General features: G+C 69.4%; 54 protein-coding genes (1 of these 54 cut by a window edge). 27 read left to right on the top strand and 27 right to left on the bottom strand.

Annotated elements, in window-relative coordinates; genetic code table 11:
* Positions 1 to 81: 81 nt before the first annotated feature.
* Positions 82 to 957, top strand: a complete 876-nt coding sequence (locus AB0H88_RS24310; RefSeq protein ID WP_357648003.1) for a permease-like cell division protein FtsX — start codon at positions 82 to 84, stop codon at positions 955 to 957.
* A gap of 35 nt (positions 958 to 992) precedes the next feature.
* On the opposite strand, the gene AB0H88_RS24305 is transcribed toward AB0H88_RS24310, so the two are convergent.
* A complete protein-coding gene (locus AB0H88_RS24305; RefSeq protein WP_357648002.1) occupies positions 993 to 1,856 on the bottom strand; it encodes a LysR substrate-binding domain-containing protein in 864 nt (287 codons plus the stop codon).
* Between the two features lie 111 nt (positions 1,857 to 1,967).
* On the opposite strand from AB0H88_RS24305, the gene AB0H88_RS24300 reads away from it, so the two are divergent.
* Positions 1,968 to 2,861 carry an MBL fold metallo-hydrolase gene (locus AB0H88_RS24300; protein WP_357648000.1) on the top strand — a complete coding sequence of 298 codons (894 nt, stop codon included), beginning with the start codon at positions 1,968 to 1,970 and terminating at the stop codon, positions 2,859 to 2,861.
* Here the strand turns inward: AB0H88_RS24300 and AB0H88_RS24295 are convergent.
* From AB0H88_RS24295 to AB0H88_RS24285, 3 genes are all read right to left on the bottom strand, one after another.
* A complete protein-coding gene (locus AB0H88_RS24295) occupies positions 2,858 to 3,748 on the bottom strand; it encodes a TIGR03620 family F420-dependent LLM class oxidoreductase (protein ID WP_357647998.1) in 891 nt (296 codons plus the stop codon). The genes AB0H88_RS24300 and AB0H88_RS24295 overlap by 4 nt on opposite strands.
* A gap of 121 nt (positions 3,749 to 3,869) precedes the next feature.
* Positions 3,870 to 4,211: a metalloregulator ArsR/SmtB family transcription factor gene (locus tag AB0H88_RS24290; protein ID WP_357647996.1), complete on the bottom strand. Its 342-nt coding sequence runs from the start codon at positions 4,209 to 4,211 to the stop codon at positions 3,870 to 3,872.
* Between the two features lie 146 nt (positions 4,212 to 4,357).
* Positions 4,358 to 4,585 carry a hypothetical protein gene (locus AB0H88_RS24285; RefSeq protein WP_357647994.1) on the bottom strand — a complete coding sequence of 76 codons (228 nt, stop codon included), beginning with the start codon at positions 4,583 to 4,585 and terminating at the stop codon, positions 4,358 to 4,360.
* A gap of 150 nt (positions 4,586 to 4,735) precedes the next feature.
* Between AB0H88_RS24285 and AB0H88_RS24280 the strand changes: the two genes are divergently transcribed.
* On the top strand, positions 4,736 to 4,873 hold the full coding sequence (locus tag AB0H88_RS24280; protein ID WP_357647992.1) for a hypothetical protein: 138 nt from the start codon (positions 4,736 to 4,738) through the stop codon (positions 4,871 to 4,873).
* Between the two features lie 483 nt (positions 4,874 to 5,356).
* On the opposite strand, the gene AB0H88_RS24275 is transcribed toward AB0H88_RS24280, so the two are convergent.
* The 4 genes from AB0H88_RS24275 to AB0H88_RS24260 form a co-directional block, all read right to left on the bottom strand.
* On the bottom strand, positions 5,357 to 5,710 hold the full coding sequence (locus AB0H88_RS24275; protein WP_357647990.1) for a hypothetical protein: 354 nt from the start codon (positions 5,708 to 5,710) through the stop codon (positions 5,357 to 5,359).
* A gap of 330 nt (positions 5,711 to 6,040) precedes the next feature.
* On the bottom strand, positions 6,041 to 6,490 hold the full coding sequence (locus tag AB0H88_RS24270) for a hypothetical protein (protein ID WP_357647988.1): 450 nt from the start codon (positions 6,488 to 6,490) through the stop codon (positions 6,041 to 6,043).
* A gap of 184 nt (positions 6,491 to 6,674) precedes the next feature.
* A complete protein-coding gene (locus tag AB0H88_RS24265) occupies positions 6,675 to 7,823 on the bottom strand; it encodes an NAD(P)/FAD-dependent oxidoreductase (RefSeq protein WP_357647986.1) in 1,149 nt (382 codons plus the stop codon).
* 8 nt (positions 7,824 to 7,831) lie between these two features.
* Positions 7,832 to 8,536 carry a TetR/AcrR family transcriptional regulator gene (locus AB0H88_RS24260; protein ID WP_357647984.1) on the bottom strand — a complete coding sequence of 235 codons (705 nt, stop codon included), beginning with the start codon at positions 8,534 to 8,536 and terminating at the stop codon, positions 7,832 to 7,834.
* A 167-nt stretch (positions 8,537 to 8,703) separates the two neighbouring features.
* On the opposite strand from AB0H88_RS24260, the gene AB0H88_RS24255 reads away from it, so the two are divergent.
* Positions 8,704 to 10,182, top strand: coding sequence for an ATP-binding protein (locus tag AB0H88_RS24255; RefSeq protein ID WP_357647982.1), 1,479 nt, complete (start codon positions 8,704 to 8,706; stop codon positions 10,180 to 10,182).
* 44 nt (positions 10,183 to 10,226) lie between these two features.
* On the opposite strand, the gene AB0H88_RS24250 is transcribed toward AB0H88_RS24255, so the two are convergent.
* Entirely contained in the window at positions 10,227 to 10,985 is a 759-nt protein-coding gene (locus AB0H88_RS24250) for a hypothetical protein (RefSeq protein WP_357647980.1), read from the bottom strand.
* A 392-nt stretch (positions 10,986 to 11,377) separates the two neighbouring features.
* On the opposite strand from AB0H88_RS24250, the gene AB0H88_RS24245 reads away from it, so the two are divergent.
* A complete protein-coding gene (locus AB0H88_RS24245; protein ID WP_357647978.1) occupies positions 11,378 to 11,638 on the top strand; it encodes a hypothetical protein in 261 nt (86 codons plus the stop codon).
* A gap of 40 nt (positions 11,639 to 11,678) precedes the next feature.
* Here the strand turns inward: AB0H88_RS24245 and AB0H88_RS24240 are convergent, their stop codons facing one another.
* From AB0H88_RS24240 to AB0H88_RS24225, 4 genes are all read right to left on the bottom strand, one after another.
* Positions 11,679 to 12,518, bottom strand: a complete 840-nt coding sequence (locus AB0H88_RS24240) for an LLM class flavin-dependent oxidoreductase (RefSeq protein ID WP_357647976.1) — start codon at positions 12,516 to 12,518, stop codon at positions 11,679 to 11,681.
* Positions 12,519 to 12,529: 11 nt separating this feature from the next.
* Positions 12,530 to 13,360, bottom strand: a complete 831-nt coding sequence (locus AB0H88_RS24235) for a GNAT family N-acetyltransferase (protein WP_357647974.1) — start codon at positions 13,358 to 13,360, stop codon at positions 12,530 to 12,532.
* Between the two features lie 116 nt (positions 13,361 to 13,476).
* The gene (locus AB0H88_RS24230; RefSeq protein WP_357648048.1) at positions 13,477 to 13,824 is read right to left on the bottom strand and encodes an STAS domain-containing protein; all 348 of its coding nucleotides are present in this window, start codon (positions 13,822 to 13,824) and stop codon (positions 13,477 to 13,479) included.
* Positions 13,825 to 13,858: 34 nt separating this feature from the next.
* On the bottom strand, positions 13,859 to 15,301 hold the full coding sequence (locus AB0H88_RS24225) for an LCP family protein (protein WP_357647972.1): 1,443 nt from the start codon (positions 15,299 to 15,301) through the stop codon (positions 13,859 to 13,861).
* A 69-nt stretch (positions 15,302 to 15,370) separates the two neighbouring features.
* On the opposite strand from AB0H88_RS24225, the gene AB0H88_RS24220 reads away from it, so the two are divergent.
* Entirely contained in the window at positions 15,371 to 16,387 is a 1,017-nt protein-coding gene (locus AB0H88_RS24220) for a glycosyltransferase family 2 protein (RefSeq protein ID WP_357647970.1), read from the top strand.
* Here the strand turns inward: AB0H88_RS24220 and AB0H88_RS24215 are convergent.
* Positions 16,353 to 16,529: a hypothetical protein gene (locus tag AB0H88_RS24215; protein WP_357647968.1), complete on the bottom strand. Its 177-nt coding sequence runs from the start codon at positions 16,527 to 16,529 to the stop codon at positions 16,353 to 16,355. The genes AB0H88_RS24220 and AB0H88_RS24215 overlap by 35 nt on opposite strands.
* A 42-nt stretch (positions 16,530 to 16,571) precedes the next feature.
* Complete coding sequence (locus AB0H88_RS24210) at positions 16,572 to 17,963, bottom strand: bifunctional cytidylyltransferase/SDR family oxidoreductase (RefSeq protein WP_357647966.1); 1,392 nt, start codon at positions 17,961 to 17,963, stop codon at positions 16,572 to 16,574.
* A 95-nt stretch (positions 17,964 to 18,058) separates the two neighbouring features.
* Here AB0H88_RS24210 and AB0H88_RS24205 point away from each other — a divergent pair, with 95 nt between their 5' ends.
* From AB0H88_RS24205 to AB0H88_RS24175, 7 genes are all read left to right on the top strand, one after another.
* A complete protein-coding gene (locus AB0H88_RS24205; RefSeq protein ID WP_357647964.1) occupies positions 18,059 to 19,522 on the top strand; it encodes a CDP-alcohol phosphatidyltransferase family protein in 1,464 nt (487 codons plus the stop codon).
* Positions 19,519 to 20,142: a DUF5941 domain-containing protein gene (locus tag AB0H88_RS24200; protein ID WP_357647962.1), complete on the top strand. Its 624-nt coding sequence runs from the start codon at positions 19,519 to 19,521 to the stop codon at positions 20,140 to 20,142. The genes AB0H88_RS24205 and AB0H88_RS24200 overlap by 4 nt, the downstream gene beginning before the upstream one ends.
* A 79-nt stretch (positions 20,143 to 20,221) precedes the next feature.
* The gene (locus AB0H88_RS24195) at positions 20,222 to 20,953 is read left to right on the top strand and encodes a phosphocholine cytidylyltransferase family protein (protein ID WP_357647960.1); all 732 of its coding nucleotides are present in this window, start codon (positions 20,222 to 20,224) and stop codon (positions 20,951 to 20,953) included.
* Between the two features lie 28 nt (positions 20,954 to 20,981).
* Positions 20,982 to 22,022: an iron-containing alcohol dehydrogenase family protein gene (locus AB0H88_RS24190; protein ID WP_225296080.1), complete on the top strand. Its 1,041-nt coding sequence runs from the start codon at positions 20,982 to 20,984 to the stop codon at positions 22,020 to 22,022.
* Positions 22,000 to 22,767 carry a CDP-alcohol phosphatidyltransferase family protein gene (locus AB0H88_RS24185; RefSeq protein WP_357647958.1) on the top strand — a complete coding sequence of 256 codons (768 nt, stop codon included), beginning with the start codon at positions 22,000 to 22,002 and terminating at the stop codon, positions 22,765 to 22,767. The genes AB0H88_RS24190 and AB0H88_RS24185 overlap by 23 nt, the downstream gene beginning before the upstream one ends.
* A gap of 187 nt (positions 22,768 to 22,954) precedes the next feature.
* Positions 22,955 to 23,839 (top strand): glycosyltransferase, encoded by an 885-nt coding sequence (locus tag AB0H88_RS24180; RefSeq protein WP_357648046.1) that lies wholly within the window; start codon positions 22,955 to 22,957, stop codon positions 23,837 to 23,839.
* A 93-nt stretch (positions 23,840 to 23,932) separates the two neighbouring features.
* Positions 23,933 to 24,724 carry an ATP-binding cassette domain-containing protein gene (locus AB0H88_RS24175; RefSeq protein WP_357647956.1) on the top strand — a complete coding sequence of 264 codons (792 nt, stop codon included), beginning with the start codon at positions 23,933 to 23,935 and terminating at the stop codon, positions 24,722 to 24,724.
* Here the strand turns inward: AB0H88_RS24175 and AB0H88_RS24170 are convergent.
* The 3 genes from AB0H88_RS24170 to tnpA all read right to left on the bottom strand — a co-directional run bounded on the left by AB0H88_RS24170 (position 24,721) and on the right by tnpA (position 27,216).
* Positions 24,721 to 25,434: an acetoacetate decarboxylase family protein gene (locus tag AB0H88_RS24170; protein ID WP_357647954.1), complete on the bottom strand. Its 714-nt coding sequence runs from the start codon at positions 25,432 to 25,434 to the stop codon at positions 24,721 to 24,723. The two genes, AB0H88_RS24175 and AB0H88_RS24170, sit on opposite strands and share 4 nt — an antisense overlap.
* An 87-nt stretch (positions 25,435 to 25,521) precedes the next feature.
* Positions 25,522 to 26,811, bottom strand: coding sequence for a transposase (locus AB0H88_RS24165; RefSeq protein WP_357647952.1), 1,290 nt, complete (start codon positions 26,809 to 26,811; stop codon positions 25,522 to 25,524).
* A 6-nt stretch (positions 26,812 to 26,817) separates the two neighbouring features.
* Positions 26,818 to 27,216, bottom strand: coding sequence for an IS200/IS605 family transposase (gene tnpA, locus AB0H88_RS24160; RefSeq protein ID WP_357647950.1), 399 nt, complete (start codon positions 27,214 to 27,216; stop codon positions 26,818 to 26,820).
* A 92-nt stretch (positions 27,217 to 27,308) separates the two neighbouring features.
* Between tnpA and AB0H88_RS24155 the strand changes: the two genes are divergently transcribed.
* Both AB0H88_RS24155 and AB0H88_RS24150 read left to right on the top strand, forming a co-directional pair.
* Positions 27,309 to 27,797: an RNA polymerase sigma factor gene (locus AB0H88_RS24155; protein ID WP_357648044.1), complete on the top strand. Its 489-nt coding sequence runs from the start codon at positions 27,309 to 27,311 to the stop codon at positions 27,795 to 27,797.
* The gene (locus AB0H88_RS24150; protein ID WP_357647948.1) at positions 27,790 to 28,737 is read left to right on the top strand and encodes a hypothetical protein; all 948 of its coding nucleotides are present in this window, start codon (positions 27,790 to 27,792) and stop codon (positions 28,735 to 28,737) included. The genes AB0H88_RS24155 and AB0H88_RS24150 overlap by 8 nt, the downstream gene beginning before the upstream one ends.
* Positions 28,738 to 28,760: 23 nt before the next feature.
* Here the strand turns inward: AB0H88_RS24150 and AB0H88_RS24145 are convergent, their stop codons facing one another.
* Positions 28,761 to 29,780, bottom strand: a complete 1,020-nt coding sequence (locus AB0H88_RS24145; protein WP_357647946.1) for a zinc-dependent alcohol dehydrogenase family protein — start codon at positions 29,778 to 29,780, stop codon at positions 28,761 to 28,763.
* 368 nt (positions 29,781 to 30,148) lie between these two features.
* On the opposite strand from AB0H88_RS24145, the gene AB0H88_RS24140 reads away from it, so the two are divergent.
* A complete protein-coding gene (locus AB0H88_RS24140; RefSeq protein ID WP_357647944.1) occupies positions 30,149 to 31,024 on the top strand; it encodes a helix-turn-helix transcriptional regulator in 876 nt (291 codons plus the stop codon).
* Positions 31,025 to 31,169: 145 nt separating this feature from the next.
* Here the strand turns inward: AB0H88_RS24140 and AB0H88_RS24135 are convergent, their stop codons facing one another.
* The 4 genes from AB0H88_RS24135 to AB0H88_RS24120 all read right to left on the bottom strand — a co-directional run bounded on the left by AB0H88_RS24135 (position 31,170) and on the right by AB0H88_RS24120 (position 36,811).
* Complete coding sequence (locus AB0H88_RS24135) at positions 31,170 to 32,135, bottom strand: glycosyltransferase (protein WP_357647942.1); 966 nt, start codon at positions 32,133 to 32,135, stop codon at positions 31,170 to 31,172.
* Positions 32,136 to 32,192: 57 nt separating this feature from the next.
* Positions 32,193 to 33,404 carry an acyltransferase family protein gene (locus tag AB0H88_RS24130; protein ID WP_357647941.1) on the bottom strand — a complete coding sequence of 404 codons (1,212 nt, stop codon included), beginning with the start codon at positions 33,402 to 33,404 and terminating at the stop codon, positions 32,193 to 32,195.
* A gap of 174 nt (positions 33,405 to 33,578) precedes the next feature.
* Entirely contained in the window at positions 33,579 to 35,210 is a 1,632-nt protein-coding gene (locus tag AB0H88_RS24125; protein ID WP_357647939.1) for an LCP family protein, read from the bottom strand.
* A gap of 170 nt (positions 35,211 to 35,380) precedes the next feature.
* Positions 35,381 to 36,811, bottom strand: coding sequence for a hypothetical protein (locus AB0H88_RS24120; RefSeq protein ID WP_357647937.1), 1,431 nt, complete (start codon positions 36,809 to 36,811; stop codon positions 35,381 to 35,383).
* Positions 36,812 to 36,975: 164 nt separating this feature from the next.
* Between AB0H88_RS24120 and AB0H88_RS24115 the strand changes: the two genes are divergently transcribed.
* The 3 genes from AB0H88_RS24115 to AB0H88_RS24105 are packed head-to-tail and all read left to right on the top strand — an operon-like array spanning position 36,976 to position 41,044.
* On the top strand, positions 36,976 to 39,003 hold the full coding sequence (locus tag AB0H88_RS24115; protein ID WP_357647935.1) for a hypothetical protein: 2,028 nt from the start codon (positions 36,976 to 36,978) through the stop codon (positions 39,001 to 39,003).
* 48 nt (positions 39,004 to 39,051) lie between these two features.
* A complete protein-coding gene (locus AB0H88_RS24110) occupies positions 39,052 to 39,981 on the top strand; it encodes a glycosyltransferase family 2 protein (protein ID WP_357647933.1) in 930 nt (309 codons plus the stop codon).
* Between the two features lies 1 nt (position 39,982).
* Complete coding sequence (locus AB0H88_RS24105) at positions 39,983 to 41,044, top strand: glycosyltransferase family 4 protein (RefSeq protein ID WP_357647931.1); 1,062 nt, start codon at positions 39,983 to 39,985, stop codon at positions 41,042 to 41,044.
* Here the strand turns inward: AB0H88_RS24105 and AB0H88_RS24100 are convergent.
* Entirely contained in the window at positions 40,945 to 41,904 is a 960-nt protein-coding gene (locus AB0H88_RS24100; RefSeq protein ID WP_357647929.1) for a lysylphosphatidylglycerol synthase domain-containing protein, read from the bottom strand. The genes AB0H88_RS24105 and AB0H88_RS24100 overlap by 100 nt on opposite strands.
* Before the next feature lie 92 nt (positions 41,905 to 41,996).
* Between AB0H88_RS24100 and AB0H88_RS24095 the strand changes: the two genes are divergently transcribed.
* The 7 genes from AB0H88_RS24095 to AB0H88_RS24065 all read left to right on the top strand — a co-directional run bounded on the left by AB0H88_RS24095 (position 41,997) and on the right by AB0H88_RS24065 (position 51,419).
* Entirely contained in the window at positions 41,997 to 42,824 is an 828-nt protein-coding gene (locus tag AB0H88_RS24095; protein ID WP_357647927.1) for a class I SAM-dependent methyltransferase, read from the top strand.
* A complete protein-coding gene (locus AB0H88_RS24090) occupies positions 42,821 to 43,720 on the top strand; it encodes a lysylphosphatidylglycerol synthase transmembrane domain-containing protein (protein ID WP_357647925.1) in 900 nt (299 codons plus the stop codon). Before AB0H88_RS24095 ends, AB0H88_RS24090 begins: the two co-directional genes overlap by 4 nt.
* Before the next feature lie 94 nt (positions 43,721 to 43,814).
* A complete protein-coding gene (locus AB0H88_RS24085) occupies positions 43,815 to 44,933 on the top strand; it encodes a glycosyltransferase family 1 protein (RefSeq protein WP_357647923.1) in 1,119 nt (372 codons plus the stop codon).
* Positions 44,934 to 44,953: 20 nt separating this feature from the next.
* Positions 44,954 to 46,045 (top strand): NDP-sugar synthase, encoded by a 1,092-nt coding sequence (locus AB0H88_RS24080; RefSeq protein WP_357647921.1) that lies wholly within the window; start codon positions 44,954 to 44,956, stop codon positions 46,043 to 46,045.
* Between the two features lie 45 nt (positions 46,046 to 46,090).
* On the top strand, positions 46,091 to 46,984 hold the full coding sequence (locus AB0H88_RS24075; RefSeq protein ID WP_357648042.1) for a DNA-3-methyladenine glycosylase 2 family protein: 894 nt from the start codon (positions 46,091 to 46,093) through the stop codon (positions 46,982 to 46,984).
* Between the two features lie 50 nt (positions 46,985 to 47,034).
* A complete protein-coding gene (locus AB0H88_RS24070) occupies positions 47,035 to 49,593 on the top strand; it encodes a bifunctional FO biosynthesis protein CofGH (protein WP_357647919.1) in 2,559 nt (852 codons plus the stop codon).
* Between the two features lie 80 nt (positions 49,594 to 49,673).
* Positions 49,674 to 51,419 (top strand): substrate-binding and VWA domain-containing protein, encoded by a 1,746-nt coding sequence (locus tag AB0H88_RS24065; protein WP_357647917.1) that lies wholly within the window; start codon positions 49,674 to 49,676, stop codon positions 51,417 to 51,419.
* Between the two features lie 55 nt (positions 51,420 to 51,474).
* On the opposite strand, the gene AB0H88_RS24060 is transcribed toward AB0H88_RS24065, so the two are convergent.
* From AB0H88_RS24060 to cofD, 3 genes are all read right to left on the bottom strand, one after another.
* Positions 51,475 to 52,218 carry a lytic polysaccharide monooxygenase gene (locus tag AB0H88_RS24060; protein ID WP_357647915.1) on the bottom strand — a complete coding sequence of 248 codons (744 nt, stop codon included), beginning with the start codon at positions 52,216 to 52,218 and terminating at the stop codon, positions 51,475 to 51,477.
* An 88-nt stretch (positions 52,219 to 52,306) separates the two neighbouring features.
* Positions 52,307 to 53,581: a coenzyme F420-0:L-glutamate ligase gene (locus AB0H88_RS24055; RefSeq protein ID WP_357648040.1), complete on the bottom strand. Its 1,275-nt coding sequence runs from the start codon at positions 53,579 to 53,581 to the stop codon at positions 52,307 to 52,309.
* A 113-nt stretch (positions 53,582 to 53,694) separates the two neighbouring features.
* Complete coding sequence (gene cofD / locus AB0H88_RS24050; protein ID WP_357647913.1) at positions 53,695 to 54,633, bottom strand: 2-phospho-L-lactate transferase; 939 nt, start codon at positions 54,631 to 54,633, stop codon at positions 53,695 to 53,697.
* Between the two features lie 192 nt (positions 54,634 to 54,825).
* Between cofD and AB0H88_RS24045 the strand changes: the two genes are divergently transcribed.
* A protein-coding gene (locus AB0H88_RS24045) for a hypothetical protein (RefSeq protein ID WP_357647911.1) crosses the window boundary here: on the top strand, positions 54,826 to 56,333 show its 5' portion. 775 nt of this gene lie beyond the right edge of the window; only the first 1,508 of its 2,283 coding nucleotides appear in the window; its start codon is at positions 54,826 to 54,828; the stop codon falls past the right edge of the window.

Genomic DNA, 56,333 nt, shown 5'->3' with positions numbered 1-56,333 from the left:
GCCAAAGTTGCTGGTGATGCAGTCGCCCTGCGTCGGGAGTCAACACCCAGGTGGCTATTCAGGCGTCAAGCGAGGAGTGCGGTGAAGCGCTGGTTATGGCGCCTGACGGTCTCGGCCGTCGTGGCGCTTTCAGGAATGGCCGGGCCGGTCGTGGCCGCCGAGGCGGTGCCGAGCTCGGAGATCAACTTCAGCGACGACTGGGAGATCGCTGTCTTCCTGTGTACGCCGTCCGCGGACGGGTGTCACAAGCGGTACGCCACGGCGAAGCAGAGGCGGGACGTCGGGACGTTCCTGAAGTCCGCGCCTAAGGTGACCGAGGTGCGCTTCGTGAGCCGGGCAGCGGCGGACGCGAGCTTCCGCCAGGAGTTCGCCGGCCAGAAGAAGGTGCTGGCGAGCGTGCGTGCCAAAGACCTGCCGGAGTCGTTCCGCGTGCGGGTGTCGGGAGGGGCCGACCGAACCCGGATCGTGCTCTCGGCGAACCGGCGGCCAGGGGTAGGGCTCGCCGTCGACCAGGCGAAGAATCGCGTCGAGGCTGCGTTGAAGCCGGAAATATCCGTATTTCTATGCATGAAGGGCTCGGATTGGCCTGCCTGTCTGCATGGACGGGGCAAGGCGAACAAGTCGGCGGCCACGGTCAAAGAGAAGAAGGCGATCGTCGCCGTCATCGAGCGGACCCCCGGGCTCGAATCGTACGTATACGAAGATCAGCGGACGGCGTACCGGAACTTCGTCAAGACGTTCGCGGACAACAAAGCACTCATCTCAGCCACCAGGGTGTCGGACATGCCCGAGTCCTACCGGCTGTCGATGCAGCCCAAAACCGACACTGACTCACCGAGTCGTCGGCTGGCGCGGATGCCGGGGGTGAGCGAGGCGTACGACGTGCGGTGCCTGTTCCAGAAGGCCCGACTGTGGTCAGAATATGGGCTCCAGAAACTCGGGACCCAATGCGGGTAAGAGCCCCCGCCAAGAACTACAGCCACTGCCGCAAGCTAGCCGGCAGGGCGGTAGACGGCGGCGGCGACTTGCCGGAATGAGCGGATGAGCGGGCTGGAGTCGGTGCTGTTCCAAGCGACCACGAGACGGCTGGGCGGCATGTCGACCAGCGGAACCGCGACGAGACCTTCCGGAAGGGCGTGGGTGAGCGTGGTCAGCCCAACTGTGCCGTTCCACAGAACCGCCTGAAGACACTCGTGAACGGTTCGCACCACCGGACCGTCCTGGCCCAGGCCCACGGGGTGGCTCCAGAACGCCCGCCAGACCGGGTCGGTGCCTTCGGGCAGCTGGAACCAGCGGCGGTCGGCGAGGTCGTGCAGGCGCAGGCGGTCACGGCCGGCCAGTGGGTCGTCGGCGCGGAGGACCACTCCGACCGGGTCGGAGCGCAGGACGTGCGTGGTGATACCGGTTTCGTCGAAGGGTGCCCGGGTGAGGGCGACATCGACCAGGCCGGAGCGCAGCCCGGTGGTCGGATCGGTGAAGTCGGCTTCGCGGATGCGGACGTCCAGCCCTGGATGGCGCCGGCGAAAGGCGGCGGCGAGTTGGTTGCCCGCCTGTTCGGCGCTGTCGGCGAGGGTGCCGATGGTCATGGTGGCCGTGCCGGCTGCGGCGGCGACCCTGGTGCGTGCCTGATCGGCCTGCTCCAGCAGGGTGCGCGCCTCGTCGTAGAGTGCTGCTCCGGCCGGCGTGAGCGAGACCCCGGCGGGTGATCGGTGCAGCAGGACGGCGCCGAGGTCGGTCTCCAGCTGCTTGATGGCCCTGCTCAGGGGCGGCTGTGTCATGTGCAGGCGGATGGCGGCGCGGCCGAAGTGGAGCTCTTCGGCGACGGCCACGAAGTAGCGCAGCGTGCGTAGGTCCATCAGCGGCGACGATACCCGTACGGCATCGGGCCTGCGGAATCGGTGTTGGACGCCTCCTAGCGTCTCGCGGTGGAGTGGTGAGGCCGAAACTGCCGCTTCCAAGGAGTCCGTATGGCCGAATTTGTGTTGCCCGACCCCGTTGTACAGGTCACGGACGTACAGGAGCTCGCCCGCGATCTGGTGGTGATTCCGAACCGGCGGGTGCCGCTGGTGCCGAACATCGGTCTTATCGGCGGTACGCATTCGGTCCTTGTCGTCGATACCGGTATGGGCACGGCGAACGCCGAAACCGTGCTCAAGTTCGCGGCCGACTTCGCTGACGGGCGCACGCTGTACCTGACCACGACGCATTTTCATCCCGAGCACGCGTTCGGCGCTCAGGTGTTCGCGGAGGAGGCGACGTTCCTGATCAACCGGGCGCAGGCCGAGGACCTGAAGGTGAAGGGGCCTGGCTATATCGAGATGTTCAAGGGGCTCGGAGAGTCGGTCGCGCGCCGGCTTGAGGGCGTGCGATTGGCGACTCCCGACGTCGTCTACGACCATGAGCACGACCTGGACCTGGGCGGTCGGGTGGTGCGGTTGCGGGCCACCGGCCGGGCCCACAGCAAAGGCGATCAGGTGATCACGGTCCCGGACGCGGGGGTGATGTTCACCGGCGATCTGGTGGAGGCCGGGCAGTTCGCCATCTTCCCCTGGTTCCCGCCGCATGACACCGATGTGTCGGGCACCCGCTGGCTGGCGGTGATGGAGCGGCTGGCCGCCGAAAGCCCGCAGGTGGTGGTGCCCGGCCATGGCGATGTGGGCGGCCCTCAGCTCCTGGCCGACGTACGGGACTACCTTCGGTTGCTGCGTGATGAGACCTGGGTACGCCGCGACTCGGCCATGAGTGAGGAGACGATCGCCGAAGAAGTGGCCGCCCTGATGATCGCGCGGCATCCGGAGTGGGACGGCCAGGAGTGGATCGAGAAGGGGGTCGGCTGTCTGTGCTCGGAGCACACCGCCTAGGCGGCGCGCTTGGGCAGCAGCGCCTCGGCTAGTCGGCGCCACTGCGGCATGGCCGACTGGCCGGGTTCGATGCCGAGAACCTGGATGCCGACGTGGTCGGCGCCGGCGTCCAGGTGGTCGTGCAGCTTGCCGACGATCGTGTCGAGGTCGCCCCAGTACACGAGGTCGTCGACGAGCCGGTCGCTGCCACGGCCGCCGTCGATGTCGGCCTCGGTGTAGCCCAGGCGGAGGAACTTGGCGATGTTGTACTTCGTCGTGAAATACACGTGCAGATGCTCGCGCGCGATCGCCCGCGCCTTGTCCGGGTCGCTTTCCAGGAGCACTGCCTGCTCGACGCCGAGGAACGGACTGTCGCCCAGCACCTCCCGCGCCTGCGCCGTGTGCCGCACCGTCACGTGGTAGGTATGAGCGCCTTCGGACCGATCGCGGGCCATCTCCAGCATCTTCGGTCCGTACGCCGCCAGCAGGCGTCGCATCGGCGCCCGCGGCGCGGGATTGGCGCTCGTGGTCGCGTCCATCTCATCCAGATAGTCGCTCATCGCCTGCAGCGGCTTGGTTCCGGGCCGCTCGCCCCCGAAGCCGAGGCCGAGCAGGTGGCGATCCGGGTAGGCGTCGGCCAGGAGCAACGCCGCTCCCTGGGTCCACCGCGGCTCGCGGGACCAGATCCCCGCGATGCCGTTGATGACGCTGATGCGTTCGGTGCACGACAGCAGGAATCCGGCGTGCGTCATCGCCTCACGTCCGTCCAGCTCCGGGATCCAGAACGCCGGCCAGCCGAGCTCTTCGAGCTCCTGGATGGACTCCCGCATCATGCTCGCGGGCTGGTCTTCGAAGTCGAACGTCCAGACCCCGAAGCGCCCCAGATCCATTCCATCGATCGCGCCCATGTCTCCTCCTGCTATCCGACGGTACGGAACCGCCTCGCCCATGACCAGGAACGCAGCGAAGTATCGCATATTGTCGATATGAGGTAAAACGCCGGGCCTGCTAGGGGCGTTTGGTGAGTCGTTAGAGCGAGCGTCCCAGCACGTCGACGAGCTGGGCGATGCGCTTCTCATCACGCCGGTAGTGCGTCCACTTCCCGACGCGAGTGGCGCGGACCAGCCCGGCACGCTGCAACGACGCCATGTAGGCGGAGACGGTCGACTGCGCGAGCCCGGTCTTGGCCTGGATGTGGCTCACGCACACGCCGACCTCGTGCGGGTCCGCGATCGCCTGCTCCATCGGGAAATGGTGCTCGGGGTCGCGCAACCACTGGAGCACCTGGAGCCGTACGGGGTTGGCGAGCGCCTTGAACACGTCAACCAGCTGCGCGGAGGCGTCTTGTGAGGGTTCGGCGTGTGTCGTCATAGGTCGTCGAGCCGATTATAGGGTCAAATCACGAGGAAGTGCCGGGAGAGGTCCTCGCCCGGTCACAGCGTCAATCGGGCGGGATGCCTGTCTGGCGGAGCGAGGTTACCGACAAACGCGCCATGACGTGATCTCGGAGGCGGTGATCACACGGCCCGCACCGCTGGGGCGGCTGCGGTGGCGTCCATCCCGGTGGCCTTCTGCAGTTCGACCCGTCCTGGACCGTCGGCCGCTGTCGCGAGATATGCCAGCAGCGGCCAGGCGCCCACTCCGGCCATGACGACCGACTCGCCGGAGCAGGTCGTCGCCCAGCGGGCGGTCAGCGCGTTCACCGCGGCCGCCAGATCCCTCTGCGATCTATCGTTGAGCGACACTGCCATCCCACGGTGAAACGACGATCAGGACACGTGATCGTCCCACCGGCGCGACGACGAGGCAACGCCAATACGGCGCCACGACATCGCCACCGTTTCTGTTCCGCGCGGGCCAGTCAGACCTACGGATCCTGGTGCTTCTCCTGCGGAATGCCGGCCGAGCAGGTCGACATCAACGCCGAATACATCAGGGAGGTCGCCGCTGGCAGGAACAACATCGAGCCCCGCTACGGTCTGATGTACGACTACACCTTCCAGCTCTTCACCACAGCCTGGGACCATGCCTAGGCCCGGCAACCGTGGTTGAGGCGATCGACGCTGAAGGCCCCCTTCCTGAGGACCTCGCACTCAAGTACGACGCATTCCCCCGCTTCTCGTGGCTCCGGAACTTGACCGGGCTGCAACAGAAGGTTAGGCATTCGAGTCGTCTCGGCCACGCACGCAAGAAGGCCCTCGGGGGAGGGGGATTCCTCGGAGGCGTTCTTCAGCTCCCCTGATGGGAGAGGCGAGGGTGCGTCAATCTATCCAGGTAACGCGAACGATCAGCACAAGGCCCAGATGCTCCGCGACGATGAAGTGGAGGAACCCACGGCCGCCGAACAGATCGAGGGTTCGAAGACCTCCCCCATGCAGCGGGCCTCTACCGGCGCGGATCGCGTCCCCTTCCAGGACCGCGAGTTGGTCGGCAAGCCGCTCAACCTCAAGGATGACGGTCGGCGGGAGCCCAGTTATGACATGCTCGGCGTCGGGGTTGTACTCCAGGTCCAGGCGTCACTCACCGACGACCTCTCGGCGCGCGGCTGTCGTGATCTCGGTGATTTCGGCCAACGCCGCACCCAACTTGACTGTGGCGGTGGCCGCGGCGACTTCTGCCTCCAACGCCTGCAGGCGGGCCGCTCGGGCAGGACGGCGCTGAATCGCTACGAACTCGCCCCATTGCTGCAAGAAGTTCTGCAGAGGTGCGACGGTGCTCTGCCGCGCCGCCTGCTCTGTCGCCTGGTCGAGATGGTCAACAAACTGGCCGAGGTAGGCGGGAGCGATCTGAGCAACTGCCACCCGGAGAGCAGCGGTGGTCAATGGCGGGCGAGGGATCAGCGCCTCGCCGTCCTGATGCGGGGTGGACACCGTTGGCCTCCAAGCTGTACATCTGCACGCTACCAAGACCGCTGCCCCCTTTCCATCCGGCCTTCCGGTCCGACTCAGGCGTCAAGACCGTGCCGCCGGACGATCGGCACACAGAGCCATTCCTTCCGCCGGGTAGACCAAGCACAAGAAAACGGAAAGGCGAGAGTCCGGCGAGACCGAGAGCGGAGGTAAAAGTATCGATCTTGCTGACGCTGTTGCAAACAACGTCCCCGGTCCTCGGTGTACGCCCCTGGAAGATGATCAAGCCGGAGAAGTCGCTGAGCGGGCACTTCTGACACTGGTAGACATCCGTGGACGACCTCGAAGTGGCTACTGGTCAGAAGGTAGCTGGTCGGTTCGGCTCCAGATCTGCGTGCATCGGGGGAGGTCTTCGATGCCGCCGCCTTCCGGGATCATGCCCCAGAGGAAGGGGATCAGGTATTGCGGCGGTTCGCCCAGGAGGCCGGGCAGTTCGTCCTCGGTGACGGTGAGGGTGAACGGCGTGCCCCGTTGGCCGGAGTTCCAGCCCTGTTCGAGGGCTCGCTGGACGCATCCGGCGACGAGGACGGGGCGGATGGCGATTGTTCGCTCGCCCTGCCAGTTGTCCGGCCGGGCGCAGGGGAGAGACACGACAAGAACGTTCCCCGGCTCCTCGGCCCGCTCAACGGTGAAGGTGAGAGGAGACCAGTTGTCGTCCTGGCGGTGGGTGGGCTTGTGGCGGACCCGCCAGCGGAAGGCGGCGTCGCCGACGGTGATGAGCCGTGATCCCTTCTTGGGCATCGCCACAGCAGCCTCAAGCTCCGTTCCTGGTCCGTCGCCGCTCCGTGGGAGTGCCGGAATCGGCTTGATGGGGGCGTACGAGAAGTGATGCGAGACGTCGGGCAGCATAGTCGCCGCTCAGCGACCAGATCGAGCTGTTTGTCGGGCGGCGGTGGTTGCTGATCGGCGAAACGACCGCTGTGGGTCAGTGCTCCATGGGTACGCCGACGCCGCTGAAGAAGTCGACCATGGCGCGCGGTGAGTCCTGGGCGAAGCACATGTCCAGGCCCCGGGCGGACCCTTCGGCCGAGGCGGCCGCGCGGGGGAACATGGCTGTCTCGTACTGGGTCAGCGCGGCCTCCACGTCGTCCTTGTGGGCGACGATGGCCAGCGCCAGCTCGGCGCCGTCGAGCAGGGCGAGGTTGGCCCCCTCGCCGGCGTACGGCGACATCACATGCGCGGCGTCGCCCACCAGCGTCACGCCGGGGGTCCGGGGCCAGGAGTGGCCGGTCGGCAGGGCGTAGATCAGTCGCGGGACGATCGTGTCGTCACAGTTGCGGATGAGGTCGGTCAGTTCGGTGCTCCAGCCGGCGAACTCCTTGAGCAGGGCTTCGCGGGCGGCGGGCGCGTTGGACCAGTCGACGCCGCGAGTGGTCGTCCAGTCCTGCGGCACCCGTAGCGAGGCCCCCAGGTGAAGGTCGGTGCCGCCGTGGCCCATCAGGGCCTTGTCGTCGGACAGGGCGAACATGATGCCGGGACCGACGAGGGTGGCCAATTCAGGGTGGCGGATCGCGACATCGGAGAGGTGCAGCTCCAGGTAGGAGATTCCGCAGTATTGCGGGGTGGCTGCCGAGACCAAGGGGCGTACCTTGGACCAGGTGCCGTCCGCGCCGACCAGCAGGTCGGCGGTGGTGCTGCTGCCGTTGGCGAAGGTCAGCCCGTGTCGGCCGTCGGCGAGCCGGCGGGCCGCGGTGACCCGGTGGCCCCAGGCGATGCGGCCGGGGTCGAGGGATTCGATGAGCAGGTTGCGCAATGTGGTCCGGTCAATTTCGGGGCGCCCGCCATAGCCGCCCTCGGGCTCGTGGTGGATGAAGACCGTGCCCGCTTTGTCCAGGACGCGCAGGGTCTCGCCCTGTGGGTGGGTGAGCTGGTGGAACTGCTCGTAGAGGCCGGCTTCGCGCAGCGCGTACTGGCCGGACTCCTCGTGCATGTCGAGGACGCCGCCCTGGCTGCGGGCATCGGCGGACGACTCGCCCTCGTACACGGTGGACTCGATGCCGTGCATCTGCAGGACACGGGCCAGGACCAGGCCACTGAGGCCGGCGCCGACGATCGCGATGGAACGTGCGGACATGGTGGCTCCTATGTGGGAGGGGTGCGGGAGATGGCGGCGAGGATCCCGTCGACCAGGACGTGGAACGCCCAGTCGGAGCGGCTGGCCCCGTCGCCCGAGATGAGCTCGTCGCCGAGTCCGGCGATGTGCGGGTAGCGAGCTGGATCGGCGGCGGCGATCTGCGCGCCCAGCGCGGAAAGATCGGCGGCCTCCTGGGCTGCCGATCTCGCGCCGCTGTGTTCGACGGCGACCGCGGTCGGATACAGCAGCAGAAGGTCCAGGCCCCACGCCGCCGCCCGGCCGGTCACGCCGCCTTCGCCGAGCAAGGCGAGGACCGCCTCGACCAGCGCCATGTAGTGGGGGCCGCTGGGTTGGGTGGAGAGCGCCATCCTGGCGATCTCCGGATAGTGGAACAGCACGTCGCGGTAGCTGTTCAGCACGGCCTTGAGGCGGTCGCGCCAGGTCCCGGCGTCGGGGGCGGGCACCGTGATCGAGCCCAGCAGGGCGTCGAGGATCTGGGCGTGCAGGTCCTCGGTGTTGCGGACGTAGACGTAGAGCGAGGCGGGCCCGGTGTCGAGGGTGGTGGCGATACGGCGCATCGTCACCTTGTGCAGGCCCTCGTCGCGCATGATCGCCAGCGCGGCGTCGATGATCCCCTGCCTGGTCAACGCGGGTTTGGCTGGGCGTTCCCGTCGGCTGTGGGGAGGCTGTTGGGCGCTGTCGTTCGTGCTCATGGAGAGCAAAGTATCACGAACGCGTTCGTAACGAACGCGTTCGTGATAGTCGGGGAGCTCTCGTGTGCTCTTTGATCAACGTCTCGCCCGCGTGTTCCTGGGCGAAGTGACTGATCTACAGAAGTACACTTCTGGGAAACATACTTCTGTAAGTTTGAAAGGAACTGATGATCAGGAAGCCAGAGCGGGTCTTCGGTCGGGCGAGAGAGTGGCAAGGGCTCGTCCGGTTCGTGTCCGGCGGAGATCGGGCAACTCCGTCGGGTGGTGCCGCCCTCGGCGTGGTCAGCGGGCGTCGACGGCAGGGCAAGAGTTTCCTGCTGCAAGCCCTGGCGGAGGCGACGGGCGGGATGTACTTCGCCGCCACCGAGGCGACCGAAGCCGAATCCCTCCGGCTGTTCGCCGAGGCGCTGCTGCGTCACACCCGCGAGGTTCCCGATGTTCCCTTCAGGGATTGGAATGACGCGATCGCTCACCTGTTCCGTAGCTTCCGTGGCCGGCCGGTGCCGGTGATCCTCGATGAGTTCCCGTTCCTGTCCCGAACCTCGCCGGCGCTGCCGTCGATCATTCAGCGGGAGCTCGGGCCGGGAGGTAGCGGGCGGGACAGTATGGCGCGATTGGTGCTCTGCGGGTCGGCGATGTCTGTGATGGGCGGCTTGCTTGCGGGGCAGGCGCCGTTGCGCGGGAGAGCCGGTCTCGAACTTGTCATCCACCCCTTTCGCTATAGGGACGCCGCAAATTTTTGGGGATTCACGGACCCGCGGCTGGCCGTACTCGTGCACACGATTCTCGGTGGGACGCCGGCTTACCGGTATGAGTTCACGCAGGGAGATGTGCCGGCAGGGCTGGCGGATTTCGATGATTGGGTCATCAGGACGGTTCTGAATCCGCAGACTCCGCTCTTCCGCGAAGCGCGATACCTGCTGGCGGAGGAATCGGATATCCGGGACCCCGCTCTGTATCACTCGGTGCTGGCCGCCATCGCCAGTGGCAACACCACCAATGGCGGGATCGCCAACTACGTCGGCCGCAAATCCGATCAGATCACTCACCCTCTGAACGTCCTGGATGATTGTGCGCTGGTCGCGCGCGAGCCCGACCTGTTCAGGTCCGGGCGGTTCCGATATCGAATCGTGGAGCCGCTGATCACGTTCTATGAGGCCATCATGCGGCGGCGCTGGCCGGAGCTGGAGATTCACCGGGCGGAGAAGGTGTGGGGGTCCGTGCGGCAGACATTTCTCGCCCAGGTCGTGGGTCCGCACTTCGAATCCCTGTGCCGGGACTTCGCGCTGGACGCGGGGGAAACGCTGTATGGCGGCTTTCCGGCTGAGGTGGGGTCAGGAGTGGTAGGCGATCCCGCGAAACGGACCCAGATCGAGATCGACGTCGCGGTTCTCGCCGCGCAAGAGCCTGGGCTGCCGCGGAAAATCCTGTCGCTCGGTGAGGTCAAATGGGGTGAGGTGATGAGCCACCATCACCTGGAACGCTTGGCCAGGGCCCGTACGCTGCTCGATCGGAAGGGTTATGACACGCGTGACACGGTTCTGGCCTGTTACGGGGGGAGTGGTTTCACGGAAGAGTTGATGGCGGCTGCCGATGCCGACTCCCGGATCATGCTCGTCGGGCTTGAACGCCTCTACCAAAGCTGATGTACCGCGCGTCGGTCGCCCTGTGCCGCCGGTCGGAGTGGGGCCTACTTGGCGAGGATCCGTACGTCTCCCGTGCCGCTCTTCGCGACGATGGTCCGGTCGCTCGCCGTGCTCTTGATCTCTGATCGCTCGCGTCCGTCCTGGCTCCTCGTCGTGACCCGGTAGGCCCCGTCGGGTACGGTCGCCGTCACCCGGCCGTCCTTGGACAGAAGGTCCAGGTTGGACGGGGGTGTGGCGAAGGACAGGTCGATGGCGCCGGTGTTCGAGCGGACGCGGACGTTGGGGGATTTGAGGCGTTCGCCGGTGATGGCGGCGTCGTCGCTCAGGAGGCGGAGCTTGCCAGAGGTGTCGTACACCGTGATCGGGCCGCCGTTCGAGACGTCCACGTCCTGGGTGAGGTTCTGGAGGATGATGCCGTCGTCGTCGCCCTCTACGACGAGGCGCGTCCCCGGCGGCACCTTGACGTGGTAGCGGCCGCCGCAGTCGCCGAAGACCACCGAGCAGTTGGCGCTCAGGCGGAGAGTGCCGTCCCTCAGTGACCACGACGCGTTGCCCTCCTTGGCCGCCTTGCCGCGGAGCCAGCGTTCTACCTGCACGGTCGCGCCGGTGCCGGGCATGATGCGGAGGCCGCCGAGCGAGGACTTGATGGTGAGCTGGGGGCCGCTGTACGGGAAGGACTGGGCGGTGTGTACCTCTTTGGCGTCCAGGTCTACTGAGCATCCGGTCAGTGCGATGAGTCCGGTCAGCCCCGCCAGCGCTAAGGCGGTCAGGGGTGCCGTGGGTGTTGCCGTGATTCGCCTCATGTGGCGATCGTGGCTTGGCGGCGGGGTGTCGCCATCGGCCATTCGACTGATTGGGCATCCACCGTTCGGCCGCCTTCTTCACATGCTTCGTTGAACGGTGTATCGTGCAATGCCATGATCAAGAGATCCGCTCTGGCTCTCGTGGGGCTCGGCCTCGCCGCGGGCTGCGCCGCCTCACCGCCGGTGGCCCCGGCTGTCGTGAGCGGCGGTAAGACGGACAAGCCCCGGCCGTCACGTCCGACGAGGACTGGGCCAAGCAGGAGAATGAGCTGATCGCCCAGTGGCTGGACCGCGAGCTCAACGCGGACCCGAAGCTCGTCGGGCTGGCCTCGGCCATGGGTGACTGCCTCAAGGGCAAGGGACACCAGGTAGCCTCTCTCAGGCCGGTCGACATGAGCCGGCGGAGCGGCCAGGAGTTCGAGGCCCAGAAGAAGCGGATCGCCCTGAACGATGACATTCCCGATAAGGGGCTGCCCGACGGGCAGTACTACGAGCCGCGTATCCCGGTGAACACCGCCCGGCAATACCTGAACAGGGAGATCAAGGCCGCGCTCGACGACCTGGAGTGCGGCAAGGACTTCTACGCCGCCTACCTGCCCAGGAACGCGGAGATCGTGCGGCGGGTGGAGAGGGAGTTCGGCAGCGACAGCTGATAGCCGAAAACCCGGCAAAGACGGCTGATAGCCGAAAACCCTACAAAGCCGCCAAGAGCTTCGTCACATGTGACAGCGGATCCGCGCCGAACGGTCGTACCGCCACCGTCTGGGCGCCCGCCGACCACATCTGCCGCACCACGTCGGCGGCCTCCGAAGCGGAGCCGCTGGCCATGACGACCTCCTCCGGCCGTACCTGAAGGAACCCGGCCTGGTCCACGGCGACGTCCCAGGTCGCCTCACGCGCGTCGGGGCCGATGTACAAGTGGATGAAGGTCACCACCTCGTGGTCGGCCGGGGCGCCGATGTGGCCCAGCAGAGCGGGAAGCTGCTCGGGACTGAAACCCTCCGGGAGGATCGTGCCCTGCGCCACCCGGCCCGACAGGGCGAGGGAACGGGGGCCGAGGACGCCGGCCAGGACCGGAGGTGGTTCGGCGGGCGGATGGACCAGGGAGACGCCGTCCAGGTGTACGGAGCGGCCGTGCAGGGTCACCGTCTCGCCCCGGAGGAGGCCGCGGACGGAGGTGATCGTCTCCTCCAGGAGCGCCAGAGGTGACGGAGGCGCGGCGCCCACCTGGCGCATCCAGTCGCGCACGCCGTGCCCGATCCCGGCGGCCAGGCGGCCGGGGTGCAGGCGGGCCAGGTTGGCCAGCTCCATGGCCAGGAGCGCCGGGTTGCGCAGGGGAGCGGGGGTGATGCCGATGCCCACGCGCAGGCGGGAGGTGACCGCCAGGGCGGTGGCGGCCGAGGAGATGGCGCCGGTCCAGCCCAGGTCCTCCACCACCCACAGGTCGTCGACCGCCGTGCCGTCCAGCTCCCTGGCGAAGGGGATCAGCTGCTCCGGCGGCAGGCCGCGGTCGAACATGACGCCAAGTCTCAAGGTCTCCTCCATCAACGGGCCCTCCAGTAATAGCGGAAAAGTCGGCCGACCTCCGAATAGCCCGCGCGCCGGAACGCGCCGGCCGTGGGTCTGTTGCCCACGTCCGTGGCCGCCACGATGCGTTCGACGCCCGTCTCGGCCAGCGTCGCGGTGCCCTTGGCCAGCAGGTCGTTGACGTAGCCGTGGCCCCGGTGCTCGGGCACCACGCCGATGTACGCGATGGAATGATCGTCCGGCGCCACCAGCCCCACGGGGTCGTCGCCCAGGTAGCCGACGACGAACCAGTCGGGCTTGCCCTTGCGGTTGACCAGGTCGTCGTACATCCACCGGGCCTCGTGCTCGGCGCCGGCCGTGGCCAGCTCCACCTGCGTGTCGTAGTCGAGTGACCCCTCCGAGATGCGTACCAGCAGGTCGAGTACGGAGGCGGCGTCGAGGCCGCGGGCGGGGCGGTAGGTCAGCCGGCCCGGATCGACCGGTACGTCACTCCCGGCCGCCCATTCGAGCATGAGCCGCTCGACCTCCATCGTGAACCCGGCGCCGAGCAGCGCCTGGTGTTCGACGGCTCGGTCGACGACCGGGGTGAGGCCGGGTTTGAGGGAGATGTCGTGGATTATCTTGTCCAGGCCCATCTCCGACAGGCCGCGGCGCAGCAGGCCGGCGGCGAGATCGGGGTCGGGGCCGGGCTCGAACTGCCAGGTGATCACCGGGTCCGCGTCGCGGTAGGGCGCCCAGAACGCGAGCCGCGCCGGGCCTTCCGTGAAACACCACTCCGGCCGCGTCTTGCCTTCGTCGAAGGCCGTGGCCAGTTGACCGCGGGCAGGCTCAGGGAACTGATCGAACAACGTGACCGGCTCCCTACGAGACCGCTGGAAGATGCGCGCCGAATGTCTTGAACCTGAAAGTCATGAACCTGAAAGTCATGAACATCGTTTAGCACACCCTCGACAATCCCTCGATCTCAGGCCGCCGCGCCGAGCGCCGCCCGTGCCTCCAGCAGCGACGAGCTCGTCTCGAAGTGCCGGTCGAGGTTGGTGATCGTCAGCAGATGACTGATCATGCCGGGGGCGAGAACCAGGATGAACCTGCCGTGCGCGTGCCGCACATGGCTGTGGGTGGCCACCAGCACACCCAGCCCCACGGAGTCGCAGAAGGGCACGTCGGTCAGATCCAGCACCAGTTTCGGGGGGTCGGCGGAGGCCAGTACCTGATCGAGCGCGGCTTGGAGGCGCGGGGCGCCGGCCACGTCGAGGTCTCCGACGGCATGCAAGACGGTAAGCGGTTCCTCTCGCCACGACCTGACCACCATGGCTGTCACGTGCCCGAATGGCGGGGGGATATGCCTATTTCTTACATATGTTCTGGGTCGCCGTTTTAGTAACCGGGGTAGTTGTGGGCTTGGCACTTGGCGTGGTCGAGCTCTTCACTTTACTGATCTTCGGCTGGTCGCTGCCGACGATCACCTCGATGCCGTCGTCGTCCATCTGGACGAGATCGGCCCCGGGGATGGCCGCGGCGACCGTGCGGGCCGAGTCCTCGCGACCGGGGCCATAGCGTACGACCGTCTTCTTGTAGTCCTTGCGCTTGGTGTTGCCCGGCGTGCCGGACACCTGGAACCCGGCGGCGACCAGCGCCGTCTTGGTGCGGGCACCGAGACCGGTGATGAGCGTGCCGTTGAGCACCTTGAGCGCGATCCGATCCGCCGGAATGGTGGGTTTGGCGGAGGACGAGGCGGACGAGCTGGGAGTGGGGCTGGGCTTGGACAGGTCCTCGTCGGCCTTGATCCTGCTGAACAGGTCACGGGACGCCTGCTTGTCCCAGAGCACCGCCGACTCGCCGGTCGGCGCCTTGAAGTCCACGTTGGCCAGCGGCACGTCGGCGAACTTCACGTTGTCCAGCGAGACGTCCCTGAGCTGGGTGGCCAGCCCGATCAGGTCGTCGTCGGGATCGACCTTGATCGTGCTCAACGTGGAGTTGACGAACGAGTTGAGCCGGGCCGGGTTCGCCAGCGTGCCGGCGCTGAGCGCGCGGTTCAGCAGGGCCGAGATGACCTGCTGCTGCCGGTCGATGCGGTCGAGGTCGGAGCGGGCGGTGGCGCGGGTGCGGGCGTAGCCGAGCGCCTGGGTGCCCTTGAGCTCGTGGGTGCCGGCCGCGAGGTCCAGCCCGGCCTTGGGGTCCTTGATCGGCACGGGCGTGCAGACGGTGACGCCGCCGAGGGAGTCGACGACATTGATGAAGCCGAGGACGTTGACCTCGATGTAGCGGTTGATCCGCAGCCCGGTGGCCTGCTCGACGGTCTGGCGGGCGAGCTTGGGGCCGCCGAACTGGTAGGCCGAGTTGATCTTGTGATCGCCCTTGCCGGGGATGGTCAGCCAGGTGTCGCGGGGCAGGCTCACCACGGTGACCCTGCTGTGGTCCTCCGACAGGTGGATCACCATCATGGTGTCGGTGCGCTGGCCCGACTCGCGGCCCAGCTTGAGCTCGTTCTGCTGCTTCCGGGTGAGGTCGTCGCGCTTGTCGACGCCGACGAGCAGGATGTTCATGGCGCCGCGGGGGGCCGACTCGGTCACGCCCGCGTCGATCGTGCCGACCCGCTTCGGCACCGCCCACACCACGCCGGTGCCGGCCAGGACGCCCACGGACAGCACACCCGAGAGGATCAGATTCCGGCGCCGGGACCTGGCGCTCTTGAGCGGCCTGCGCGTGCGCCTGCCCACGAGTTTGACGCCGCCGTACGCGTCGCCGCCCACGTGTACTCCAGCGTCCTCCTCGCCCGGGTCGCGCATGCCCTGCCCCCCTCGTGCCACCGCGGGATTGCCGTCCTCCCCTGCTCGTACAGTAGCGTGAGCCCCGCCATGAAGCAGTTCCCCGACTCGCCGCACGCGCCAGCGGAGACGCACGGCTGGCCGCCCATCTCCGTCGTCATGCCGGTCCTCAACGAGGAGCGGCATCTACGCGAGGCCGTAGACATGGTCCTCGCCCAGAGCTACCCAGGTGAGATCGAAGTCGTTCTCGCCGTGGGGCCCTCACACGACCGTACCCAACAGGTCGCCGACGCCATCGCGGCGGCCGACCGGCGGGTGACCGTGGTGCCCAACCCCACGGGCCGCACGCCCAACGCGCTCAACGCCGCCATCGCCGCCTCCCGTAACGGCATCATCGCCAGGGTCGACGGGCACGCCATGCTGCCCTCCGACTACCTGCGCGTCGCCGTGGAGACGCTGAGGGAGACCGGCGCCGACAACGTCGGCGGCGTCATGGCGGCAGAGGGCATCACGCCGTTCGAGAAGGCCGTCGCGTGCGCGATGACCTCCAAGATCGGCGTGGGCGCGGCCGCCTTCCACGTGGGCGGCACGGCGGGCCCCGCCGACACCGTCTACCTGGGGGTGTTCAGGCGCGCGGCACTCGACCGGGTCGGCGGCTACGACGAGCACTTCCAGCGGGCCCAGGACTGGGAGATGAACCACCGCATCCGCCAGACCGGCGGGCTGGTCTGGTTCCAGCCGCGCATGCGGGTCTCCTACCGCCCCCGCCCCAACGTGAAGGCGCTGGCCAAGCAGTATTTCCACTACGGGCGCTGGCGCCGGGTGGTCTCGCGCACCCACGAGGGCACGATCAACCTGCGTTACCTGGCGCCCCCCGCCGCGGTGCTGGCGATCCTGCTCGGCCTGATCGTCTCGCCGTTCTTCCCCCTCGCACTGATCGCGCCCGGCGGCTACGCCGTCGCGATCGTGGCGGGGTCCGTCCTGACGGGCAGCGGGCTGCCGGGGGCGGTGAAGGCCAGACTGCCGATCGTGTACGCCGCCATGCACATGTCCTGGGGCTGGGGCTTCCTCACTAGCCCGCGCAGACTCGCTCGACCGCCGCACTGAACCGACTCAGCCCGTCCGGAAACTCCGGCCCGAGCTGACAGGTCCTGAGCTGACAGGTCCTGAGCTTGTCCCGCGCGGCGGCCGGCATGTCCGCGCCGTCGAGGAACCCGGCCAGCCCGGCCGGGTCCTCGTCGAGCGGCACGCCAGAGTCTCCTCATGCGACCGCACAGTAACGAACAGCAGGTCAAGCGCCGTCCAAGGGCACGTCTATCACTTGCCCGGTCAGGTCGGAGACGAGGACGTCGAGCGAGGTCTGGGCCACCGCGCGCGGTGAGAGCAGGGTGTGCGGGGGCTTCTCGCCGAACGCGCGTTCGGGCATGGGCGTGCTGGTGCGCTCGGGGTTGACGCAGTTGACCCGGATGCCGTCGGGGGCCCACTCGTCGGCGAGCGCCTGCGTGAGGTTGACGACGGCGGCCTTCGTCGAGGAGTAGAGGCTGTAGTCGGCCCGGCCCCTGGTGTAGCTGGAAGAGGTGTAGAGCAGCAGGCGGCCGGCGCTCTCGCGCAGGTGCGGGTAGGCGGCGCGGGCCACGTTGACCGGGCCCAGGTAGTTGACGCCCACGGTCTCGGCGATGGTCTCGTCGGTGACCTCGGCGAGCTTGCCCATGTGCAGCACACCCGCGGTGTTGACCACGTAGTCGACCTGGCCCACCTGCGCCAGCGCCTTGACCACCTGGTCGTAGGCCTCCACCCGCACGCCGTTCTGGGTGCGCGAGAAGGAGTGCACGCGGGCGCCGTGGCCGGTGGCCAGCTCGACGACGTCGGCGCCGATGCCGTAACCGCCGCCGAAGACCACCATGGTCCGGCCGTCGAGCGCCTCGCGGTAGTCCCTCGGGTCGGGGATGGGCGCGCTGGTGGCGGCCAGTTGGAGGAGCTTGTCGGCGATGTACACGTCGACCGGGTGGGTGATCTTCATGTTGTGCTCGCTGCCCGGCACGATGGAGATCGGGACATCGGGCAGGTAACGCCGCAGCACGCCGCAGTCGTCGGTGGCCGGCTGCCGGTCGAAGTCGGGGTCGGCGAAGGCCCGCTCGTACGCCTGGCGGATCAGCGACAGGCGGAAGCACTGCGGCGTCTGGGCGCGGCGCAGCCATGATCGGTCGGGAATGTCGCGGATGATCTCGCCATGAGGTCCGGGGGCCGCCACCATGACGGTGTCGGAGCTCGGGATCGCCACGCCCACGGCCGAACAGGTCTGCAGGGCCCTGACACACTCCGTGATGATCCGGGGCTCCAGGAGGGGCCGTACAGCGTCGTGCAGGAGTACGTTGCACTCCCTCGGGCCCAGGGCCTTGAGCGCTCGCCACGTGCTCTCGGGACGGCTCGCACCGCCCTCGATGATCTGGCTGACCTTGTCGAAACCGCCCCTTTCCACGATCTCCTTGACCGTGTCGGCGTAGCCGGGGGCCATCAGCACCACGACCTCGTCGATGTCAGGTGAGCCGTTGAACAGGGCGAGCGTGTGCTCCAGAATCGTCCTACCGGCGATCTTGATGAGCTGCTTGGGGGTGTTGAGGCCGACACGCTGACCGACACCGCCTGCCAGGACCACCCCTACGGAGCGCAGCCGAGATTCCATAGGGGGAGCGTAACGGTCCGGTTCCGTGATATCGCGTTGCCCTGTCGCTACGCTGTGTCCACGCACTCCCTCGCGACCGGGAGGAGACCTGCGCCGTGACCGATTCACTGACCCGCGAGAGTACGACCACCTCGGTGGTGCTGCTCGCCACGACACCCGCCTGCAGGCTGTCCTGCGCGGACGGCACGCTGCTCGACCGGCTCAACGGCCAGCTGGCCGAGCTGTCCGTCCTCGACGTCCAGGTGGTGTCGCCGAATGACGGGCTCGGCGGCCTCAGCACCGACCTGCGCGGCGTCGCCAAGCTCGCGCGCGCCGCACCGGGGACGCTGGTCGTGCTGCCCGCCGACCTCGTCACCCACACCGAGGCGCTCTCGCTGCTCCTTGAGCATCCCAAGCGCGACACGAGCGCCCTGGTCTCCTACGACGCCACGGCCGCGCCGATGCGGCCGCCGGCGCGGGTCGAGGGCGGCAGGATCGTCGCGGCCGGCAGCTCCTTCCACCTCGTGCCCGAGGCCAACGCCACCTTCCGCGGCGTGCTCCAGGCCGGTCAGGCCGACCTGAACGCGCTGGCCGACGTCGCCGAGGAGCTGGCCGACCTGGCCGAGACCGGCAAGCTCGGCCCGGTCACCACCGTCGAGGCGGTCGACCTGCTGCTGGTGGGCCTGGTCAGATCGGGGGTGAAGGTGCGCGCCGCCGGGATCGGGCGGCTCCACTGCGACCGGGTGACCGGCCAGGTCTCGGCGGACACCGCGGTCAGCAGGCTCGCCGACGTCGACGAGTCCCAGGTACGCCTGGACACCTCGGTCAAGTCGGATGACGGCTTTGTCAGCACTTACCTCGTCTCGTCCTGGACGCGCCATCTCATCCGCCCCGCCGCCCGGCTGAAGCTCACACCCAACGCCGTCACCGGCATCTCGATCGGCCTGGCCGTGCTGTCGGCGGTCTGGTTCGGGGCGGGCAACCGCTGGGCGCAGCTCGCCGGGGCCGGGCTGCTCTACCTGTCGTTCGCCTGCGACTGCCTCGACGGCCAGCTGGCCCGCTACACCCGCGCCTTCACGCCGCTGGGCGCGTGGCTCGACAGCATGGCCGACCGGCTGAAGGAGTATGTCGTCTATGTGGGGCTCGCCTTCGGCTACGCCGCCGGGCTGCCGTTGAGCGAGGGCGGCCCGGGCGGCATCTGGTATCTCGCCGTCGCCGCGATGATCCTCCAGACGGTACGGCATTCGATCAACTACTCCTTCGGTGCCAGTGTGGCCGACGCGAACCGGGCCGGCGCCGTGGGGGCCAAGCCGGTGAGCTCGCTGCTGAACTCGGCCGAGGGAGAGCACCACGGCATACCCAAGCCGGGAGTCCTCCGCCTGGCGCACCGCATGGAGCGAGAGAAGGTCCTCCGGTGGATGAAGAAAGCGATCGTGTTGCCGATCGGGGAGCGGATGGCGCTGATCGCGATCACCGCCGGCGTGTACAACGCCCGGGTCACCTTCGTCGCGCTCCTGGGCTGGGGCGGGGTGGCGACCGTCTACTTGCTCGTCGGCCGGATCGCGAGGACCGCGCGATGACCGCGGTGCAGATGACACCCGTGCCGAGCAGCTACGTCGTGGCCTATCGCGACGACGGGCCGCTGTCGCGCGGCATGGGCGCGCTCGTGTCCGGGCAGCTCCCGCCGCTGCCCCCGCTGATCGCCGGGGCGTTCGTGATCGGCGTGCTGCTGCTGATCGGCGTGGCGGGATCCGACGGGCTGGCGGTCTTCGCGCCCGCCGTGACGCTGCTGCTGGCCGGGCCGGGCAGTTCCCATCCGCACGACGGCCGCCTCGACTGGCTGGTGCCGCCGATCCTGCGACTGATCGAATACACCTTCATCGCGGCCTGCGGGTTCGCCCACGGAGTGCCGCCGGTGCTGATCTTCGCGCTGCTCGGCGCGCTGGCCTTCCACCACTACGACCTGATCTACCGCCTGCGCCAGCGCGCCTATCCGCCGCCGTGGCTGAGCACGTTCGGGCTGGGCTGGGAGGGTCGGATGATCGTGATCTCGCTGGCGGCGATCGTGGGCGCGGTGACCGGTGGGTTCGTGCTGCTCGCCGCGTATCTGTGGGTCCTGTTCGGATGGGAGAGCCTCACCTGCTGGCTCGCCACCTCGCCCTCAGGGGTGGCCGCGACCGGTGCGGAAACGCGAGACTAACGGTCGATTACCCGCTGAGGGCCAAAAGCCAACTAACCTTTGGGTCCTACGGAGTAGATGCTCGACTGAGGAGTGCACGTTGCTGGGAATGGTGCTGGCCGCTGGAGCCGGACGACGCCTGCGACCGTACACCGACACGCTGCCGAAGGCATTGGTGCCGGTCGACGGTGAGACCACGATCATGGACATCTCGCTGCGCAACCTCGCCGAGGTGGACCTGCGCGAGGTCGTGATCGTCGTCGGTTACGCGGCGCAGGCCGTACACGAGCGGAAGGACGAGCTGGAGAAGCGGCACGGCGTCAAGCTCACCCTCGTGCACAACGACAAGGCCGAGGAGTGGAACAACGCCTACTCCCTGTGGTGCGCGCGCGACTACTTCGCGCAGGGCGCGCTGCTGGTCAACGGCGACACCGTGCACCCCGTCTCGGTCGAGAAGACGCTGCTGTCGGCGCCCGAGACCAGCGACATCCTGCTCGCGGTCGACAACGTGAAGCGGCTGGCCGACGAGGAGATGAAGGTCACCCTCGACGGCGACGACCTGAAGCGGATCACCAAGCTGATGGACCCGGCCACCGCCTACGGCGAGTACATCGGCGCCACGCTCATCCGCCCCGGCGCCGCCGAGCGCCTGGCCGACGCGCTTCAGGCCACCTTCGAGCGCGATCCGCAGCTCTACTACGAAGACGGCTACCAGGAGATGGTCGCGCGCGGCGAGCGGATCCACGTCGCGCCCATCGGGGAGGTCGACTGGGTCGAGGTGGACAACCACGACGACCTGGCCAAGGCTCGTACCATAGCCGTTCGCTACTGAGGAGGCGGGCATGCCGCTTCTAGCGCGGATGCTGCCCGCGCCCCTGGCCATCATGGTCAGGCGGGGCGCGGTGGCCGAGCTCGGCGCATTACTGGCCGACACCCGGGTGGCGACCTCCGGCCGGGTCGCCGTCGCCGTGGGCCCCGGGCAGGGTGACCACATCGAGGGCCTGATCGCGCCCACGCTCGGCGAGGCCGAGGTGTTCAGGGTGTCCGACGGCTCGGTCGACGCGGCCGTCTCGCTCGGCGCCGACCTGCGCAAGGGCGCCTACGAGGTGGTCGTCGGCGTCGGCGGCGGCCGGACCATCGACGCGACCAAATACGCCGCCTCGCTGGCGGGCATCCCGATGGTCGCCGTGGCCACGAACCTCTCCCACGACGGCATCTGCTCGCCCACGGCCTCGCTGGTGTACGAGGGCGGCAAGGGCACGTTCGGCGTGCCGATGCCGCTGGCGGTCCTGGTCGACCTCGACTTCGTGCACAGCGCTCCCGAGTCGCTGGTCCGCTCGGGGGTCGGCGACGTGGTCAGCAACCTGTCGGCCATCGAGGACTGGCAGCTCGGCAACGTGGAGCGCGGCGAGCCCATCGACGGGCTGGCCTGCTCGATGGCCCGCATGGCGGCCGAGGCACTGGTCGGCCGCACCGACTCCATCGAATCGGATGCCTTCCTGACGGTTCTGGCCGAATCGCTGATTCTGTCGGGCATGTCGATGGTCATCGCCGGCTCGTCTCGGCCCGCGAGTGGTGGAGACCATGAGATCCTTCATGCCGTGGATCAGCTCTTCCCCGGCACCTCCAATCACGGCGAGCTCGCCGGGATCGGTGCCGCCTTCTGCTTCTTCCTCAGGGAGGACGCCGCCCGGCTCAAGCAGGTCACCGACTGTCTGCGACAGCACGAGCTGCCCGTCGTCCCGGCCGACATCGGCCTGAGCGGCGAGCAGTTCGCCGAGGCCGTCACGCTGGCACCCGCCACCCGTCCCGGCCGCTACACGATCCTGGAGCACCTGCGCATGTCGGAGTCCGAGGTCCGCGATCGGGTGGGGGACTATGTCCGGGCCTTCGGTCGCTGAGATCCGGCGGGTCGCCCAGCCCGCCGGACATCTCGAGCGCAGAAACGGCGAGCACTGGGCAGGCGTGCTCTACATGCGCCGGCTGTCCATCTATGTCACCTGGCTGACGGCCAAGACGTCGATCACGCCCAACCAGCTCACCTGGGTGATGACGCTGGCCGGGATCGTGGCCGGGGTCGTGCTGGCCCTGCCGGGCCTGTGGGCCGCCGTGGGCGCCGCCCTGCTCGTACAGGTCTACCTGCTGCTGGACTGCTCCGACGGTGAGCTGGCCCGCTGGACGGGCCGCACCTCGCTGGTCGGGGTCTACCTCGACCGCGTCGGCGCCTACTTCACCGAGGCCGCGCTGCTGATCGGGCTGGGCTGGCGGGCGTCGGCCGTCCTGCCTGACTGGTACACCGTGCTCGGCGTCGCCGCCGCGCTCGGCGCGATCCTCATCAAGGCCGAGACCGACCTCGTGGACGTGGCCAGGGCCAAGGGCGGCCTGTCGAGCGCCACCGAGGCGTCCGTGGGGGAGTTCCGGTCCGGGCTGCTGGGGCTGGCCCGGCGGGTGGTGGGGGCGACGAAGTTCCACCGGATCGTGCAGCCGATCGAGCTGTCCATGCTCGCGGTCGTGGCCGCGGTGATCGACGCCGTCGCGGGCGATCTGCTCGCCTCGCGCGTGCTGCTCATCGCGTGTTTCGTGGCCGCGGTCCTGCAGACCGTCCTGCATCTGGTCAGCATCCTGGCATCGAGGCGGCTTGCGTGAGCACACATCGGAACCGGCGGAGCCCCTCGCTCGTCGTATTGATCGGACGTCCGCAGTTTGGCGGGGGTTCACCTTCGGTTCCGATACGCTTGGCTCCACCAATATCAGGAAATATGCATACCAGCAGACTCGGTGATCATGAAAGAATGCTCCGCCCGTGTTCTCGACGCGTCAGGACGATGACCCGTTGAAGATCTCGTGCGTCATCCTCACCATGGGCAACCGGGTCGCGGAGCTGAACCGGGCGGTCGAGTCCGCGCTCCACCAGATCGACGGCGACGTCGAGGTGGTGATCGTGGGCAACGGCGCCGACGTGCCCGAGGTGTCGGCGACGCCACCCGTGGGCTCGGCAGCGACCGTGAAGACGATCCGGCTCGAACGCAACACCGGCATCCCGGCCGGCCGCAACCGCGGCGTCGAGGAGTGCTCCGGTGATGTCGTGCTGTTCCTCGACGACGACGGCTGGTACGCCAACCAGAAGGTCGTCTCCCACGTACGTGACCGCTTCGCCACCGAGCCCGACCTCGCGGTCATCTCCTTCCGGGTGATGGACCCCGACGGCGGCCTCGGCCAGCGGCGCCACGTCCCGCGCCTGCGCGCGGGCGACCCCGAACGATCCTCACCGGTCACCACCTTCCTCGGCGGCGCCTCGGCGATCCGCCGCTCGGCCTTCCTCCAGGTGGGCGGGCTTCCGGAGCAGTTCTTCTACGCTCACGAGGAGACCGACCTGGCCTGGCGGCTGCTGGGTGAGGGCTACCGGATCGAGTACGACGCCGAGACGGTCATGTACCACCCCCAGGTCCCCCCGACGCGGCACACCGATTTCTACCGGATGAACGCCCGCAACCGGGTGTGGCTGGCGCGGCGCAACCTGCCGTGGCCGCTGGCGGCCCTCTACCTGCTCGACTGGGTGGTGCTGACGCTCATCCGGGAGCGCCGGTCCGGGGCGGCGATCAAGGCGTGGTTCACCGGGTTCTTCGAGGGACTGCGGACGCCGGCCGGCGAGCGCCGCCCGATGGCCTGGCGTACCGCATGGCGCATGGTGAAGCTGGGGCGCCCGCCCATCGTCTGAGGGGCGCCCGCCCATCGTCTGTGGCGGTGCCCGCCGATCGTCTGAGGGCTGGCCAGTCCTCAGACATCTGATGACTGTTGATAGCCTGCGTAGATGGATCCTGTTGCCGGTGGGCCCGTTCTGCGTGCCGTCGAGGTCGATGTAGTGCGCGACGGCACCTCTCTGTTGCGCTCGATCTCTCTGACGGTGGGGCAGGGCGAGCATTGGGCCCTGCTGGGGCCCAACGGGGCCGGGAAGAGCACGCTGCTCGACCTCCTGGGGGCGGTGAAGCACCCCACGCGAGGGGTCGTCGAGGTCCTCGGGCATCGGCTCGGCCGGGTCGACATGCGAGAGCTCCGCTCCTTCCTCGGGCACGTCAATCCGCGGCATTCGCTGGAGTCCGGCCTCCGGGTGCGCGACCTCGTGCTGACCGGGGCCACCAACACCATCGAGCTCGTCCCTCGCTGGGAGCCCACCGCCGCGCAGGAGGAGCAGGCCCTGCGGCTGATCGAGATGATGGGGATGGCGCGCAAGGCCGAGGCGCGCTGGCCCTACCTGTCCCAGGGAGAGCGGGGCCGGGCGCTGATCGCGCGGGCCCTCATGCCCAGGCCGCGGCTGCTGCTGCTCGACGAGCCGGCCACCGGGCTGGACCTGGCCGCCCGAGAGCAGTTGCTCGCCGGCCTCGACGTGCTGCGCCGGGAGCACCCGGCGCTGGCCACCGTACTGGTGACCCATCATCTGGAGGAGCTGCCCGCCAGCACCACCCACGCGCTGCTGCTGCGGGAGGGCGAGTGCATGGCGTCGGGGCCCGTGGACGAGGTGCTGACCACCGACCTGGTGAGCAAGTGCTTCGACCACCCGGTCCGGATCAGCCGCGTCGACGGACGGTGGAGCGCCCGGGCCTAGATGGCCATCGCGTCGCCGAAGGTCATGGCGGCGTGGGCGACCGTGGTGGTGAGCAGGGGGCGCTTCGGCAGGCCGAGCTCGCTCAGCTCCTTGGCGATCGGGTGGTTGCCCAGGCGGATCAGCGCGCCGCCGGGCCGTACGCGGACGCCCCGGGCGGTCACCGACCACAGGACGCGCCGCGTCACGCCCTCCCGGTGCGTGAAGGCGTCCAGCGGCACCAGCGCGCCCGCGCCCGGCGCGGGCAGGCCCGGTCTGAGCAGCAGGTCGAGCACCAGCCGCCCGTCCTTGCGCAGGACGCAGCGCTTGTACGCCGAGTCGAGCCGCAGGTCGATATCGGCCAGCTCCTTCGGAAAGCCCCAGATGCGACGGCCCGCGTCCAAGGTGAACTCCTGATCGACCGGTAGCCAGTGGATGAACACCCCGGCCCGCCGCAGATCGCCCAGCCCGACCGATTGCGCCACGCCCGGCGGACGCACCAGGAACGCCACGCCGACCTCGTGGTAGGCGTCCAGATCGCTCTCCCGGTAATCGACGAACACCAGCACGCAGATGGCCTTGCCCGGGAACACCTCGGCCGCGTCCAGACCCGAGTAGGCGATCACCGCCCTGGCGGCGTCGGCCCGTACGGGATACATGACGCTGCAGACCGTGGCGTCTCTCACCTGGACGGGCATGCTCACCGTGCGGCCCTGGATCAGATGCGAAGACATGACTCCAGTACATCAACCGGAAAGCCGTGTGACCATTCCTGCCCCGATCGCGTCTGCTCTGTTGTGACATTGAAGCGCTCCCCACGACTAAGGTTGGGGGATTCCAGCCAGCTCGGACTCCGTCTGCGCGGTGGCCTGGGCTGCTGTTGCTTGGCGGTTGGCCTTCCGGCCCACGCGGTTGCGTGGTTTGCGCGCCCCAGCCCGCACACCCGGTCGGGGTTGTGCGTGCTCCGCCCTCCCGGCGGTGAGGATGTTCTTGGCGGCGTTCACGTCGGCGTGCTCGGTGTGTCCGCACGAGGTACACCGGAAGACCGCTTGACTCTCGCGGGACTTGCGATCCACCACCGTGCACACATTGCATGTCTGACTCGTGTACGCCGGATTGACAGTGATCACGTTGGTGCCCGTGTACCGGGCCTTACCGCGGGTGGCCAGTTCGATCCGATGCCAGCCCTTGTCCAGAATGCTACGGTTCAAGCCGGACTTGCCCGCCGCCCCGTTGGGCAGGAACGCGCCCAGCCGTTCGGGGTCGGGCCGGGGTGCGACACGGGCGGTCATGTTCCTGGTCGCCAGCGCCTCGAACACCACCAGCTCAAAGCTCGCGGCCAGGACGCAGGCGGTCTTGGCGGCGAAGTCCTCCCGGCGACGGCGGATCTTCCGCGCCAGATCGGCGACCCGCGCGGCGGCTTTCTTGCGCCGGGCCGATCCCTTGGTAGTCCGGGCGAAGTCCCGCTGGAGCTTCTTGGCGTGCCCGACCTCCCGATCGCGGGCGAACACCTGATGGTGGAAACGCCCGTCCGAGCGGGTCACGACCTTGACCACACCCCGGTCGACACCGACCGCACTGCCGGGATGGGCATGCCGCCCGGGTGTGATCACGCCGTCTTCGACGAGGAAACTGATGTGCCAGTGCTTGCCGTCCCGGCTGACGGTGGCGTTCTTGACCCTGCCGCCCAGCGGGCGGGTGATGCGGAAGCGGACCCAGCCGAGCTTGGGCAGTTTCGCCCGCGCCCAACGCCGGTTCAACCGCTCGATGGCGATCTTGGCGCCCTCGGGAAACCGGAACGACGGCGGATTCTTAACCTTGGACTTCCAGCCGACCTTCCACGTGCCGTGCCGGGAACACGCCTGATCCAGATCGATCAACGTCTGCTGAAGACAATGGCCGGGCGCCTCGCCCAGCCACTCGAACTCCCGCTTGGCCTCGGCGAGCTGGCGGGCCTGGTCGTGGTAGCCGATGAACGCGCCGCGTCGCCGGTAGGTGCGGCGCTGCTCCAGCGCGGTGTTCCACACGCTGCGGCACGCCCCGCCGATCCGCTCGGCGAACTCCGCCTGGCCGGCAGTCAGATCCAGGCGGTACTTACGCCCGGTCAGCATCCGCGATCACCGGTTCTTCTGGTTCTCGACATACCGCTCGACGACCTCCGGGGGCGCCGCGCCGACGGTGGCCACGAAGTAGGAGTTGGTCCACAGCGTCGGCAGCTTCGACCTCAAGCTCGGGAACTCCTGACGCAGGACGCGAGAAGAGCGGCCCTTGATGGCCTTGACCAGCTTGTGGATCCCGAGCTGGGGATCCACCTCGACCAGCAGCCGCACGTGGTCGGGCATGACGTCCACGTCCACCAGCCACGCCCCCTTCTCCTCGACCACCTCGCCGATGAGCTGCTTGAGTCGTTCCTCGATCTCTCCGCCCAGCACCCGCCTGCGGTACTTGGGACACCACACCACGTGGAAGGCGCACTGGAAGGCGATATCGCTGTTCGCGCGCAAGGTCACGGCCACATGGATCAATATACAGAAGCGACCTATCTACCGCTCAAAGATTCGACAGAAGGGCTTACCCCCATGGCTGAAGCCAGGGGTCCGCGCCCTAGATCACCGATCGCAAGAACGCGGAGGGCATCATCATCGAGGAGCTGTACCGAGAGCACTGGGCGCTCGTGTGCGGGTTCCTGTTACGCCGCACCCGCGACCCCCACCTCGCCGAGGACCTGGCCCAGGAGACATTCGTCAAGGCGACCCGGGCGCTGCTCGGCTGGCGCGGCGAGAACGCGGCCGCCTGGCTGCTCACCATCGCCCGCAACGTCCTGGTCGACCACGTCCGGCGCCACCGCCGTGAGCTGGCCCTGCCCGATCCCGACGAGCTCGGCGTGCCCGCGCTGCACACCGAGTCGCTGGCCGTGCGCGACGCCCTGGAGCGGCTGCCCGAGCGGCACCGCAGGCTGCTCGCCCTGGTCTACTTCGAGGGCTTCTCGCTGGTCGAGGTGGCCGCGATGACCGGCAAGAAACACGCCACGATCAAGACCGCCGTGTGGCGGGCCAGAACCGCCTTCGCCGATATCTACGGAGTCCCGCATGACTGACGATGATCTGCTGCCCATGCCCGACTTCGACCGCAAGGCGACCCGCCGGGCCGTGCGGCGGGGCCTCACGCGTACGGCCACGATGGTCCTTGCGGCGCTGGTCGTCCTCGTCCTGGTGGCGACGGTCGGCTCCAGCCTGATCCAGCAGCGTGGTGAACGGGAATGGCGCATGGCGGACGTGCTCGGCACCGCCTTCAAGATCTACAACCCCGGCTACGACATCGAGGTCCGGGACTGGGGCGCCACCACGCCGCTGTCGATGTCGTTCACCGTTTCCGCCAACCCGGTGCGGGCCGTCGGCGGGTTCGTCGCCGGCTATGGAGGCGCGGAGCACGTCATCACCCAGGACTTCTTCGGCCACGTGGGCCGGCTGCCGCTCGGCAACGGCGCCAAGACCACCCTGAGCAGAGCCCTGGCCAATGTGAGCACCGGTAACCAGCCCAAGGACGACAGCCGCAAGGTCCTCGCCAGGCTGCCCGAGCGGCTCAACGCGCTGGCCGTGGTCGAATTCGCCAAGCCGCTCACCACCGAGGAGCTCATCGCCTTCACCGCCAGATACCGGACCTCCGTCGACAAGGTGGTGTATGAGCGGCGCCCCAGTTCGATTCCCATCACGTGGGGCGGGATGACGTCGTGGGACAGGGCCCCGATGCCCGAACTGACGACCACGAAGGTTCACCAGATCTTGCCCGATGAGGCGATCAAGCTGGACCTCGCGAACTTCCGCCGCTGGGTGGGCATCCTCAAGGACTACGACGACGACAACCTGCACGACTTCGACCTGAGCCTGGCCCGCCTCCGCAAAGCCGCGAACGACGGTCTGGCCTACGCCTATGTGGACTCGCTGGCCACGATCGGCGAGCTGCGGAAGATCATCGAGGACCCGCTGGTCCAGACGGTCCGCCTGGCGGACGTCACCTACGACCTCGAACGGCCCTAGACGGCGGGCGACCTCGGATGGGATCAGACGGTCAGGAGCACCTTGATGGCGCGTCGCTCGTCCATCGCCTTGTAGGCGTCGGCGGCCTCCTCCAGGGGCAGCTGGAGGTCGAAGACCTTGCCGGGGTCGATCTTCCGGTCCCAGATCAGCTGGATCAGCTCGGGCAGGAACCGGTGCACCGGCGCCGGCCCGCCGAGCAGGTGCACCTGGGCGAAGAAGAGGTCCTCACCGCTGAGGCTGACGTCGTGGTTGACGCCCACGAAGCAGACGTGACCACCCGGGCGGGCGGAGCCGATGGCCTGCCGCATCGATTCCTGGGTGCCGACCGCCTCGACGACCGAGTGCGCGCCCAGCCCGCCGGTCAGTTCCTTGATCTTCGCCACGCCCTCGTCACCGCGCTCGGTGACGATGTCAGTGGCGCCGAACTCGATGGCCAGCTTCTGGCGCGCCTCGTGGCGGCTCATGGCGATGATCCGCTCGGCGCCCAGTTGCTTGGCCGCCAGCACCGCCAGCAGGCCGACCGCGCCGTCGCCGACGACCGCGACCGTCTTGCCGGGGCCGGCCTCCGCTCCCACCGCACCGAACCAGCCGGTACCCAGGACGTCGGAGGCGGCCAGCAGGCTGGGGATCAGGTCGGGTCCGGGGGTGCCGGGAGTGGCCACCAGGGTGCCGTCGGCCCAGGGGATCCGGGCGCGCTCGGACTGGGTGCCGACCTGGCCGACGAACACCCGATGGACGCACGAAGAGGGGTAGCCCGAGCGGCAGATCTCGCAGGTGCCGTCGGCGGCGACGAACGTGCCCACGACGAACTGGCCCGGCTTTACGGTCTTGACCTCGCTGCCGACCTCTTCGACCACACCGACGTACTCGTGGCCCATCGGCTGCTCGTGGACCTCCTCGATGCCGCGATAGGGCCACAGGTCCGATCCGCACACGCAGGTCGCCGTGACACGGATGATCGCGTCGGTCGGCTCGATGATCCGCGGGTCGGCCAGGTCCTGCACTCGAACGTCGCCGGGAGCGTGCATCACCACACCACGCATAACCTTCACTCCTTCAGATTCTCTGTCCGCACGGCCAACCCGGTCCGTACGGCCAACCCGGTCCGTACGGCCAACCCGGTCCGTACGGCCAACCCGGTCCGTACGGCCAACCCGGTCCGTACGGCCAACCGCCCCAGGGGCGGGCGCGGCTCGAAGCGGCCGGGCCTCCCGCAGGTAGGGGCGGCTCGAAACGGTCGGCTCCCCGCAGGCGGGCGCGGTTCGAAACCGTCGCGAGCCTGGCCGGGCCCTCCGTTCCAGTCATTAGCCACTACCCATCAAAAGCGCTGGTCAGGCAGGGTGGAAGGCACTGGTTAAAGGTGTAATGACAGGGCACCCTTTCCAGAGGGAAGGCCGCCTACCCTGGAAAAGTGGACAACCGCAGCGAGATCCGTGAGTTCCTGACCTCCCGCCGGGCCAGGATCAGCCCGCAGCAGGCCGGGCTGGCGTCCTCCGGCAGGCGGCGGGTGCCCGGCCTGCGCCGCGCCGAGGTCGCTCAGCTGGCCGGGGTCAGCGTCGAGTACTACTCTCGCCTGGAACGCGGAGATCTGTCCGGGGTCTCCGACAGCGTCCTGGACGCGCTGGCCCGCGCGCTGCGATTCAACGACGAAGAACGCACCCACCTGGACGACCTGGCCCGCACCGCCGGACCCGGCCCGCGCCGCCGGCGCCGCCCCGCCCCGCACACCGTGCGGCTCAACGTGCAACGGCTGCTGGATGCCATGACCGACGCACCGGCCTTCGTCATGAACGGCCGCGGCGACGTCCTGGCCACCAACCTGCTCGGCCGCGCCCTGTACGCCCCCATGATCGAAGCCGCCCGCGGCGCCATCCCCAACCACGCCCGGTTCATCTTCCTCGACCCCCGCTCCCACCAGTTCTGGGGCGACTGGGAACGCGCCGCCGCCGATACCGTCGCCCTCCTGCACACCCAGGCCGGCCGCGACCCCTACGACAAGACCCTCACCGACCTGATCGGCGAGCTGTCCACCCGCAGCGACGACTTCCGCGCCCGCTGGGCCCGCCACGACGTCCGCCAGCACCACCTCGGCGCCAAACCCTTCCACCACCCCGTCGTCGGCGACCTCCACCTCACCTACGAATCCCTCGCGCTGGCCGCCGACGACCTCACCCTGGTGGCCTACGGCACCGAACCCGGCAGCGACTCCGAGGACAAACTCCGCCTCCTGGCCAGCTGGGCCGCCACCCACACATTCGCGCCCGGCGCCACGGCACCGCCGGCGTGACCGTAACCCCCGGTCCGCCCCCTTGGACGGTCAGGGAGTGGGCGGGCACGCTAACTCCACCCCTAGACGGTCAGGGGAGTGAGCGGGCACGCTGATTCCAGCCCTAGACGGTCAGGGGAGTGAGCGGGCTCGCTGATTCCAGCCCTTAGACGGCCAGGGAGTGGGCGGGCACGCTGACCCCGGCCCACCGCTCCATCCTGGCCACGAACTCCGCCGCGTGATCGGGCCAGTGGTGCCGCAGGCGGGCCTCCGCGTGGCCGCGCGCCCCCAGCGCCGCCCGCCGCGCGGGGTCCTCCTTGAGATCGAGTACGGCGTGTACGAGCGCGTCCACGTCGAGCGGCACCACGAGCCCGCACCCGACGCGCTCGGCCATCGAGCCGTGCGGGGTGGTGATCACCGGGAGCCCCCGGCCCATGTAGTCGAGGATCTTGGTCGGCGTCCTCGGACTCATCTCCGCCGACAGGGCCAGGCCGGCCAGGGCGCCCTCGGCCATGCGCAGGGCATGGCGGTTCGGGACGTACCCGAACCAGTCGAGCAGCCCGACCCGCTGCGCGTCCCGCAGCAGCGGCCGGATCTCCCGGTCGCTGGCGCCGATCAGGTCCATCCGGATGCCGTGCGGGACGAGTCGCTCGGCCAGCCCGATGAGCTCGGAGACGCCGCGCTCGGCGGACAGGCGCCCGATGTGCACCACCCTGGTGTCACCGGGAGGTGGAGGCTCCGCCGACACCAGGGTGGCTTCCGGCACCACGGCGGAGGTGATCACGTGGTGACGCCTCTCGGCCCGGGCCATCTGCCTGGCGGTGACCTGCTCCCGCACATCCCAGACAAGCGGCGGGTGGTGGAAGGGCAGGGCGTGCAGCAGTCGGTGGTCGTGCAGCATCAGCAGGTCGGCGCGCTTGAGGCCGCGCCTGAGCGCTGAGCGCGCCCGGCCGTAGCCGGCGTCGCGCGGCACGTCGATCGCGGTGACGCCCATCGTGGGTGTCACGTTGTAGTAGGTGAAGGGCGCGACGTAGGTCACCTCGTGGCCCGCGTCGAGCAGCGCCCGGATCTGCCTGTGCATGATCCGGGCGTCCTCGGGATGGTGGACGGTGGTGGCGACGCAAACCCGCATGCGGTCGATGCTGCGCGGTCACCCGGTCAACGGCGTAAATGCAGGGGGAATTGCCGCTTAACTTCGTGATGGGCGGCGGTACAGCCAGGTTAGGCGGGGTTCGAGGACCCACTTGAACAGGGTGCGCGTCTCGGGCAGGCACAGCACGATGGCCAGGGCGAAACAGCTCGCACTGATCGCCAGCACCCCGAGCGGGCCGTGCAGCCACGGCAGCTCCAGCCATCCCTGGTCCTTGGCGATGAGGACGGGGATGCCGTGGAGCAGGTAGCAGTAGAGGGTGCGGGTGCCGAGATCGGTGAACCACGTCTCGCGCCTGGGCACCAGCGCCAGGACGGCGTATGACATGGCCAGCCCGCAGATCAGCAGTCCGGCGCGCACGCCGAGGCCCATCCACCAGGACAGGTCCATGTCCTGGAAGCTGTGCTTGTAGTAGAAGGGCTTGAGCGGCGCCTTGGGCGCGATGAAGATCGACACCGCGGCGGCGCCGAGCACGACCAGCACCGAGACGATCTTGATCCACCGGCGGTCGAGCAGCTCGAAGTGCTCGGGCTGCATCACGAGCCCGATGACGAAGAACGGCATCAGGCCGAAGAACCGGTCCATGCTGAAGTCACCGGAGATCTGCGAGAACCCGGCGAACAGGTAGATCGCGATCGCCACCGGGATCGGGTACTTCATCCGCTTCCACACGGGGGTGGACAGTCGCCAGAACAGCAGCGCCAGCAGGTACCAGTTGATCCACGCGGGGTCGATGATCGTGAGGCTCCACTTCTCCCCCAGACCAAGCCGGACCAGCGCGTAGCCGACCTCCACGATCACGTACGGCACGACGAACGTGTCGACCAGTTTGTTGGTCTTCGCGTTGGAGTTCCAGAAATTTCTGGACAGGTAGCCACTGACGAGCACGAACAGCGGCATGTGGAAGGTGTAGATGAAGATGTAGAGCGACCTGGCGGAGTCGGTGTTGAGCGTCGGCACCAGCGAGTGGCCGACGATCACGAACGCGATCAGGACGAACTTGACGTTGTCCAGATAGGGGTCGCGCTTCCGCCTGGGCGCCTCGGGCTCAGGCGACGGCTCTGGCTCCGGCTCGGGCTTCTCGTGCCCGGCCCCGGGCGGGGCGGTGCCGTGCGGATCCGTCTTCTCACTCCAGAAAGCCTCCTCCGGCAGCGGCCACTGAGCTCCTGTACTCGCGGGACCGGTGGCCTCATCGGCGTCACCGGGACCCTTGGGAGTCGTGGTCGGTGGGGAGTGCTTCGTGTCAGACACTACGGAGTCGCTCAGCTTCACTCGGGGTCGGGGGAATGCGACAGGCAGCACGCGGCACGCGACTTGATCGCGTGGGGCGAACCCACGTCGCCGACCGCAACACATTATCCCGGCCGCGAGGCTCCTGTCTCACTCGCGGTGTGAGAACACCCGGTTACACAGGGAACTTGGAGGTCAGGTGCAGACGTTCTTCTGCTTATCGGCAGAGATCGTGCTGTTGGTGACGCTGTCGGGGAGTTTGGTGACCTTGACCGACTTGAAGTCCTCGCCGATGATCAGCTGGATCACGGGCGGGTTCGTCGTGGCCGGGGTCGTCGAGGGCACGGGCACCGGCGCGGTGTAGACGTCGGTGGTGGTCGGCTTGAGCTTGCCCGCCGTCGGGGCCGGCTTGGGCTGCATCGCCTTGATCAGCACGTCGCTGTACGCGGTGCCGTCGGCCGCCTTCTTGGCGTAGCGGACCTGGGTGTTGGCCTGACTCTTGCCGTCGGCGGCCAGGTAGTTGCCCACGCCGGTGACCTTGAAGCCCTCCTTGCTCAGCAGGTCGGCGACCTCGCGGGCCTTGCCCTGCGTCGTCGTGCCGTTGAGCACCTGGACCTGGACCTGCTCCGGCTTGACATTGATCTTGGGCTTGGTGGTGCCGGTCGTCGCCGCGGGCTCGGGCAGCTCGACGTCGCTCTTGATCGCGTTGAACAGGTCGTTGGCGTCGGGCTGCCGCCAGACCACCCGGTTCTTGTCCTCGGGGTCCGGCTGCCATGGGATCGTGGTGAACTTGACCCCGCCCGCCGTCATCTTCTGCGCGCTCTTGGCGATGTCGATGAGCTGAGCGGTGTCGTTGGCCAGTTCCGGGTCCATCGTCACCGACTTGGCCGTGGCCTTGATGAAGCCCGTGAGCTTGCCGATGTCGGTGAGGAGCTGGCTGCTGGTGGCCTTCTGCACGACCTTGCTCAGGAAGATCTGCTGGCGCTTGATCCGCTGGATGTCGCTGCCGTCGCCGTAGTGGCGCAGCCGGACGTAGCCCAGCGCCTGCTCGCCGTTCAGCAGGCTCTTGCCCGGGGGCAGCTTCAGGTGGGAGTTCTTGTCGTCGACGCCGTTCTGGAGGCAGATCTCGATGCCGTCGAGGGCGTCGACGATGGCCTTGAAGCCGCTGAAGTCGACCTCGACGTAGTGGTCGATGCGGATGCCGGTGAGGGTCTCCAGCGTGGACATCGTGCAGGCGACCCCGCCCGAGCTGTACGCCGAGTTGATCATGTCACGGCGGGCCGGCATCTCCTGCTTCGTGGTGTCGTTCTTGCACCTGGGGATCTGCACCATCGAGTCACGCGGGAAGCTGATGAGCCGCGCCTGGTCCCGGTTGGGCGAGATGTGCATCAGGATGATCGTGTCCGTGCGCTTGCCGCCGGCGTCGGCCGTCCTGGCGAGCTGCTGGCCGTATTTCGCGTTGCCCTTGCCCGCACGGGTGTCGGAGCCGACCAGCAGCACGTTGAGCGCGCCGGTGCTCGGAGGCCGGGGGGTGAGGATGTCTTCCTTGAAGCCCTTCTTGTTGATGTTGCCGAAGGCGTCGCGGTAGAGCGTGTATCCGGTCAGCGCGCCGACGACCATGAGCGAGGTGGCCGCGATGCTGATCCAGGCCAGCACCCGCATCTTGTTGCCACCACCGTTACCGCCGCCGCGGTGGCCGCGGGGCGGCAGGTCCTCGGGCGGCGGCGGAGGAGGGTTCGACGCGGCCGCCCGACGCGACATCCGGCTGCCGGGCTGTGTAGAGGCGACCCTGCGGTCCTCCACGGACACGCTCCAATGGTCACTCATGCGCCCCCTCGCCCAGTCCGGTCGGCTCGGTCGTTCTGCGCCACGAGACTAGGTCACGGACGGCGTGCCCGCAGCCATGACCAAAAGAATCGACCGTGACTCGGGCGTGATGTTACCGGGCAAAAGCATACTCAGAGCTGGACATATCGTGGAATATCCTGGGCAAACTCTTAGGATTTACCCAGGTCGGCGCGGGTGGCCAGAGCCGCCGCCAGGCAGGCCAGGGGTACGGCCGGCAGGACGTACCGGTAGTCGAACTCGGCCACCGCGGCGGGCATCACCAGCAGAAGTACCGACGTCGACCAGGGCAGCAGCCACGCGGGCGGCTCATAAATCCCTCTCACGGACCTGGAGCGCCGCCGCCTGATCGCCAGGGCGGGCGGGACGAGCAGGACGGCCAGCAGCACGGTGCCCGGCAGGCGGGCCACGTCCTGGTAGGCGCGCATCCAGCCGGCGTACGGCTCGACGACCTCGGTGCCGATCGGCCCCTGCTCGTAGCGCTTGCCCAGGTCGACGCCCAACTGCGCGGCCCACCGGCCGGGCGGCGGCGGCGAGGTGGCGGGGAACTCGTAGTAGTCGTAGATCTCGTGATCGGGGTAGACCGGGCGGCCCCAGACGAACGAACGGCCCAGCTCCGACAGCACGGAGGCCGCGTAGTCGAGCGGCTGCTGACGGATGGCCAGCGAGGCGAACCGGCCCGCCAGCTCGTCGGTCCGCTCGGTGAAGGTGATGTCGGGCAGCGCGACGAGCGGGGAGTCCTTGGCCCAGATGTACTCCTGCGAGGGCGGCCGCTGATCGGGCGGCCGGGGGTCGCAGAGCACCTTGAGGTCCGGCGGGGGGTCCATCTTGGCGCAGTCGGCGAACGACATCGTCCGGGCGTACAGGAACACGCCGTTCGCCCCGACGATGCCGACGCGGTGGTAGGTGGCGTAGAACCAGCCTCCGTACGCGAGGATCGGCGCCAGCGCGGCCACGACCACCACCCCGGCCAGCCCCACCCGCCTGCGCAGCAGGAACCAGGCCGCCACGACCACGATCAGCGGCTGGCCGACGGTCCTGGTGAGCGTGGCGGCGGCCAGCAGCAGCCCGACGGCGATCACCACGGACCGGTCGGCCAGGGTGAGCGCGATCGCGGCGACGATCAGGAACATGAAGAGCGTGTCGGAGACGAGCAGGTGCTCCAGCTCGATCTGGTAGGCGTCCAGCAGCACCGGCACCGTGGCCAGCGTCGCCGCCCACCTGGGCGCCCGGCGCGCGCACCAGTAGACCAGCACGCCGGTGGCCAGGCCGAGCAGATGCTGCGCGGCGGTGACCGCGCCGAAGGAGTGGAACGGTTCGAGCGCCTTCATGAAGGCCGAGTAGCCGGCGGGGCGCACCAGGTCGGGGCGTGGGTGGAAGACGGTGACGACGTAGGTGTAGGAGTCGGGGAACCACAGGGCCGGGCGGAAGCCCAGCATCGTGACCACCCGCAGCGCGGCGCCCAGGGTCAGGACCGCCAGGAACCAGCCGTGCCGCCGCACCAGTGAGGCCGTCCGGACGGGGTCACCGGCGGGCGTCGCCTCCTCCACCTGTACGTTCTCCCGCTCCCGCTTCACCGGCACGTCGCGTACGCTACCCGCGTTTCGGACGATCTCGCGTAACCGCCCACACCGGGCGCGGGGCCTAGTCCCACCACGCGCACCTGATACATCCCGACGCACCTGACGCGCCGAAGGCCCGTGGCAGCGCCACGGCGCCCGCGCGTTGGATACGCTCGCGATCACCGATGAGAATCGCCTGGCCGGACCGGACGCGCAGGCCGTCGGCGGGCCGGGTGCTCGCCGTGGTCTCGATCCTGCCTGCCCTGATCGTGGCCGGCTGGCTGCTCGCCGCGCTTCCGTTGCTGCTGGCGGGCTGGTACCAGCCGGTGCCCGCGCTGGTGCTCGGGGTGGTGGTCATCGGGCTGCTGTGCCGGTTCGCCGTCCGCGGGCCGCTGAAGGTCGTCGAGGCGACCGGGCGGCAGGTCGGCGCGGTCGTCGCCGTCGCGGTGGGGTCGGGTGTGTTCAACGCGATCACGCACACCGAGCAGCTGATCGTCAGGCGCGACCCCGCCACGTACGCGCAGTACGCCGTCTGGCTCGCCCGGCACGGCTCGCTGCCGATCACCCCGCAGGTGGAGGCGTTCGGCGGGCCTGACCCGGCGCTCAAGTTCGACAGCATCGGGTTCTACCCCGCGGACGGGGCGGTGGTGCCGCAGTTCATGCCGGGACCGCCGCTGCTGTTCGCCGCGGGTGACTGGCTCGGCGGCATGCTGCTGACACCGGCCGTGCTGGGAGCGCTGGCCGTGCTCACGCTGGCGGGGGTGGTGGGCCGGCTCGCCGGTGGGCGCTGGGCGCCGGTGGCGGCGCTGGCCTTCGCGGTGAGCCTGCCGATCCTCTACACCTCGCGGACCACCTTCAGCGAGATCCCCTCGCTGGTGCTGCTGTTCGGCGGCCTGGCCCTGGTCCACGATGCCCTTTCGCGTGAGGACAGGCCGCGGGGGTGGGAAGCGGCGCTGGGCGGGCTGGTGTTCGGGCTGGCCGTGCTGGTCAGGATCGACGGGCTGCGTGACGTGCTGCCTGTCCTGGCGTTCGCCGGGGTGCTGATCGCCTGGCGGCGCCTCGGCCGTTCCCAGGGGGCGCTCGGGCCGCCGCTCCTGGCCGGGCTCGCGGTGGGCGCGGGGTTGGGGCTGCTGGCGGCGTACGTGCTGGCGCGGCCTTATCTGTCCTATCTGTCCAAGTCGCTCAATCCGCTGCTGGCCATCTGCGCCGCCGTTCTCCTGCTCACCCTGGCCGGTACGCTCGCCGCGCCCCGCCTGGCCCGGATCCGGCTGCCCAGGTGGCTTCCGAACGTGGGTGCCGGGCTGGTCGTCCTCGTCATGGCGGGGCTGGCCGTGCGACCGTGGCTGCAGACCGTAACGCGGGCGGCCACGACAAAGGAAGACCGGCTCACCTCCGAGTTCATCAGACAGACGCAGAAGGCCAACGGCCTGCCCGTCGACGGCACCCGGCTCTACTCGGAGCTGTCCCTGCACTGGGTGAGCTGGTACGTCGGCATCCCAGCGATCGTGCTGGCCACGCTCGCCGCGGCGGTGCTGGTGCGGCGGCTGCTCAGGAACGGCTCCCCGGCCGAGTGGCTGCTGCCTCTGGCCGTCATCGGCTGGACCACGGTGACGACGCTGCTGCGCCCGGAGATCACCCCCGACCATCCGTGGGCCGCGCGCCGCCTGGTCCCGGTGGTGATCCCCGGGATGATCCTGCTGGCGGTGTGGGGGCTGGAGTGGGTGCGTACCCGGGCGCCCCTGCGCGGGTACGGCCGGTGGATCGGCGTCGTGGGCGCCGCGCTCGTCCTGGTGCCGCCGGCCATCACCTCGATCGGGACCGCGTTCACCCCGGTGGAGCGGGGCGAGCGGGCGGCCGTCGAGGCGATGTGCGCCAAGATCCCGCCGAACGCCTCGGTGCTGATCATCGAGCGGGTGACGGGCAACCGGTTCACCCAGGTCGTCCGGGGTATGTGCGACCGCCCGACGGCCCAGGTCCGGGTGGTGGCAGGGAAGAATACGGCAAAGGAAGAAGACGTGCGCCGCCTGATCGATCGCGTCCGCGCCGTCGGCCGCGTCCCGGTCGTGCTGGCGGCCGAAGACTTCCAGGTCGCTCCGTACGGCCCGAAGACGCAGGTCATGGCCCTGGTGTCGCGGCAGGACGAGCGCTCGCTCGTCGACGCGCCGAACGGCACCTGGGGGTTCGGGATCAGCGTGTGGATGGCCGTTGCCTGACCTGTGTGTGGACTTTTCTCCCTGCTGGGCAGAGTACCCTCGACGCACGTGAGCACGCCTGAGACCCCCCAGAGTGGATACGCCGTGGAAGAAGCGCCATACGTCACGATCGTCTTGCCGTGCTACAACGAGCAGGATCACGTCATCGACGAGGTCGAGCGCATCACCAAGGCGATGGACTCCAGCGGCTACACCTATGAGCTGGTGGCGGTCGACGACTGCTCCACCGACGAGACACTGGCCAGGCTGCAGGAGGCCGCGCCCCGGTTCGAGCACCTGCGGATCCGCGCCTTCCACCGCAACGGCGGGTCGGGCACCGTGCGCCGCATCGGCACGCAGGAGGCCAAGGGCGAGATCGTCGTCTGGACCGACGCCGACATGACCTACCCCAACGAGCGCATCCCCGAGCTGGTCCAGATCCTGGAGAAGGACACGACCGTCGACCAGGTCGTCGGCGCCCGCACCAGCGAGGAGGGGTCGCACAAGCTGCTGCGCGTCCCGGCCAAGTGGGTGATCCGCAAGGTGGCCGAGCAGCTCGCCGGGCAGAAGATCCCCGACCTCAACTCCGGGCTGCGCGCGTTCCGCAAGTCGGTGGCCAAGCCCTACCTGCGGCTACTGCCGCCCGGGTTCTCCTGTGTCACGACGATCACGCTGTCGTTCCTGTCGAACCAGCACGACGTCTACTACATGCCGATCGGCTACGCCAAGCGGGCGGGCAAGTCGAAGTTCAGCTTCGTCTCCGACGCCTACCGCTACATCCTGCAGGTGCTGCGGATGATCATGTACTTCAACCCGCTCAAGGTGCTCATGCCGCCCGCGTTGTGGCTGGTGGCGATCGGGTTCGTCAAGGGGATCTGGGACATGGTCCAGCACCCCTTCTACTTCCCGGCCAACACCGTCATGATCTTCCTGTCGGGCCTGCTCATCGGGTCCGTGGCGCTGCTGGCCGACCTGATCGTGCGCTCGCGGGGCGAATAGCGTGCGCATCGCCATCGTCGGCCCCACCTATCCGTACAAAGGAGGCGGGGCGCAGCACACCACCGAGCTGGCGCACCGGCTGACGGCGCTCGGCCACGACGTGGTGATCGAGTCCTGGCGTGCGCAATACCCGGCCTTCCTCTATCCGGGGCAGCAGACGATAACGGCGCCCGAAGGCACTCCCTTCCCGAAGACGCTGCGCCGGCTCGACTGGCGCAATCCCGCCGGCTGGGTGGCCTGCGGGCGCCGGCTGCGCTCGGCCGACCTGGTGATCCTGGCCGTCCTGAGCCCGGTGCAGGTCCCGGCCTACCTCGGCATCCTGTACGGCCTGGGCGGCAAGGCCAGGACCGTCGCCCTGTGCCACAACGTGCTGCCGCACGAGCGCAAGCCCTACGACCGGCCGCTGATGAAGGCGCTGCTCAACCGGGTCGACGCCGTGCTCACCCACTCCGGCGAGCAGGCGGCCCTGGCGGCCTCCCTGACCGGAAAGCCGGTGAGTGTGGCCGGGCTGCCGCCGCATCTGCCGTCCACGACCGGGGAACGCTCCGCCGAGGTGCACGGGCGGCTGCTGTTCTTCGGCATCGTCCGGCCGTACAAGGGGCTCGACCTGCTGCTGCGGGCCCTGCCGGAGGGGGTCGGGCTGACCGTGGCGGGTGAGTTCTGGGGCGGGCTCGACGGGACCCAGGCGTTGATCGGTGAGCTGGGCCTCGCCGACCGGGTGGAGCTCCGGCCGGGTTACGTGGCCGCCGAGGACGTGCCGAAGCTGTTCGCCTCGGCGGACGCGCTCGTCCTGCCCTACCGCAACGCCACCGCCAGCCAGAACGTCTGGCTCGGGCACGAGCACGGCGTGCCGGTGATCGCCACCCGCGTCGGGGCGCTCGCCGACCACATCACGGACGGCGTCGACGGGCTGCTGGTCGAGCCGGACGACGTCGAGGCCCTCAACGGGGCGATCAAGCGGTTCTACGCCCCGGGTGAGCCCGAGCGGTTGCGGTCGGGCGTCAAGGCGGTCGACCCGGAGCCGTTCTGGTCGTCGTACTCCGCGGTGCTCCTCGACGCCTGACGGCCCAGCAGGAAGGCGATGCCCGCGGCGACGGCGTCGCCCAGGGTGAACGCCAGCCGCGACACCACCGCCACCGCGTAGGCCGGGCCGGTGCCGATCAGCGGCGAGAGCACGAGGATCATGGCGCCCTCACGCACCCCGACCCCGGCCGGCACGACGAACGTCAGCAGCCCGGTGGCCCAGGCGAACGCGTAGGCCCCGGTCGCCACCACGTAGAGGTCCCACCTGCCCGACAGCAGCCAGGTGTGCAGGCCGTACACGAACCAGCCCAGGGCGGTCCAGCCCACCGCGACCAGCACGGTACGGCCGGGCAGCACGCTGTCGAGCGGCTCCTTGCGCGCGAGGCGCAGGGCCAGGTTGAGACCCCAGGTGAGCACCTTGGGATGCAGGCACACGATGATCACGGGGACCAGCAGCAGGAGGTACCACGCCTGGCGCACGGCCTGCTGCGTCGCCAGCGTCGCGGCGGCGATCGACAGCGCGACCCCCAGGTTGATCACCAGGGACAGCGAGATGCAGGCGAACGTCCGGCGCGGCGGGCTGCCGTGGTCGCGGCCGAGCTCCATCATCGCCGCGTACGCCCAGACCGAGCCGGGGATGTACTTGCCGAGCTGGCCCACGAACATGATCCGCCCGGCCACCGGCAACGGCAGTGGCGACCCGAGCCCGGCCAGCACCCCGCGCCAGGCGAGCAGCATGCAGAACTGCCCGGCCAGCACCGCGGCGAACGCCCCGAGCACCGCCCACGGCGACAGCGCGGTCACGGCCGCGGTGGTCTCGCCCCAGTTCCTGGCCAGTCCGTAGCCGAGGAAACCGAGCGCGACCAGCGCGAGGAAGACGCGCAGCAGGCGGCGGAGCATTGGCCAAGGCTAACCGCGGTCGGCCGGGTATAGCCAGACGATCGGGTCTTCGATCGTTCAGCGCCTCTCGCACGCGGGTACTGTTGGGCGGCGTGGGTAAGGAACGGGTCGCACAGCTGGAGTACTCCGAGTTCCAGTCGGCGATGCTCGACGAGGAGAAACGCCGGCGCAAGGCCGCCAAGATCATCGCGGTGGTGGAGCACTTCCACGGTCCGCTCGGCGGGCTGACCGTCGGCGACGTCGGCTGCTCGGCCGGGTTCATCGCCGACGAGCTGGCCGGCGCCGGGGCCGAGCACACGCTGGGCATCGACATCGACGTGCCCGGGCTGCGCAAGGCGGCCGACCGGTTCGGCGAGCGGGTGGCGTTCGTCTGCGGCGACGGCACCGCGCTGCCGTTCCCCGACGGCTCGCTCGACGTGCTGGTGTTCAACCACATCTACGAGCACGTCGTCGACCCCGACGCCGTGGTCGCCGAGATGCACCGGGTGCTGTCCGACGACGGCGTGCTCTACCTGGGGCTGGGCAACCGGCTCGGCATCATGGAGCCGCACTACAAGCTGCCGTTCCTGTCCTACCTGCCGCCCGCGCTCGCCGACCGCTACGTGCGCGCCTCCGGTCGCGCCGACCACTACTACGAGCGCTACCGCACCCGGCGCGGGCTGCGCCGGATGCTGCGGGCCTTCCACGTGTGGGACTACACCTTCCCGGTGCTGGCGACGCCCACCCGGTTCGCCGGGTCCGAGCTGTTCCCGGGCGCGCTGGGCCGCGTGGTGCGGGCCGTGCTGGCGCGCACTCCGCGCGCGGTGCTGCGCCTGCTCCTGCCGATCGTGCCCACCTACCTGTGGGTGGCGACGAAGACGCCCCGCCCCCCGGTGGGCGCCGCCCTCCCGCAGCCGCCCGAGCGGGTCCGCCCGCTGTGAGCACCATCAAACCTGGCACGTCCGGCAGGGCGCCCGTGGTGCGCAAGGTCGTGCGGTTCGGGTTCCTGCTGGTCGCCCTCGGGTTCGGCGGGTGGGCCGTGGCGTCGCAGTGGGACGCCGTGGTCGCCGGGTTCGCCCGGCTGAGCTGGCCGCTGCTCGCCGCCTCCCTGGTCGGGGTGGTGGCCGCGCTGCTGTGCGCCATGATGACCTGGCGCACCCTGCTGGCCGACCTCGGCTCGCCGCTGCCCCTGCGCCCCGCCGCCAAGGTGTTCTTCGTCGGCCAGCTCGGCAAGTACATCCCCGGCGCCGTCTGGCCGGTCCTGGCTCAGATGGAGATGGGCCGCGACCTCGGTGTGCCCCGCCCGCGCAGCGCGGCGGCCTTCTTCCTGATGATGCCGATCCAGCTGGCCACCGGCCTGCTCGTCACGCTGGTCACGCTCGGCTGGGACCGGTTCGGCTGGCTGCTGCTCCTCGTGCCCGTGCTGCTGGTGCTGCTGGAGCCCAAGGTGATCAACGGGCTGATCGGGTTCGGGCTGCGTAAGCTCAAGCGCGAGCCCCTCGAACGCGGGCTCACCCGGCGTGGCATGCTCACCGCGCTCGGCTGGGCCCTGGCCGGCTGGATCTCCTACGGCGTGCACCTCTACTTCATCGTGCCGCAGGACGGCCTGCTCTTCGCCATCGGCGCCTTCGCCCTGTCGTGGTCGCTGGGCATCATGTCGTTCGTCGTTCCCGCCGGTGCCGGTGTGCGGGAAGTGGTCATGGTGGGCGTGCTGTCGCCGGTGATGCCCTCCGGCCCGGCCATCGCCGTGGCTCTTTCATCGCGGATCGTCATCGTCATCGGGGACCTGATCTGCGCGGGTATGGCGGGAATCGCAGCTCGGCGCGACTCGGGGTGATTTGGACCACGATTTGGGGCTCAGTGGTCATAAGCTGAACCGTAGAGGGGGGCGAAAGGCCCCACGTTGATCTTGAGGGGAGAAGATCTTCGTAATGCCTCGAGTGCTCGTCGACGCCGCGGCGGTCCCCGCGGACCGCGGGGCGTTGATCAGATACGTGGACGGGCTCGTCGCCGGGCTCGACCGGGCGGGTGCCGATCTCGCGGTGGTCTGCCAGCGCGCCGACGCCGACCGCTATGGGCGGCTCGCGCCCTCGGCCCGGATCATGCCTGGCCCTGTCGCCATCACCAACCGGGCCGCCAGGCTCGCCTGGGAGCAGACCGGCGTGCCGCTGCTCGCCCGCCAGGCGGGGGCGCAGGTCATCCACGCCCCCTACTACTCGATGCCGATCCGCGCGGGCCTGCCCACAGTGGTGACCGTGCACGACGTCACCTGGTTCACCGAGCCCGAACAGCACAGCGCGGTCCGGGCGTCGTTCTTCAGGTCCGCCACCCGCACCTCCGTACGTCACGCCACCCGCGTCATCGTGCCGTCCAAGGCGACCAGGGACGAGCTGATCCGCGTGCTCGCCGCCGATCCGACCCGCATCGACGTGGCCTACCACGGCGTGGACCAGCGAGTCTTCCACCCGCCGAGCGACGTCGAGATGCTCCGCGCGGTCACCAGGTGCGGCCTGCACGGTCAGCCGTACGTGGCCTTCCTCGGCGCGCTCGACCCGCGCAAGAACGTGCCCAACCTGATCCGCGGCTTCGCCATGGCCGTCAAGAGCCTGGACCACCCGCCCGCGCTGGTGCTCGGCGGCGGGGTCCACGAGGACGACGTCGATGAGGCCTGCCGGGAGGTCGAGGCCACCGTCAAGGTGGTGCGGCCGGGCTACCTGAGCATTCCGGACCTGCCGGGGTTCCTCGGCGGGGCGGTCGTGGTGGCGTTCCCGTCGCGTGGCGAGGGGTTCGGGCTGCCCGTGCTGGAGGCGATGGCCTGCGGTGCGCCGGTGCTCACCACCCACCGCACCTCGCTGCCCGAGGTGGGCGGCGACGCGGTCGCCTACACCGAGCCCGACGCCGACAGCATCGCCACAGAGCTCGGCCAGCTGCTCGCCTCCACCGAGCGGCGGCGGCAGCTGCGTGAGGCCGGTCTGGCCAGAGCCCGCGAGTTCACCTGGGAGGCGTCCGTGGAGGCGCATCTCAGCTCCTACCAGCGCGCGATCGAATAGTTAGATAACCTCACCGAGTGATGGAGAGCTCTTTGCCAGACCTCGAGGCGATCCTCCTGGTCGGAGGGCAGGGCACGCGCCTGCGTCCGCTGACACTGGGCACGCCCAAGCCGCTGCTTCCCACCGCCGGAGTGCCGTTCCTGGCACATCAGCTGGCCCGCGCCCGATCATTCGGGGTGCGCCGGATCGTCTTCGCGACCTCCTACAAAGCCTCGATGTTCGAGCCCGTCTTCGGTGATGGGGCGGCGTTCGGCCTCTCGCTCGAATACATGACGGAGGAGACGCCGCTCGGCACCGGCGGCGCGATCCGCAACGCCGCCGAAGCGCTCACCTCGGGTCCCGACGATCCTGTGCTCATCCTCAACGGCGACATCCTGTCCGGTCACGACATAGGCGACCAGATCCGTACCCATGTGGACCGTTCCGCTGCTGTAACGCTCCATTTGACGGAGGTCGACGATCCGACCCGGTTCGGCTGCGTGCCCACCGACGACGACGGGCGGGTGACGGACTTCCTGGAGAAGACGCCCAACCCGGTGACCAACCGCATCAACGCGGGCTGCTACGTGTTCACCCGCTCGGTCATCGACCAGATCCCCAGGGACGAGGTCGTGTCGGTCGAGCGGCAGACCTTCCCGGGGCTCATCGAGTCGGGTGAGCTCGTGCTGGGCTACGCCGACCGCACCTACTGGCTCGACGTCGGCACGCCCGCGGCGTTCGTCCGCGGCTCGGCCGACCTGGTGCTCGGCCGGCTGGCCTCGCCCGCGCTGCCCGGTCCGACCGGCGAATACCTGGCGCTCGACGGGGCCGTGGTCTCGCCGGAGGCCAAGGTGCAGGGCGGCTCCACGGTGGGCGCGCGCGCCGTGGTCGAGGCGGGCGCCTCGGTGCTGGGCAGCGTGCTGAGCGACGACTGCGTGATCCACGCGGGCGCGTCCGTCACGGACTCGGTGGTGGGCCGGGGGGCGCGGGTGTGCGCGGGCGCGGTGGTGTGCGACGCGGTGATCGGCGACGGCGCGGTGGTGGGCCCGGGCAACGAACTCCAGGCGGGCGTACGCATCTGGCCGGGCATCGAGCTTCCTGAGCGTGCGGTCCGCTACTCAAGCGACGTCTGACCCCCGGCACCCGGAGGCCAACGGGGGCGGCAGACTGTAGGGGTGATGGAGCGTTGGTGGGAGCCCGAGGGGCCGGTGGACGTGGGCCTCGTGCTGGGCCCGCACCGGCGCGGCACGGGCGATCCCACCTGGCGCGCCACGCACGACGGTGCCGTGTGGCGCACCTCCCGCACCCCCGACGGCCCCGGCACGCTGCGGGTGAGCGTGCGGGCGGGGAGCGTGTGCGGACAGGCCTGGGGGCCGGGCGCCGGGTGGCTGCTTGAGGCGCTGCCCGCCCTGCTCGGGGCCGAGGACGACGCCTCGGGGTTCAGCGTCCGGCACGCCGTGCTGGAGGACGTGGCCAGGAAGCACGCGGGGCTGCGCATCGGCAGGACCGGCCGGGTCATGGAGGCTCTGGTGCCTGCCGTACTCGAGCAGAAGGTCGTCGGGCGTGAGGCGTGGCAGGCCTGGCGGTGGTTGCTGAACCGCTACGGGGAGCCCGCCCCGGGGCCCGCGCCCGACGGGATGCGGGTCGTGCCCGAGACGAGCGTGTGGCGGGAGGTGCCGTCCTGGCACTGGCATCGGGCCGGTGCCGAGGCCGTGCGGGCCAGGACGATCGCCACGGCGGCCTGGCACGCCGCCAAGCTGGAGGCCGCCGCCACCAGTGAGGAGCTCGACCGGCTGCTGCGGGCCCTGCCGGGCATCGGGGTGTGGACGTCGGCGGAGGTGCGCCAGCGGGCCTTCGGCGATCCCGACGCCGTGAGCGTGGGCGACTTCCACCTGGCCACGCTGGTGGGCTACGCGCTGACCGGCGAGAAGACCGACGATCCGGGCATGATGCGGCTGCTGGAGCCCTACATGGGCCACCGGCACCGGGCGACGGTCCTGATCTGGCTCACCGGGCTGCGCCCGCCCGCGCGCGGCCCGAGAATGCCCGTGCGCGACTATCGGTCCTTCTGACACCTCCCCTAGGTGCGGGTCGTGAACCCAGCCCGTCGTAGTGTGCCGGTATGAGTCTCGTTAGTGATTCCGCACTCCGCCGTGCTCTCGCCAGGGCCCGCGACGGCAAGACCCTCGACGTCACCGAGGCGGCCGTGCTGCTCCACGCCCGCGATGAGCACCTTGACACGCTGCTCGAACACGCCTCCCGAATCCGGGACGCCGGATTGGCGGCGGTCGGGAGGGAGGGCGTCATCACGTACAGCAGGAAAGTGTTCATCCCGCTGACCAGGCTCTGCCGGGACCGTTGTGGTTACTGCACGTTCGCGACCGCGCCGAACAAACTGCCCGCGCCGTTCCTGAGTCCTGACGAGGTGCTGGAGATCGCCGCTCAGGGGGCGGCGATGGGGTGCAAGGAGGCGCTGTTCACGCTGGGGGACCGGCCCGAGGACCGCTGGCACCAGGCGCGCGAGTGGCTCGACGCGCACGGCTATGACGACACGCTGTCGTACGTGCGCGCGATGGCGATCAGGGTGCTGGAGGAGACCGGCCTGCTGCCGCACCTGAATCCCGGCGTGCTGAGCTGGCGCGACCTGCAGCGGCTCAAGCCGGTCGCGCCGTCGATGGGCATGATGCTGGAGACGACCTCGCGGCGGCTGTTCGAGGAGAAGGGGGCCGCCCACTACGGGTCTCCCGACAAGGATCCGGCGGTACGGCTGCGCGTGCTGGAGGACGCGGGCCGCTCGAACGTGCCGTTCACCACCGGGATCCTGATCGGCATCGGCGAGACCATCGAGGACCGGGCCGAGTCGATCTTCGCGATCCGGCGGGTGGCGCGCGAGTACGGCGGTGTCCAGGAGGTCATCGTCCAGAACTTCCGCGCCAAGCCCGACACCGCCATGCGCGGCCTGCCGGACGCCGACCTGCAGGAGCTGGCCGCCACGATCGCGGTGGCCCGGCTCGTTCTGGGGCCCCGGGTACGGTTGCAGGCCCCGCCGAACCTGGTCGACGCCGAGTACGAGCTGATGATCCGAGCCGGGATCGACGACTGGGGCGGGGTGTCGCCGCTGACGCCCGACCACGTCAACCCTGAGCGGCCGTGGCCGCAGATCGACGACCTGGCGGAGCGGACCGGCGAGGCGGGGTTCCAGCTGCGGGAGCGGCTGACGATTTATCCGGAATATGTGCTCGCGGGGGAGCCGTGGCTGGATCCTCGGTTGTTCGCACACGTGGCGGCGCTGGCGGATCCGGTCACGGGGCTGGCTGTGGAGGACGCGGTGCTCCAGGGGCGGCCGTGGCAGGAGCCAGATGGGGGATTCGCGGCTTCTGGCCGGGTGGATCTGCACGTCGAGGTGGACACGACGGGCCGGACCAACGACCGGCGTGACGACTTCGACAACGTCTACGGAGACTGGGAGGCGCTGCGCGATCGGCTGGACCCCGCCGCGTCAGGAGGACATACGCCGTCCGAGGTGCGGGCGGCGTTGCGGCGGGCGGAGGCGGATCCGGCGGGGTTGAGTGAGGCCGAGGCCGTGGCGTTGCTGTCGGCCGACGGCGGAGCGCTCGACGAGCTGGCCCGCATCGCCGACGACCTGCGCGCGCGGGCGGTCGGCGACGAGGTGACCTACGTCGTCAACCGGAACATCAACTTCACCAACGTCTGCTACACCGGCTGCCGCTTCTGCGCGTTCGCCCAGCGCAGGACCGATGCCGACGCCTACACGCTCAGCCTGGACCAGGTGGCCGACCGCGCGGAGGAGGCGTGGCGGGCCGGGGCGACCGAGGTGTGCATGCAGGGTGGCATCCACCCCGACCTGCCGGGCACCGCCTACTTCGACCTCGCCAAGGCGGTCAAGGCCAGGACGCCGGGCATGCACGTACACGCCTTCTCCCCGATGGAGGTCATCAACGGCGCCAGCCGGACGAACCTGTCCATCGAGGACTGGCTGCACGCGGCGAAGGAGGCGGGTGTCGACTCGCTGCCGGGCACGGCGGCGGAGATTCTCGACGACGACGTCCGCTGGGTGCTCACCAAGGGCAAGCTGCCCACCAAGGAGTGGATCGACGTCATCACCACCGCGCACCGGGTGGGCATCCCGACGACGTCCACGATGATGTACGGCCACGTGGACACCCACGTGCACTGGGTCAGGCACATCAAGCTGATCAGGCGGCTGCAGGAGGAGAGCGGCGGGTTCTCGGAGTTCGTGCTGCTGCCGTTCGTGCACACCAGCTCGCCGATCTACCTGGCGGGCGTCGCCCGGCCGGGGCCGACCGCGCAGGAGAATCGGGCTGTGCACGCGCTGGCCAGGATCCTGCTGCACGGCGCGATCTCGAACATCCAGTGCTCCTGGGTCAAGCTCCAGGACGACCTGTGCCACCAGGTGCTCCAGGGCGGGGTGAACGACCTCGGCGGCACCCTGATGGAGGAGACCATCAGCCGGATGGCCGGGTCGGAGAACGGCTCGTACAAGACGATCAGTGAGCTGCGCGCGATGGTCGAGCTCACCGGCCGGCCGGTGCGGCAGCGTACGACGGAGTACGGCCGGCCCGACGGCGAGCGGCTGGCCGCGTCGGCGGCGAGCGACGGTGTCTGCCAGAGCGTCAGGCGGGTACTCCCGATGGCGTAGTTATAACAAGTTCTACCGAGTCTTGCGCCAGTCGTGGGCGGCGCTGGAAGAATCGGCAGTCCCCTGAAGAGAGGTGCACCGTGCGGCTGGGTCGACACCGGGCGGCGCTGCCCGCCGAACAGCGCCGCAGGAAGGCACTGCAACGCGGCCTGCTGGCGGGGGCGGGGGCGCTGGCCATCGTCGCCGCCACCGTGGTCGTGCTCTTCGGCGGAGCCGGCGCGCTGTGCACGACACGAGAGCCTGTTCTGGTCAGCGTGGCCGCTGCGGTGGACGTCGCTCCGGCGGCCATGGAGGCGGCCGGAAAGTTCAACGACGCCAAGAACTCGATCGGCGGCCGGTGCGTGCTCGTCCAGGTCACCGAGCAGCCTCCGGCCACCGTGCTGCGCACGCTGATCGGCGACCGGGCCGGCGTGTTACGCGAGCGGCCCGACGGCTGGATCGCCGACTCCTCCGCCTGGATCCGGCTGGCCCGCAAGCAGGGCGCGAGCGCGCTGCCCACGGGGGAGAGCGTGGTGGCGACGTCGCCGCTGGTGTTCGCCACGCGGTCGTCGCTGGCGCAGCGCTTCTCCGTCGGCAAGACCGAGATGAACTGGCGGATGGTCTTCCCCTCCACCGTGCGGGGCCGGCTCACGCCCAACGCCAACGAGCCCGACATCGTGCGCGTGCCCGACCCGTCGCTGGCCGGCGCGGGCATCGCCACGGTCGCCGCCGCCAGGGACGTGGTGGGCAACGGGCCCGAGGCGGACAAGGCGCTGACCGCGTTCGTCCGCTGGGCGCAGGCGGGCTCGGCGCCCGACTACCGCTCGATGCTGGCCGCCGTGGACGACCACACGTTCTGGCAGCGGCCGGTGGTCATCGTGCCCGAGCAGTCGGTGTGGACGCACAACCAGCAGCCGTCGACCGACCCGGTCGTCGCGTTGAACCCGCGTGAGGGCACGATCGATCTCGACTACCCGTACGTCGTCACCGCCACCGACCCGACGGCCGCCGAAGCCTCGACGCTCTTCGCCGACTGGCTGCGCGGCCCCGAGGCCCAGGATCTGGTACGGCGGGCCGGGTTCCACTCGGGCGACGGCAAGCTGGGCCCGATCTCACCGGGGCCGCAGATCCCGACGGTCGCCCCGAAGACCCGGCCCTCGGTGTCGCCCGAGGACATCGACGCCGCACTGCAGGCGTGGAGCAGGCTGGCGCCGCCGACGAACATCCTGGTGCTGGCCGACACCTCCAAGCACATGGCCGAGAAGCTGAAGAACACCACCCGGCTGGGCGTCTCGCTGGCCGCGGCCAAGATCGGGCTGCGGCTCTTCCCCGACACCACGCACATGGGGTTGTGGGAGTTCGCCGACGGGCTCGGCCAGGCCAAGGGCTACCAGCAGCGCGTCAGCCTGGGGCCGATCAGCCGCCCCGAGAGCGGCCAGCTGGTCCGGAGGAGCGTACTCGACCAGCTCACCACCACGATCACCGCCCATCCCGACCGTGACAGCTCGCTCTACGACGCGATACTCGGCGGCTTCCACGAGCTCGCGGGCAAGTATCGCGAGGAGATGAACAACACGCTCCTGGTGATCACCGCGGGCAAGGACGACGGCCGCGGCATCAAACTGCCGCAGCTGGTCAGCAAGCTCCGCGAGGAGTGGGACCCGAACAAGCCCATCCAGATCGTCATCATCGCCTTCGGCAACGCGGACCGGGCGAGCCTGTCCGACATCACCTCCGTCACGAACGGCTCCCTGCACATCGCCCAGCAGCCGGACGAGATCATCGATGTCTTCCTCGCCGCGCTCGCCCGCCGCCTGTGCCACCCCACCTGCAAGCCGACCACATGATGAGGGGGTGCCGGGAAGTCCCGGCACCCCGTCTTCCGCGGGTGAACTCTGCGGGCTAGAGGCGCTGCCATAGCGCCGGTACGTTCGGCGGCTCCCATCCGGGGAGTGTGGTGTGCGCCTGGAGGCACTTGTACGACAGCCCGGCGTAGGTGACCAGCGCGCCCACCGCGTACGCGACATTCGGCGCCCAGGTGCCACCCGGCGAGGTCACCGTCGGGGTCGGCGTGGGCGTCGGGGTGGGCGTCGGGGTGGGGGTCGGGGTGGGCGTGGGGGTCGGGTTCCCGCCGCCGCCGCCGAACCTCAGGTCGACGCAGGCGTAGAAGGCGTTGGACGTGTCGGCGATGTTCCAGATCGCCAGGACCTTCTGCCGGCCGCTGTAGCCGGCGAAGTTCACGGTGTGGGAGACCGTCGCCGGTGGCTGGGCGCCTCCGTCGTTGAACGAGGCGACCCGGGTGTTGCCGATGAAGTACTCCCAGGTGCTGGTGGAGTGCCTGGCGGTGAGTGTCCACCTGAAGGTCACCGAGTTGCCGACCGAGGTGACCGGCCAGGGCTTGGACTCGTCGCTGAGCTGGGCGAACCGCGCGTTGTTGCCGTGGCAGTTACGCAGCCCCTTCGGCCCTTCCACGCTCTGCGGCTCGTAGATGATGTCGCCGCAGTTGGGCACCTGGCCCTGCGCGCAGAACGCCTGACGGCTGGGCGGGGAGTTGATGTAGCCGTGCGCCAGGGCCGGCTGGGCGACGAAGACCGTGGTGGCGATCGAGATCACCACCACGGTGACCAACGTGAGCGTCCTTCTCATGGAGCGGCTCCTTTACATGGGGGGATAATCCGAATGTAAAGGAAACTTTATTAACGGTAAATGGCCCTTGACTGTTCTTGACTGGCAGTCAGCGCGTCAGGATGAAGTCCTGCGGATCGCGGGGCGGACGGTCCCGGGGCGGGGCCGCCGCGTGGCCCACCGCGACGCAGCCCATGGGGTCCCACGACTCCGGCAGGTCGAGCACCTCACGCACCACCGGGCGGCAGAACATCGTGGACGACACCCACGCCGAGCCGAGTCCCTCGACGGCCAGCTGGATGAGGAAGTTCTCGACGCCCGCGCCCGTCGCCACGATGAACATCTCACGCTCGGAGGCGTTGCGCCGCTCGTCACGGTAGGTGTGGGAGCCCTCCATCACCAGGCACGGCACGACCAGGTAGGGGGCGTTGCGCAGCACGTCGCCGCGCCTGACCCGTTTGGTGATCGACTCCTCGGTGAACCCGTCGGCCCGCAGGTCGGCGATCCAGGCGTCGCGCATGGCGTCGAGCAGCTTCACCTTCGTCTGCGCCGACTCGACGAGCACGAACCGCCACGGGGTCGTGTGGTGCGGCGCTGGCGCGGCGATGCCGGCCGCCACCGCCCGGCGTACGGCAGCGGAGTCCACGGGCTCGGCGGAGAACTCCCTGATCGTACGGCGGGCGAACACCACATCACGCGAGCCGTAGCGGAACATGTCCTCGTCGGCAGGCCGGACCAGCGCCCGGACGCCCGGCCCGTCCTCCTCGGTCACCAGGTGGGACAGGCCGCGCACGACGGCCACGGGCACGCCCGCGAGCTTGCCCTTGACCAGCTCGGCGGCGGCGGCGATCTCGTCGATCAGGGCGGTCACCGTGGCGTTGAGCGGATTGCCGTGGGTGTCGGCGCCGCCGCGCAGGTCTTCGAGCGGGGTCACGCCGGCGGCGCCGATCGCCACGTCGGTCAGGCCGTGGCGCCACGGGCGGCCGAACGTGTCGGAGACGATCACGCCCACCCGCGCGCGGGCCGCCAGGGCCGCCCGGATGCGCTGGGCGGAGGCGTCGGAGTCCTCGGGGAGCAGCAGGACCGTGCCGGGGGCGGTGTTGGAGGCGTCGACCCCGGCGGCGGCCATGACGAAGCCGTGGCGGGTCTGGGAGATGACGGTGTCACCGCGCCTGGCCACCACGCGCTCGGTCTCTTCGGCGATGGCGGCCAGGCGGTCGGGGGCCTGGCGGACGCGCCCCTCGGCTTTGCTCACGATCTTGGAGGTGATGACGAGGATGTCGCCGTCGCGCAGGTCGGCGCCACCGAGCAGGGCCGCGATGTCGTCACCGGGCCGCACCTCACCGATGCCCTGAACCCCGAACACCTCGACCCGACCGGACAGACCGCCGCCCGGACTCGCCGGACTCGCTACGTCGGTGGGCTCGGTCGGGGTGGTGGGGTCGGTCGGGGTGGTGGGCACGGTCGGGGTGGTGGGCTCCGTCGGACTCATGGGGGTCATCGGGCGAGCTCCAGGGCCAGATCGAGGGTGGCGCGGGCGATGTCGGCCGCCGCGTCGGCGTCGTGCATGATCAGCGGTCGTGCCTCCACCCTGACCCCGTCGAGAGCGACGCCGGAGTCCTCCTCGGCGACCAGCCAGCCGTCGATCAGCTCCGCGCCGTAGAGGTCCAGCACCGCCTGGGCGCTGGTCTCGACGCCGATCGCGGTCAGGCAGGCGTCGGCCATGCCGCGCACCGGCGCCCCACCGATGATGGGCGAGACGCCCACCACGGTCTTGGCCAGCAGCGCGTCACGGATGCCCGGCACCTGAAGGATCGTGCCGATGCTCACCACCGGGTTGGACGGCGGCAGGATCACCACGTCGGCCTCCGCGATGGCCTCCAGCACGCCCGGGGCCGGCTTGGCGGTCTCGACCCCGACCAGCGCGATCGACTCGGCGGGGATGGCGGCGCGCAGGCGTACCCACCACTCCTGGAAGTGGATGGCCCGCCGCCCGCGCTCGTCGGAGACCACGACGTGCGTCTCGCAGCGGTCGTCGCTCATCGGCAGCAGGCGCACGCCCGGCTGCCAGCGCGCGCACAGCGCCTCGGTGATCTGGGAGAGCGGGTAGCCGGCCTCCAGCATCTGCGACCGGACGATGTGCGTGGCGAAGTCGCGGTCGCCCAGCCCGAACCACTGCGGCTCTACCCCGTAGGCCGCCAGCTCCTCCTTGACGGCATGGGACTCCTTGGCGCGGCCCCAGCCCTGCTCCTCGTCGATGCCGCCGCCCAGGGTGTACATGACGGTGTCGAGGTCGGGGCAGACGCGCAGGCCGAACAGGGTGATGTCGTCGCCGGTGTTGCCGATGACGGTGATCTGGGCGTCGGGGGCCGTCGCCCGCAGGCCACGCAGGAAGCGGGCGCCGCCGATGCCGCCGGCGAGGGACACGATGTGCATGCGGACCAGTCTCGCACCGGCCACCGACACACCTGTCTCGGGAGGCAGCTTTACAACGCTTCGGTCTCCGAAAAACCAGCAAAACACGCTTAATGTGGACGTCTGGCACGTAAGAGGTTGCTTGGACATCCGTCGTCGAAGTCAGCGATGTGGCAAACTCCCTTCGGGCCAAAGGGTCCGATGGGGGTACTTGTGAGCAAACTTGACGTCGCCCGGCTGAGGGAGCCGGCCGCCTGGCTCATGCTCGCCGGGGGCGGACTGAACATCCTCGTGGCCATCGGCAAGGTCCTGGTCAGCTCTTCGGGCTCCGTGGTCGCCGACCTGTCCTTCGCGGACCGTGCCTTCAGCAACTTCGCGAACTTCACCAGCCCCGTCACCACGGCGCTGCTCCTCGGCTCGGTGGTGCTGCTCACCAAGGTCGGCACACCGTCGTCCCAGGCCAAGCCGGTCGCGTTCGGCGCGGCGGCCATGCTCGCCATCGCCACCCTGTTCGGCGCGATCACGCTGATCCTCGGGCTCTTCGCGGGCAGCGGCGCGCGGTTGACGGCGGAGTTCGTGATCAGGGGCGTGCCGGTGCTCGCGCTGACGGCCATCGCGCTGGTCTACCTGCTCCCACAGGTCCTGCCCGACCGCCCCGCCGTCCAGCCCCAGCAGGGGTACGGCCAGCAGTTCCCCAACGCCCCTTACGGTCAGCAACCCCCCAGTCAGCAGCCGTACGGCCAGCAGCCCCCCAGCCAGCAGCAGCCGTACGGTCAGCAGCCCCCCAGCCAGCAATCCCCCAGCTATGGCGGCCAGCCTGAGCAGCCGGGATACGGCCAGCAGCCGCCGAGTCATGGCGGTCAGCCTGAGCAGCCCGCCTATGCCCAGCAGCCGCCGAGTTACGGTGGCGCGCCCGAGCCGCCGGGTTATGGCCAGCAGCCGCCCAGTTACGGCGGCCAGCCTGAGCAGCCGGGTTATGGGCAGCAGCCGCCCAGTTATGGTGGTCCGGCGGCGGCGGAGCAGGCCGGTCAGGCCGGTTATGCCCAGCAGCCGCCCAGCTTCGGCGGCCAGCCGGACGGCTTCGGAGGTCCGGTGGAGCAGCCGGGCTACGGTCAACAGCCGCCGAGTCATGGCGGTCAGCCTGAGCAGCCCGCCTATGCCCAGCAGCCGCCGAGTTATGGTGGCGCGCCCGAGCAGCCCGCTTATGGCCAGCAGCCGCCCAGTTACGGTGGCCAGCCCGAGCAGCCCCCCTACGCCCCGGAGCCGGCCTCGACCCCCCCGCCGGTCACCGTCGCATTCCCCGCCACGACCGACCGCGACCAGAACCACGGCCAGCCGGACCAGGGCTTCCCCCAGCCCCAGCCGGGCTTCGGCCAGACGGACCCGAGCTTCCCCACGCCTCAGCCCCAGCCCGGCTTCGGCCAGACGGACCCGAGCTTCCCCACACCCCAGCCCGGCTTCGGTCAGACGAACCCGAGCTTCCCCACGCCCGACGGCGGCCACCAGCCGAAGCCCGAGTACCAGCCCGCCCCCTACGTCCCCGCGGACAGTCAGCCGAGCGCCTTCTCGCAGCCGTACAACACGCCGGCCAGCCAGGCGATCCCGTACAACACGCCGGACAACCAGCTGATCCCGTACAGCACGCCGGACAACCAGCCGACTCCGTACGTCCCCGCAGACAGCCAGCCCAACGCCCACGCTCCCACGGACAGCCAGGCGAA

The organism is Nonomuraea sp. NPDC050680, from assembly GCF_040654555.1.
In the GTDB taxonomy this organism is placed as follows: Bacteria; Actinomycetota; Actinomycetes; order Streptosporangiales; family Streptosporangiaceae; genus Nonomuraea.
Note: the sequence above shows the minus strand (reverse complement) of the source record. Positions and strands in the feature narration are given on the sequence as shown.

Coding starts and splice junctions, on each gene's coding strand:
- AB0H88_RS24135 (WP_357647942.1), bottom strand. CDS start 32,135: ATGCGGGTTTGCGTCGCCACCACCGTCCACCATCCCGAGGACGCCCGG.
- AB0H88_RS24250 (WP_357647980.1), bottom strand. CDS start 10,985: ATGAGGCGAATCACGGCAACACCCACGGCACCCCTGACCGCCTTAGCG.
- AB0H88_RS24210 (WP_357647966.1), bottom strand. CDS start 17,963: ATGGAATCTCGGCTGCGCTCCGTAGGGGTGGTCCTGGCAGGCGGTGTC.
- AB0H88_RS24060 (WP_357647915.1), bottom strand. CDS start 52,218: ATGAGAAGGACGCTCACGTTGGTCACCGTGGTGGTGATCTCGATCGCC.
- AB0H88_RS24075 (WP_357648042.1), top strand. CDS start 46,091: ATGGAGCGTTGGTGGGAGCCCGAGGGGCCGGTGGACGTGGGCCTCGTG.
- AB0H88_RS24220 (WP_357647970.1), top strand. CDS start 15,371: ATGAAGCAGTTCCCCGACTCGCCGCACGCGCCAGCGGAGACGCACGGC.
- AB0H88_RS24295 (WP_357647998.1), bottom strand. CDS start 3,748: ATGGGCGCGATCGATGGAATGGATCTGGGGCGCTTCGGGGTCTGGACG.
- AB0H88_RS24125 (WP_357647939.1), bottom strand. CDS start 35,210: ATGAGTGACCATTGGAGCGTGTCCGTGGAGGACCGCAGGGTCGCCTCT.
- AB0H88_RS24190 (WP_225296080.1), top strand. CDS start 20,982: ATGCTGCCCGCGCCCCTGGCCATCATGGTCAGGCGGGGCGCGGTGGCC.
- AB0H88_RS24255 (WP_357647982.1), top strand. CDS start 8,704: ATGATCAGGAAGCCAGAGCGGGTCTTCGGTCGGGCGAGAGAGTGGCAA.
- AB0H88_RS24070 (WP_357647919.1), top strand. CDS start 47,035: ATGAGTCTCGTTAGTGATTCCGCACTCCGCCGTGCTCTCGCCAGGGCC.
- AB0H88_RS24080 (WP_357647921.1), top strand. CDS start 44,954: ATGGAGAGCTCTTTGCCAGACCTCGAGGCGATCCTCCTGGTCGGAGGG.
- AB0H88_RS24100 (WP_357647929.1), bottom strand. CDS start 41,904: ATGCTCCGCCGCCTGCTGCGCGTCTTCCTCGCGCTGGTCGCGCTCGGT.
- AB0H88_RS24270 (WP_357647988.1), bottom strand. CDS start 6,490: ATGCCCAAGAAGGGATCACGGCTCATCACCGTCGGCGACGCCGCCTTC.
- AB0H88_RS24165 (WP_357647952.1), bottom strand. CDS start 26,811: ATGCTGACCGGGCGTAAGTACCGCCTGGATCTGACTGCCGGCCAGGCG.
- AB0H88_RS24145 (WP_357647946.1), bottom strand. CDS start 29,780: ATGCGTGGTGTGGTGATGCACGCTCCCGGCGACGTTCGAGTGCAGGAC.
- AB0H88_RS24305 (WP_357648002.1), bottom strand. CDS start 1,856: ATGGACCTACGCACGCTGCGCTACTTCGTGGCCGTCGCCGAAGAGCTC.
- AB0H88_RS24170 (WP_357647954.1), bottom strand. CDS start 25,434: ATGTCTTCGCATCTGATCCAGGGCCGCACGGTGAGCATGCCCGTCCAG.
- AB0H88_RS24300 (WP_357648000.1), top strand. CDS start 1,968: ATGGCCGAATTTGTGTTGCCCGACCCCGTTGTACAGGTCACGGACGTA.
- AB0H88_RS24260 (WP_357647984.1), bottom strand. CDS start 8,536: ATGAGCACGAACGACAGCGCCCAACAGCCTCCCCACAGCCGACGGGAA.
- AB0H88_RS24085 (WP_357647923.1), top strand. CDS start 43,815: ATGCCTCGAGTGCTCGTCGACGCCGCGGCGGTCCCCGCGGACCGCGGG.
- AB0H88_RS24185 (WP_357647958.1), top strand. CDS start 22,000: ATGTCCGGGCCTTCGGTCGCTGAGATCCGGCGGGTCGCCCAGCCCGCC.
- AB0H88_RS24245 (WP_357647978.1), top strand. CDS start 11,378: ATGAGCCGGCGGAGCGGCCAGGAGTTCGAGGCCCAGAAGAAGCGGATC.
- AB0H88_RS24290 (WP_357647996.1), bottom strand. CDS start 4,211: ATGACGACACACGCCGAACCCTCACAAGACGCCTCCGCGCAGCTGGTT.
- AB0H88_RS24150 (WP_357647948.1), top strand. CDS start 27,790: ATGACTGACGATGATCTGCTGCCCATGCCCGACTTCGACCGCAAGGCG.
- cofD (WP_357647913.1), bottom strand. CDS start 54,633: ATGCACATCGTGTCCCTCGCCGGCGGCATCGGCGGCGCCCGCTTCCTG.
- AB0H88_RS24200 (WP_357647962.1), top strand. CDS start 19,519: ATGACCGCGGTGCAGATGACACCCGTGCCGAGCAGCTACGTCGTGGCC.
- AB0H88_RS24230 (WP_357648048.1), bottom strand. CDS start 13,824: ATGGTGGTCAGGTCGTGGCGAGAGGAACCGCTTACCGTCTTGCATGCC.
- AB0H88_RS24225 (WP_357647972.1), bottom strand. CDS start 15,301: ATGCGCGACCCGGGCGAGGAGGACGCTGGAGTACACGTGGGCGGCGAC.
- AB0H88_RS24175 (WP_357647956.1), top strand. CDS start 23,933: ATGGATCCTGTTGCCGGTGGGCCCGTTCTGCGTGCCGTCGAGGTCGAT.
- AB0H88_RS24265 (WP_357647986.1), bottom strand. CDS start 7,823: ATGTCCGCACGTTCCATCGCGATCGTCGGCGCCGGCCTCAGTGGCCTG.
- AB0H88_RS24115 (WP_357647935.1), top strand. CDS start 36,976: ATGAGAATCGCCTGGCCGGACCGGACGCGCAGGCCGTCGGCGGGCCGG.
- AB0H88_RS24280 (WP_357647992.1), top strand. CDS start 4,736: ATGCCGGCCGAGCAGGTCGACATCAACGCCGAATACATCAGGGAGGTC.